The organism is Streptomyces blastmyceticus, from assembly GCF_039521185.1.
GTDB classification, from domain to species: Bacteria; Actinomycetota; Actinomycetes; order Streptomycetales; family Streptomycetaceae; genus Streptomyces; species Streptomyces blastmyceticus.
Map to the genome: position 1 here is coordinate 90,841 of NZ_BAAABW010000002.1, position 55,648 is coordinate 146,488.

The following is a 55,648-nucleotide window of genomic DNA, read 5'->3' on the forward strand; positions in this document are numbered from 1 at the left end:
CCCGCCCTCCGGGGGCGCGCCACCGCGCACCTGCTCGCCGGTGAACTGCGCTACGCCTGCTATCTGCTGGAGACCGCCGTCGACGAGCTGAACGCCTCGGGGATGCACGACCCGGACGCGCTGCTGCTCCTCTACACGGCCTCCATCGCGCCCTATATGGACATGGGGGCGCATGCACGGGCCGCGCACGCCGCGGAGCTCGCGCTGGCGCTCGCGCCCAAGGTGGACGACCCCGCGCTCGTCGCGGGGATGCACCGGGGAGTGGCCCGTACGCTCATCGCCGAGGGGCGCATCGCCGAGGCCGACGCGTCCCTGGCCAAGGCGCAGGAGCTCTATCTCCAGCTGCACATCCGCACCGAACTCGCCCACTGCCACTGGATGCGCGGCTACGTCCGCGCGCAGGACGGCGATCTGAAGGGCGCCGAGAGCGAGCTGCGCACGGCCCGGGACATGCTGGCGTCCAAGCGGGCCGCGCTGTTCACCGTGCAGGTCGAGGTGGAGCTGGCGGACGTGCTGCGGCGGCGCGGCAAGACCGGCGAGGCGGAGCGGCTGCTGCGGCCCCTCCTGTCGCCCTCGGCGCTGGGCGCCGAGCGCGGCGCCGTCCACGCGGGCGGCGCGCACCGGCTGCTGGGTCTGATCGCGGAGGAGCGCGGCGAGACCGAGACCGCGGAGGAGCACTACTGCTCCGCCCTGTCCCTCCTGGAGCGCACGGGAGCCGCGGGCGACCTCGCCGACCTGTGCCGGCTGCTGGGCGATCTGCTGCGGCGCACGGGCCGGACGGAGGCGGCCCTCGACGCGTACCGCACGGGCCTGGGGCACCGCGCGGCGCCGGGGACGACGACGCTGGGTCCCGCGCCCACGGAGCCGCCCTTCCGGGGCGGGGCGCTGTAGCGGGGCCTTGCGGACCGCATATTTTCACCCCGATGTTTTCCGGTCGGGGTTCTCACGTCGCAGGCCGCCGCTTGTGGGGGACGCGGCGGCCTGCGACCGCGAGCTGCCCGTGCCGTCACCGGTGGGGCGCGTGGGCGCGCCGCGGGCGGCCGGGCGTACCGACGCGGGTCCCGGCATGGTGCAGCATGGACGTCACTCTGCCGGGCGGTGTGCCCGGACGGTATCCGTCCCGGGTCCCAGCGGCACCCCCTCCGGTCGGCGGGGGTGCGTCACGGAGCGGACAAACCGACGACTGGAGCCTTACGCTCCGTTTCTAGCCTTCCGCGCCGGAGCGGTGCGGAAGGCCGGAGATCCGCCGGGTGGTCCGGACCGGCGGTCGGAGCGCACAGGAAGAGGTAGCGATCGGTGATCCGTGTTGCGGTGGTGGACGACGAGCAGCTCGTCCGGTCCGGGCTGCGGATGATCCTGGGCACGGCCCCGGACATCGAGGTCGTCGCGGACTGCGGCGGGGGCGAGGCCGTGGACACCGTGCGCGGATCCGCCCCGGACGTCGTCCTGCTCGACATCCGGATGCCGGACGTCGACGGCCTGACCGTGCTGCGCGGCCTGCGCGACCTTCCGCGGCCGCCCGCGGTCGCCATGCTCACCACCTTCGACGCCAACGAGTACCTCGCGGCGGCGCTGCGCGGCGGGGCCACCGGCTTCCTGCTCAAGGACACCGACCCGGAGCAGCTCGTCCAGGCCGTGCGCACCCTCGCCGCCGGTGGCAGCGTCCTCGACCCGGGCGTGACGCGCGCGGTCATCGGCGGCTACCTCGCCGCGGAGGCCGAGTCGACGGCCGCGCGGGCGGTGGCCACGCTGACCCCGCGCGAGCGCGAGGTCCTCACCCACCTCGGCGCGGGCCTGGCCAACCCCCAGATCGCCGAACGCATGGGGCTGGCCCCCAGCACGGTCAAGGACCACGTACGCGCCGTCCTGGGCAAGCTGGGCGGCCTCAACCGCGTGCAGGCCGCGATCATCGCCGACCGCGCGGGCCTGGTGGCGACACCCCGTCCGGCCCCGACCCGCCCGGGCGACCGCCCGGCGGCCCCGCCCGGGAGCCCGCGGTGACCGGGAGGGCGGGGCGACGGCTGCCCGCGAGGGTGCGGGCGGCCGTGCCCGTCCTCGTGCCCGCGCTGCTCGCGACCGTGGACGCGCTGCTCGTCAACGGCGCCGGGTTCGGCCTGGGCATGGGCATGTCGCTGCTCGCCGCGGTGGCGCTGCTGTGGCGGCGGCGGTTCCCCGTCCCCGTCTTCCTGGCCACGCTGCCGGGCATCTACATCGGCTACATCTGGTTCGCCCCGATGATCGCCCTCTACACCGTGGCCACCCACCGCACGGACCGCCGGCTGCTCGGTGCCGCCGGACTGCTGCTGGCCGTCGCGCACTTCGTGCCGTACCCGGTCTCCGACTTCTCCCTCTCCGACCGCCGTCAGACCGCACTCCTGCTCGTCGACGCGCTGGTCACCGCCGCCACCCCCGTCACGCTCGGCCTCCTCACCCGCACCCGCCGCGAACTCGCCACCCGGCTCGACGAACTGACCCGCAGCCGCGCCCGCGAGGACCGGCTCCTCGCCGACCAGGTGCTGGCCACCGAACGCGCCCGGCTCGCACGGGAGATGCACGACGTCGTCGCCCACCAGGTCAGCCTGATCAGCCTCCAGGCGGGCGCCGTGCAGATCAGCACGCGGGACGCGCAGGCGCGCGACGGGGCCACGAAGATCCGCGAACTGTCCGTGCGCACCCTGGAGGAGCTCCGCCACATGGTCGGCATCCTGCGCGCCGCGGGCGCGGACACCGAGGAGCTCACCCCGCAGCCGAGCCTCGCCGACCTGCCGCGGCTGATCGAACTGAGCGCGCTGGACGTCACGTACGACAACGAGTGCGACCCGGCCGCGGAGCGCTCGGAGCCCGTGGAGCGCGCGGCCTTCCGTACCGTCCAGGAAGCTCTGACCAACGCCCGCAAGCACGCGCCGGGCGCGCGCGTACGCGTGCGCGTGGCCGGGACGGGTACGGGGACGACGGCGCCCGGGCTGCTGGTCGAGGTCCGCAACGGCCCGCCGGACGCGGCCGCGCCCGCGCCGGACCTGCCGGGGGGCGGGCACGGTCTGGTGGGCCTGCGCGAGCGGGCACAGAGCCTCGGCGGAACGCTCCGGGCGCACCGGACGGAGGACGGGGGCTTCGTCGTACGGGCGGAACTCCCCCTGGGGAGTTAGGCGCCCGGCGGAGCCCCGGCCGGCGCCCGGGGAACCGCTAGGCGGAAAGCGGCTCTTCGTGCGTCGCCGCGGCCAGGTCGGGGTAGATGTCGAAGAGACGGCGCACCCCGAGCGCCGCGAGGACCCTGTTGATGTGTGATCCGTCCGCACCGCCCTGCGCCGGCAGGATGAGTCTCAGCCTGCCCTGACAGGAGCGCATCAGACGGCGGGCGGCGATCAGCACGCCTACGCCGCTGGAGTCGCAGAAGCGCACCTCGGCCAGGTCGAGCACCAGACTGCGGCGGCCCTCCGCGACCGCGTCGTGCACGCGTTGCCGGACCACCGGCGACGTCACCAGGTCCATCTCACCGGAGACCAGGAGGACTGCCCAGTCTCCCTGCTCGGCGTCCTTCACCTTCAGCGTCACGCGCTCGAAGCCCCTTCGCTCGGTTCTCGTTCCCCGGAACGGACCCTTCCTCGGTTGCGGCTGCCCGACCGCTCTTCCGTGAAACGCCACAGCGCCAACCGGCCCTCAACGAGCCTATGCCCAGCTCGAACCCCGAATTCTCCTGGATCCGGTCACACACGCATAACACATCGGCACATTCGCGCACGTACGATCTATAACGATCGGACAATGGTGCGGAAAGTGACCGGGGCAATACCATCCGCAGCCACCGGGGGGCCTGCTTTGCCGCAAACGCGTCTGCGTTGTCACACCCGGCGACTAGATTCGAGAAGCATGTGACGCCGAGCACAAGCGCGAGCGATCATCAGTACGAGCCACGGCACGGGCCACGCGACGACGACAGGGACGCACGGAGGGGGCGGCATGGCGACCGACGCACCACCCAAGTGGGACCGCAAGATGCAACAGCGGCTCGCGCACGGTGAGGCGGCGGCGCTCGGCGAGCTCTACGACCGCTTCGCCTCCCTCGTGCACACCCAGGCCCACCGGGTGCTCGGCGACGAGAGCGGCGCCGACCGCGTCACGCGCGAGGTCTTCGGCTATGTCTGGGAGCACCCCGGCGCCTACGACCCCAAGCAGGGCTCCCTGCGCTCCTGGATCGCCGCCCTCACCCACCAGCAGGCCGTCGAGCGGCTCCGGCAGGCGAAGAGCGACGGCAGGAGCAGCCCGGAGGAGATCGAGGAGAAGGTCCGCGCGGCCTCCGCCGCCGCCCGCGCCGACTACATCGTCACCTCGATGCCCGCCCCGCTGCGCGCCGCCCTGGACCTCGCCTATCTGCGCCGCCTCGACTACCGCCAGGCCGCCGCCCACCTCGGCGTCACCGAGGACGAGGCCCGCCGCAGGCTGCGGCTCGGGCTGCAACTGCTGTCCACCGCGCACCACGGGCCCCGCGTGACCGCGCCTCGCACCCACGGAGGCGCACGATGAGCGGCACCGCACCGGAGACCCGCCGCCCCCAGGCGACCCACAAGGTGCTCAAGTCGCTGCTCGGCGCCTGGGCGCTGGCCGCCTGCTCCAGCGAGGAGACGGCCGCCGTCGAGGAGCACCTGACCGACTGCGCCACCTGCGCGGACGAGGCCGTGCGGCTGCGGGACGCGGTCGCGCTGCTGCACCCGGAGGACAGCCTCGACCTCGACCCGAGGCTGCGCTCCCGGGTGCTCGCCTCCTGTCTGGGCCGCCGCCCCGCCCGCGTCCCCGTGCCGGACTGGGCCGCGCCCTACGACGCCGAGACGGCCCGGCTCGACGCCCTGCTGCGCGACATCGGCGAGGCGGAGTGGCGGGCGCCGGTGCGGCTGAGGTGGTTCGACGGCGAGCGGCCCATGGCCCGCGACCTCTCCGCGGCCGCCGTGATCGGCCATCTCATGGCCGTGGACGGCCTCGCCGCCACCGCGCTCGGCCTCCCCGACCCCGTGGGCCCCGGCGCCCCCGACTCGCCCACGGAGCGCACCGAGGCGCTCTGGGCACATCAGGCGGCCTCCGGCGCGCCCGACCGGCACGGCCCCGGCGCGGCGCACGCGGCCTGGCGCGAGCAGAGCACCGCGCTGATCCGCGGCGCGTCGTTCGCCGCCGACGAGGTGGCGGAGCTGCCCGTGTCCTACGGCGCGTTCAGCCTGCCCCTGCGCGACTCCTTCGTGGACCGCGCCTTCGAGTGCTGGGTGCACGCCTCGGACATCGCCGAAGCCGTCGACTATCCGTACGACCCGCCCGCGCCCGGCCACCTCCGGCACATGGTGGGCCTGGCGGCGCGGATGCTGCCCGCCGCTCTGGCCGGGCGCCGCCGGGCCGGGCTCGCCCCGCCGGCCCGCACCCTGGTCGCGGCGGGCACCCCGGGCCGCACGCTCCATCTGGAGGTCGAGGGCAGCGGCGGCGGCCATTGGTACGTCCCGCTGGACTCCCCGGGCGCCCTCGGTTCGCCCGAGGGGACGGTGGCGCACGTCGCGCTGGACGGCGTCGAGTTCTGCAGGCTGGCCGCGGGCCACATACCTCCACAGGACGCGGCCGTCGGCCGGACCGGCGACAGCGAGGCCATCGAGGACGTCCTCCTGGCCACCGCCTCCCTCTCCCGGCTGTGACCGGAGAGGGAGGAAAAGGGGCGTCCGCCTAGGCGAAGACGACCGTCCGCCGCCCGTTGAGGAGCACGCGGTGCTCGCTGTGCCACTTCACGGCGCGGGCCAGCGCCTGGCACTCCACGTCGCGGCCGATCGCCACCAGCTGGTCGGGGGTGACGCCGTGACCGACGCGCTCGACCTCCTGCTCGATGATCGGGCCCTCGTCGAGGTCGGCGGTCACGTAGTGCGCGGTGGCACCGATCAGCTTCACACCACGCGCGTGCGCCTGGTGGTACGGGCGTGCGCCCTTGAAGCTCGGCAGGAAGGAGTGGTGGATGTTGATGATCTTCCCGGAGAGCACCTTGCACAGGTCGTCCGAGAGCACCTGCATATAGCGCGCCAGCACGACCAGCTCGACGTTCTCCGCCTGGACGAGCTCCAGCAGCCGCGCCTCGGCCTCCGCCTTGTTGTCCTTCGTCACCGGGATGTGGTGGAAGGGGACGCCGTACGAGCCGACCAGCTCGGCGAAGTCGGTGTGGTTGGAGACGACCGCGGCGATCTCGACCGGCAGCGCGCCGATCCGCGAGCGGAACAGCAGGTCGTTGAGGCAGTGCCCGAACTTGGACACCATCAGCACGATGCGCATCTTCTCGTCGGCCCGGTGGATCTGCCAGTCCATCTGGAAGGAGTCACCGATCGCCGCGAAGCTGGCCCGCAGCTTCTCCAGCGTCACCGGCGCGTCCGCACCGAAGTGCACGCGCATGAAGAAGAGCCCGGTGTCCCGGTCGCCGAACTGCTGGCTGTCCTCGATGTTGCAACCGGTCATGAAGAGATAACTGGACACCGCGTGCACGATGCCCTTCTTGTCCGGGCAGGAGAGGGTGAGGACGTACTGTTCCGGGGCCCCTTCGGTGACAGGGGACTGCGAGGCGTTCATAGCCCAATAGCGTCGCACACCCGGCGACCCCTCCTGACCGCGCCGGCCGCGGCCCGCTCAGCGGGCGCCGGTGGCCAGGGCCAGGATCTCCAGCGAACGGGGCGGCGCGTCCGGGTCGTCACCGTCGTTCGCCGCCAGCCGGACGTGCGCCTCACGGGCGGCCCGTACGGCGTCCGGCCAGCCGTGGTGCTCCAGATACGCCGAGACCGGGGCGTCGGCCCCCACCTGGTGCATGATCCGCAGCACCCGCAGCACGGCGACGTCGACGACGGCGACCTCGGCGGAGTCCCGGAAGATCGTCCCGAGGTACTTCTCGGCCGACCAGTTGTCCAGCCAGGTGTCCTCGACCAGCCGGTACACGGCGTCGGTCACGTCCCCGAACCCCGCGTGCCCGGTCAGCCAGCACTCCTGCTGGAACACCGGGTCGGAGAGCATGTGCAGCGCGGAGCGTACGTTTGCGCGCCAGCGCCACCATGGCATGTCATTGAGCGGCATGCCGTCCATGGTGGTCGAGCGGCGGCCGCGGCGGGGAGACTTCTCCGAAGCTTGCACGCGTCCGATCGTACGTTCCCCTCCCGGGCCCCCGGCCGGGGGTCCGGGCACGGCGGCCCGCCACCCGCTCCTACAGCTGGGTCCATTTGTGCTGGGACAGGTGGTATTTCTTCGCGATCGGGTTCCACAGATCGGCCGCCTTCTTCTTGGCCGCCGTCGCGTCGTCGCTCGCCTTGTCGCCCGCCGTACTGTCACCCGTCGGCTTGGGACGGCCCTTGACGCAGCCGCCCTTGGCGCCCGCCTGCCCCGCCCACGCCGCGTAGTGGCTGTCCGCGGACGACGACGACTGCCAGGCCTTCGTCAGCTGCGCCGAGAGCTCCGCGTTGTCGGGAAGCTTGTCGATCGGGGTCTGCTGAAGGCGGGTCACCAGGCCGTCGCGCTGCTTCGCCGCGTCCCGGAGGTCGTTCCCCGACTTGTCGAGGTCCCTGCAGTTCCGGGTCGAGTCGACCGCCTTGATGACGGCGTCACGGCTGTTGTTGCTGTCCTTGAGGAGCGCGTCCAGCGCCTTCGCCTGCGCGAGCGCCGGGTCGTCGGCCTTGGGCGCCGGCTCCTGCTTGTCGCCGTCTGCCGACTGCCCGGAGTCGGGGGCGGTCGAGCTCACCGCCGTGTTCTGCTGGTCGCTCTTCTTGTCGTCACCACCACCGCTGAGCAGCGCACCGGCGCCGAGCCCGGCCGCGGCGCAGGCCGCGACGACGATGCCGACGATCGCGGCGGTCGGCAGCTTCTTGCGCGGCGCGGGGGGCTCCTGGGGCTGCGGTCGCGGCGGCGGGCCCGCGTGGGGGCCACGCGGCGGCGGCACCTGCTGCCGGGGCCCGGGCGTGCCGCCGCTCTCCCGGAACAGCCCGTCGAACTCGGCCGGCGGCGGCCGCTCCCCCGCCTGAGCGAAGGCCGCGCCACCGGCCGGGGGTATGTGCGGGCCGGAGGGCACCGGCGGCAGGTACTGCGTGGCCGCCTCGTTGGTCACCGGGGGCAGGTACTGCGTCGCGGCGCTCTCCTGCACCGGCGGCAGATACTGCGTGGCCGCGCCGTTGTCGACCGGCGGCAGGTACTCGGGCCCGCCCGGCTGCGGGGGAATGAGCTGCGTGGCCTCACCGTGCGGGCTCGCGGGCACGGGCGGCAGGTACTGCGTCGCCGCGGACGCCGCGTCGGGCAGCGGCCCGCCACCCACGGGCGGTATGTACCGAGTTGCCTCGTTCGCCGAGGCGGGCGGCAAGTACTGGGTCGCCTCCGACGCGGACTCCCGCACCGGCGGCAGATACTGCGTGGCCTCAGCAGCACCGGGCGCATGGGCGGGCGGACGCGGCGCACCCGGCGGCACCTCCGGCGGCAGCGGCGCCCGCTGCGCGTCCGGCGCGTGCTGCGCGTCCGGCCCCCAGGGCTGACCCCACGGGCGGCCCGGCGCCGGAGCCTGGTGCCCGTCGGCGCCCCACGACTCCTGCTGAGCGGGCAGCACGACACCCTCGCGCGGCGCCTGCGCGGGAGGCTGCGGCGCGTTTCCCTGTCCGCTCTGCGTCACCGGGACTCCTAGCTGTACGGGACTTTACGGAAGCGTCGGCTCACGCTACCGGTCGTTGTTCGCCTATGCCACGTCCGCTGGATGCGGTTGCTTTGGTGGGTGCGGCTTGTTCGCGCCTGCGGCGGGCGGCCTCAAACGCCGGCCAGGCTGGATCGGGTGAGCCTCGTCCCATGAGTGCAGCTTTGTACGCGCCTGCGGCGGAGCGCCCTTCGGGCGCGTCCTCAGACGCCGGACGGGCTGAATGCGTGGCCAGGGTACTTGCATCCACGAGGGCCGCTTGTCAAGCGCGTGTGCGTGGGGTTGTGGAGTGCCCTAGCGTGCTCCCAAGTAGCCAGGAAAACATGGGCAGAAGGAGGGAAGCGTGGACGAGGAGGAGGATCGGCGGCTGCGGGCGATCGCACCGGAGATCTCCCACACCACGATCGGCCTGATGCGGAAGGTCGTCGGACTCGAACCGGCCGAGCGGGTGCCCGAGGAGGCCATGCGGGTCGCCGACGAGGTGCTCGCCAAGCACGGCACCGACGGTCTGCGCGTACTCATCATGAGCCTGTCGGGGTGGATGGCGGTCGGGATCGAGAACGTCGCCCACCTCACCCACCAGACGAACGAGGCCGTCATCGACAGCATCGAACTGACCTGCCTGGAGGCCAACCCCGACGGCTGAACTCCGGCGGGAGGGGCGGGGCCGCAGGGGCGGGGGTCCTGGACGCTGACGTGTATTTGCGGCGCAGGCCCCGGGCGCTCAATGCGCCCTACGGCAACGCGCCGTAAATATACGGTCCAGGACCCCCGCCCCGGAGGCCACGCCCCGGCCACCCACAACCCAGCCCGGCCGGCGCTTGAGGCCACCCGCCGCAGGCGCGAACAAGCCGCACTCAAAGGAAAGCTCAGCCCACAACTACGCCGCCACAACCTCCAAGCGCGCCCCGAACTCCCGAACCACCGGCTCCTCCCGGTACGGCGCCAGCCTCTGCTGGAAGTCGTCGAGATACTCCGCCCCCCGGTTGGAGCGCAGCGTGCCGAGCAGTTCCAGGGCCCTCGTGCCCGTCGCGCACGCCTCGTCCACGTCGCGCTGCTGCACCTGTGCCGTCGCCAGCAGCAGCATCCCGATGGCGCGGCGGCGCACCCGCCCCTCGGGGTGGCCCGCGATGGCGTCCTCCGCCTGGCGCCGCGCCTGGTCGGCCTGGCCGAGGTCGCGGTGGCAGTGGGCGAGTTCATCGGCGAGGTAGGCGTGGTCGAAGTGCCGGATCCACGGCGGGTCGTCGCCGGTCTCCTTGCCGGCGGCGACGCCGGTGCCGGCCTGTTCGAGGTGGTTCAGGGCCCGCCCGGCGGCGGTCTGGAAGGCGCGCGCGTCGCCCATGAGCGCGTGCCCCCGTGCCTCGGCCGCGCAGAACATCGCCTCGGCGCGCGGGGTGACCTGCCCCCGTGCCCCTTCCTGTGCGGCCTTGGCGAGTTGGGCGATCTCCCGTGGGTTGCCGAGGGACGCGGCGAGGTGGCTCATGCCCGCGGCCAGTACGTATCCGCCGTAGCCGCGGTCCCCGGCGGCCTGGGCGAGCCGCAGGGCCTGGATGTAGTAGCGCTGGGCGAGCCCCGGCTGGCCGGTGTCGACGGCCATGTAACCGGCGAGCTCCGTCAACCGGGCGACGGCCGCGAAGAGTTCCCGTCCGACGGATTCCCGGTACGAGCCGGCGAGCAGCCCGGAGACGACGCTGTTGAGGTAGTGGACGACGACGGGCCGGACGTGTCCGCTGCCGTAGCGGTGGTCGAGCTCGACGAGGGCGTCGGTGGTGGCCCGTACGGCCTCGACGTCGGAGGCGCCCACGCGGGCCCCGGCGTTGCGCGCGACCTGGGGGTCGGCGCCGGTGATCAGCCAGTCGCGGCTGGGCTCGACGAGGGCGGAGGACGCCACGGACGTACCGCTGAGGAAGTCCCGCCGTCCGACGTCGCTGCGCCACAGTTCGCAGACCTGCTCGATGGCCCCCAGTACGGTCGGGGAGAACTGGAGGCCGACGCCGGACGCGAGGTTCTTGCCGTTGGCCATGCCGATCTCGTCGATCGTGACCGTACGGCCGAGCTTGCGGCCGAGCGCCTCGGCGATGATGCCGGGAGCGCGGCCGCGGGGCTGCTGGCCGCGGAGCCAGCGCGCTACGGATGTTTTGTCGTACCGCAGGTCGAGGCCGTGCTCGGCGCCGCACATATTGACGCGGCGCGCCAACCCGGCGTTGGAGCAGGCTGCTTCCTGGATGAGCGCCTGCAGCCGTTCGTTCGGCTGCCGCGCCACGAGTGGCCGTGCGGCCATGCTGTACCCCCTGAGACTGCTAAGCGTTCGCGGCTCGCGCCGCGAGGTGCGGAGAAGCTGAGACAGCTGCTGAGAGCGCCTTCCCCTGTGATCTTTGCCCCCTGAATGTCCGGAGAATGCGGACTTAACGGTAATGACAGCAAAGGCGGTAATGGCCAAACAATGACTGTCTCGCCCTTTCGCCTGGAGGTGGCTACCCACCTGGGCGGGGAACCCGCGCCTGCGCCCCCGTACATGCATCCGTGCGCCCCATGTGCATATCCGACCGCCACCGACAAGCCCGACCCTGAGCCGTAACCCCTCGTGACGAGGGGAGTTGTGAAGGACGTGGAAGAGACCATCGGAGTAGTAGGAGCACCGCTCGTCCCCCAACAGCGCGGCGAGCGGCTGCTCGACGCGGCTGTCCGGTATGCGGAAGAACGGCACTGGGACGTCTTCGCCGGCACCTGGCTGGAGGCCGAGGAGGGCCGGGAGCGCTGCTCGTGCGGCGAACTCGGCTGCCCCGCCCCGGGTGCGCACCCCGCCCGCCCCGACTGGGCGACCCAGGCCACCGGGAGCGCCGTCGCCGCCCGCCGGATGTGGGCCAGGCAGCCCGACTCCTCGGTCCTGCTGCCGACGGGGCGCACGTTCGACGCGCTGGACGTGCCGGATACGGCCGGGTGCCTGGCGCTCGCCCGCATGGAGCGGATGGGCACCCCGCTGGGGCCCGTGACCTGCACTCCGTACGGCCGGATGCTGTTCTTCGTGCTGCCCGGTGGGGCGTTGAAGGTCGGCGACCTCGCGCGGAAGCTGGGCTGGCACCCCTCATCGCTCGACCTGATCGCCCGCGGCGAGGGTGACTACGTGGTGGCCCCGCCGACCCGGATGGGCTCGCGCGGCTCGGTGCTGTGGGCGCGCGAACCCACCGCCGCCAACCGCTGGCTCCCCGACGCGGAGGAGCTGGTCAGCTCACTGGCGTACGCGTGCGGCCGGGACGCGGCGGACGCCCGGCGCAGGTGACCCCGCCCGGACGCCCCCGTTCCGCCGCACTTGCGCCGGGTGCGTGTCACGACACCTCGGCCACGTGCCCGTCCGGCCGCACGAGCAGCGTCTGCGCGAGCGCGTCGGCCCGGGTGACCGTGGTGACGTCCGGCTCGGGCTCCGTCTTCGCGCCGCGCGGCAGGACGCGTACGTACGTACCGGCGCGCAGTGCCTCGTACAGCCTGGACGGGCCGTCGGCGGTCTCGGCCAGCGGCAGGTCGGGGGCGCGGCGGCCGGTCATCGGGTGGGCGCCGGGAGGCGCGGGGTAGTCGATGCCGATGCCGGACACCAGGCCGGCGCCGCGGTCGACGGCGAAGGGCAGGGCGCCGACGGCACCGGCCGCGACATCGCGCAGGGCGCGCCCCGCGGGCGAGCCGATGAGGGCGGCGCGCAGGATGGCTCCGCTGACGCGGAGCACCAGCTTGCCGACCGGGTGGCGTTCGTCGTGGTAGCTGTCGAGCAGCGCGTCGGCGGCCCGCCCCTGGAGGACGGCGGCGAGCTTCCAGCCGAGGTTGGCGGCGTCCTGGAGCCCGGCGTTCATGCCCATGCCGCCCGCGGGCGAGTGGACGTGCGCGGCGTCGCCCGCGAGGAGGACCCGGCCGACGCGGTAGCGCGGCACCTGCCGCTCGTCGCTGTGGAAGCGCGAAGTCCAACGGGCGTCACGCATACCGAAGTCGGTGCCGAAGGCGTCGCGGGTGACGGCCCGCAGATTGTCCATGTCGACGGGGACGTCCGACGGCAGGCTGCTGCCGCGCTCCCAGGCGATCGCGCGGTACCAGCCGTCGCCGAACGGCACCAGGAACGCGAAGCCGCCGGATCCCGCCTCGAACGCGGGCAGTCCGGAGAGCTCGGTGTCGATCCGGACGTCCGCGAGCATCACGGACCGCAGGACGGACTTCCCAGGGAAGGGCATCCCCAGCGCCCGCCGCACGGCGCTGTGCACCCCGTCGGCCCCCACCACATAGGCGGCGCGCAGCCGTTGGGGCTCGCCGCCCTTCTCGCGTACGTCCACGTCGACGCCGTCGGCGTCCTGGCGCAGCCCGGTCACCTCGGCGCCCCGCCGGATCTCGGCCCCGAGGGCGACGGCGCGCTCCTCCAGCACGCGCTCCGTCTCGTACTGCGGGGTGAACAGGACGCCGGGGAAGCGGGTGGGCAGCCGGCTCAGGTCGATCCGGCCGTGCCCGAAGAGGCGCAGGGTGCCGGTGAACGGCCCCGTGGCCAGCAGCCGTTCGGCGATCCCCCGGGCGTCGAACAGCTCCAGGGTGCGCGCGTGCACCGCGAACGCCCTGGTCAGATTGGACTCCTCGGCCCGCCGCTCCAGCAGCGCGACCCGCACTCCGGCGGCGGCGAGGTCGCCCGCGAGCAGCAGCCCGGTGGGGCCGGCGCCGACGACGAGGACATCGGCGGACAGGGACGTGGAAGGCAGCTGGGAGGACATGGCGTCTCCTCGGGTGCGCACGGTCGGTGCTCGGTGAGCCGTACCTCCAGTGCACACCCGCCGCCGAATTATGTCAACGCTCGTTGAATTAATCCGGGCCGGGCCGGAGGGCGGGATGTCGCCTACGCCGGGAGCGCCGTCTCCAGGAAGCGCTCGACCACGCGCCGCCAGGCGTCCGGCTGGTCGTAGTGGACGAAGTGCCCCGCGTCATGGACCTCCGCATAGACCCCGCGCGGGAGCACCCGCACCATCTCGTGGGCCTCGGCCCGCCCCAGCTCGCCGTCGAGCCCCCGGACGACCAGCGTCGGACACTGCACCAGGGCCAGGTCCTCCCAGTGCGCGTCACGTGCGTACGTCTCGCGGGCGATCAGCATCTGGCGGCGCGAGAAGACCGGGCGCCAGCCGTCGGAGCGCTCGGCCATCACCTCGGCGTAGAAATCACCGCGGGCGGGCTTGGGGCGCTCCAGGGCCGGGTCGTCCTCCCCGAACCACTTGCGGACGTCCGCGAGCGTGGCGAAGGGCACGGGCCAGGACTTGAACCACTCGCCCCACTCCCGCCGCCCGGCCACCCCCAGCGCGGAGGCCCGCATCTCGCAGATCACCAGGGCCCGCACGAGGTCGGGGCGGCGGGCGGCGAGCTGCCAGGCGGTGAGGGCGCCCATCGCGTGACCGATGAGGGTGACGGGCGCGAGGCCCAGGCGCTCGACGGCGGCCTGGACGTCGGCGACATAGGCCTCGCGGGTGAAGGGGCCGTCGACAGGGCGCTCGCTGCGGCCGTGGCCCCGCATGTCGAGGGCGACCGCGCGATGGCGGGTGGAGAGCCAGCGGGCGGTCTCCGCCCAGTGGGCGGCGCGGCCCATCAGGCCGTGGAGCAGCAGCACCGCGCCGGGGCCGCCCGCGCCGTCGCCGCCCTTCGGCGGGTCGGCGAACTCCCAGGCGGCGAGCCGCACTCCGCCGCTTCCCCTCACGTCGATACGCCGCGCCATGAGCCTGGCACCCCCTCTTCTCCCCCGAGCAGCTCCACTGTATAGAACTGGTATTCGAACACTCGGTCGTGGCGCGCAACACCCCTCGTTCGAGTGACCTTGCAGAAGGGTTGACCGGCGGAGCCCAGGGGAGTAATCGACCTGGGCGTGGACCGCTCGGGGAAGAAGGTCCACGGGGCGGACCCTGGGAGCTCGGGGCTCCGGGTCGCCACGGGGGTACATGGGGAGGCAGGGCCCCGGCAGCTCGCAAGGGCGCCGGGGCCCTCGCCATGACCGTCCACCGACCTCATCGGAGCCCCTCCCCAGGACGACGGCGCGCCGCGCATATGCGTCAGCGCCAGCGTGGCACGCGAATGGGCGCTTCGCGCCCTATACGCGGAGTCCGGGCCCGAGTTGACGGCTCGGGGCGGAGCCTCGGGGAGGGGTGGCGGGCAGCGGTCGCACCGCCGCCGGAACTACCGCTTCGCCACGAACACGTGCGTGGCGATGTCCGCCTCCAGCTCCGCGGCCTCGCCGCCGCTGCCGACGAGGACGCCGCCCGCGGACTCCGTCACGCTGACGACCGCGCCCGGCTGCACGCCCGCCCGGCGCAGCGTGTACATCAGCTGGGGGTCCGTCTGGATGGGCTCGCCGATGCGGCGGACGACGACGGTCTTGCCCTCGGTGCCCGGCTCCAGGTCCATCAGGCTGACCATGCCGTCGTTGAGGAAGGGGTCCGGCTCGGGCTTCTCGCCCAGCTCCTCCAGGCCCGGGATGGGGTTGCCGTACGGCGACTCCGTCGGGTGGCGCAGCAGCTCCAGCACGCGCCGCTCCACCGCCTCGCTCATCACGTGCTCCCAGCGGCAGGCCTCGGCGTGCACCTGCTCCCACTCCAGGCCGATCACGTCGACGAGCAGGCACTCCGCGAGCCGGTGCTTGCGCATGACGCGCGTCGCCAGCCGGCGGCCCTCCTCGGTGAGCTCCAGGTGCCGGTCGCCGGCGACCGAGACCAGGCCGTCGCGCTCCATGCGCGCCACCGTCTGGCTCACCGTCGGGCCGCTCTGGTCGAGCCGCTCGGCGATGCGGGCACGCATGGGGATCACACCCTCCTCCTCGAGCTCGAGAATGGTGCGGAGATACATCTCCGTGGTGTCGATCAGTCCGGACATGCGTGCCCCTTGATAAGTCGTGCGCTGGCCCTGGACTCAATTCTGACGCATATCACTGACAACGGTGCCGCGGACGGCCACGCCCGCCGCCGCCGTATTGACAGGGCCCAGGTCCAGACCGCAACGTGATCCGCGCCACGAGCGTACGCCCAGACGGTACGCGCCACCGGATCCCTAGCTAAGGAGCCCCGCAGCGATGAGCGAGAACAAGCTGGCCGGGCAGTTCTTCGACGCCGCGATCGGGCTGCTCCAGCGGGTCCGCGACGAAGAGGCGGCGCACATCGCCGAGGCGGGATCCTTGCTGGCAGACGCCGTGGCGGCCGGGGGCAGGCTCTTCGTCTTCGGCGCCGGGCACTCCTCGCTGCCCGCGCAGGACGTCGTCTACCGCGCCGGCGGCCTCGCCCTGATCAACCTCCTCGCCGTGCCCGGCGTCATCGGCCTCGACGTCATGCCCGCCACCCTCGGCAGCGCCCTGGAGCGGGTCGACGGCCTCGCGGGGGCGGTGCTGGACACCAGTCCGGCCCGTCCAGGTGACGTACTGATCGTCATCTCCCTGTCCGGGCGCAATTCGCTGCCCGTCGAGATGGCCGTGAACGCCCGCGCGCTCGGGCTCACGGTCATCGGCGTGACGTCGCTCGCGTACGCCGAGCACACCAGGTCGCGGCACACGTCCGGGACGTTCCTCAAGGACCACTGCGACCTCGTCATCGACAGCAAGATCGACATCGGGGACGCGGAGCTGACCGCCGACGGCATCGCCGCGCCGTTCGGGCCCGCGTCCACGGTGGTCACGAGCGCGCTGATGCAGGCGGTCGTGGCCTCCGCCGCCGGCGAGCTCGCCGCGCGGGGGATCGACCCGCCGATGCTCCGGTCCGGGAACGTCGACGGGGGCCACGAGTGGAACGGCCGCGTCATGGACGAGTACGGCGACCGCATCTTCTTCCGCCACTGACCGCTTCCGCGAGCGCCTACTCCCCCGTCGCCACCGCCAGGTCGACCGACGCCGCCACCCGTGACGCGATGTCCTCCGCGTACGTCGCGTCCGCCCGGTCGAAGGGGCGGCGGGACGGGCCGCGCAGGAAGGTGACCACGCCGACCGTCCGGCCCCGGCTGCGCAGGGTCGTGGAGAGGGCGTGCAGGGTGCCGTCGGGCCATTTGCGGGCCGCCGCCCACCCCTCCGAGCAGTCCGAGACCGCCCGTACGCTGCCGCAGCGCTCGACCGCCTGGAGCGCCGGGTGGCCCTCCGCGTACGGGACCGGGATGCCGCCCCGGACGGTCGCAGGGGAGGCGGTCGGACCGGGCGTGCCGGCGGGCGTGGCCGCGGCCCGTACGAGCCTGACCGGCTCGCGCGGGGTCGCCTCCGGCTCCGGCAGCAGGTCGACCAGGGCGTGGTCGGCGAAGCCCGCGAGCGCGAAGTCCAGATAGAGGGTGGCGGCCTCCATCGGGTCCTCGCACTCGGCGACCGCCCGGCCCGCCCGGTGCAGTTGACTGCTGCGGAAGCGCAGCCGCGCGCTGTCCTGCTCCGTCAGCCGCGCCGCCGTCACGTCCAGGAACAGCCAGGCCACCCCCAGCGGCACCGGCTCCTCCGCCAGCGGCGAGGCCAGCCGCAGGAAGCCGCTGCGCCAGCAGCGCCGCTCCGGCGGCGCCCCGCCCTGGTCGCGCAGTGTCACCCACAGATCGGTGGGGGCGGGCGGCGCACCGGCCGCCAGTACGTGCTGGAGGGCGCCCTCGATCTCCTCCACGCCCTGGTCGAGCAGCTCGCCGAGGGGGCGCCCCAGCAGGGCCGTGCGCCCCGAGCGCAGGGCGCGCGCCGCGTGCGCATTGGCGAGCGCCGGGCGCAGGTCGGCGTCCACGAGGACCACGCCCCACGACGCGTCCCCGAACAGCGCCTCGCTCAGGGCGATCGACCGCTCCAGGTCGATCTGCGTGTGCACCTCGCTGAAGGCGCAGTACGCGCCCGCGGGCCTGCCGTCGGCGCCGGGCACCGCCGACAGCTGCGTACGGACCAGGACCCGCCCGCCGTCCTTGGTCAGCAGCGCGAACTCGTGCACCTGGCGGCCGTGCGCCCGCATCGCGGCCATCAGCCGCGCGGTGACCTCCTCGGCGTCCGCCGAGCGCACCGCCCAGCCGGCCAGCCCCTGCCGCCCCACGGCCTCGGCCGCGGTCCAGCCCAGTATCCGCTCGGCCTCGCGGTTCCAGTGGGTCACCGTGCCGTCGGCGTCGAACGCGCACAGGGCCGCGTCCATGCCGTCGAGGAGCGCGGCGAGAAGGTCCGAGTCGTCGCAGTCGGCGCCGGGGACGGAGCCGGACCCGGGCCCGGCGAGTGCTTCCGGGCGGGCAGGCCCGGACTGGTGTGGTGCGGTCACGAGGTACCCCCAGCTGGACGCGTCTGCATGTCCTGCACGACGGGTCATTCAACTCGACCGTGCTGGGCACCACACCGTCTTCGGAGAAATCGTTGCCCACAGGAAATTGGGTTGTGGGCCTACGGCGCGCTTCCTAGGGTGGTGCGCACACGAGAAGGGAGGTGGTTCGGCCAATGATTTCAATCCGGACGCGTGAGGTGACTGCGGGCTAGACGCCCGTCGTCGCGCATTGCGCAGCGCCGGCGTCGCCGGCCAATCCCGAGCAGTCACCCGATCCGTGGGCTGCCGAGTCGTCCGCTCGGCGTTCGTCATCACGACGAACAGTGGCCCACGGATCGCTGCGTTTCGCGGGCCCCGCGGGTTTCCGGTGCCCCTACGGGCAGAGGCGCTCCACCCGCCAGCCGTCGTCCGACCGCACGTACCGCAGGCGGTCGTGCAGCCGGTTCTCCCGCCCCTGCCAGAATTCCACGCATTGCGCGGTCACCCGGAAACCGCCCCACCCCGTGGGGACCGGCACCGGTTCGCCCTCCGGATAGCGCGCGGCGAGCCGCTCGTACGCCGCGTCGATCTCCGCGCGCGAGCCGACGACCGTCGACTGCGCGCTCGCCCACGCGCCGAGCTGCGAGCCGTGCGGGCGGGAGTGGAAGTACGCGGCGGTCTCCTCCTGGCTCACGCGCTCCGCGGTGCCCGTGACGATGATCTGCCGGGCGAGCGGGTGCCAGGGGAAGAGCAGGCAGACGTGCGGATTGCCGTCGATCTCACCGGCCTTGCGCGAGCCGTAGTTGGTGTAGAAGACGAAGCCGCGGTCGTCGTAGCCCTTGAGCAGCACGGTCCGTGCGCTGGGCCGCCCTTCGGCGTCCGCGGTCGAGAGGATCATGGCATTGGGTTCCTGGAGCCCGCTCGCGAAGGCCTCGGCGAACCAGACGGCGAACTGCTCGTACGGGCTCGCGGCCAGGTCCGCCTCCAGCAGGCCCGTGGAGCCGTACTGCTCGCGCATGGCGGCCGGGTCGAGGGCGCCCGCGTGGAACTCCGGTGCGTGGAACTCATCGGCGTGGGTCACGCGCTCATCTTCCAACATCCGCCCGCTTCCCCCACTCGGGCGTAGCCGCTCAGTGTGCCCGGTGCGGCCCCTCGCCAACCCCGTGATCGGCGAATCCCGCGGTGTGCCGGACATCACCCTTCCCCGCGTCTGTCCGGACACCCCAAAATCGCAGGGCGGGAGGCTGTGGGACCCGCACATCACCAGCTATCGTGTCCGGCCTGAATCCGGTACCCGGCGCCCGCGAAGGGCCGGGCGCGGAGGCCGGGTGAAAGCCAGCCGCACGGGGCATGACCGGGTAGACCGATCCGGACCGCGAGCCGCGCCGAGCGGCCGTGTAACCGGCCCGGCACCCGCTTGTCGCACACATCATGAGGAGCCGCCTGATGTCCGACTTCGTACCCGGACTCGAAGGAGTCGTCGCGTTCGAGACGGAGATCGCAGAACCCGACAAGGAAGGCGGCTCTCTCCGCTACCGAGGCGTGGACATCGAGGACCTGGTCGGTCAGGTGTCCTTCGGGAATGTCTGGGGTCTGCTGGTCGACGGTTCGTTCAACCCCGGCCTGCCGCCCGCCGAACCGTTCCCGATCCCCGTGCACTCGGGCGACATCCGCGTCGACGTGCAGTCGGCGCTGGCGATGCTCGCCCCCGTCTGGGGCCTCAAGCCCCTCCTCGACATCGACGAGGCGACCGCCCGCGACAACCTCGCCCGCGCCGCCGTCATGGCGCTCTCCTACGTCGCCCAGTCGGCGCGCGGGCAGGGCCTGCCGATGGTGCCGCAGCGGGAGATCGACAAGGCGGAGACCGTCGTCGAGCGCTTCATGAAGCGCTGGCGCGGCGAGCCGGACCCGCGGCACGTCAAGGCCGTCGACGCCTATTGGACGTCCGCCGCCGAACACGGCATGAACGCCTCGACGTTCACCGCGCGCGTCATCGCGTCGACCGGCGCGGACGTCGCCGCCGCCCTGTCCGGCGCGGTCGGCGCGATGTCCGGCCCGCTGCACGGCGGGGCGCCGTCCCGGGTCCTCGGCATGATCGAGGAGATCGAGCGCACGGGCGACGCGAAGGCGTACGTGAAACAGGCCCTGGACCGCGGCGAGCGCCTCATGGGCTTCGGCCACCGCGTCTACCGCGCCGAGGACCCCCGCGCGCGCGTCCTGCGGCGCACGGCGAAGGAGTTGGCCGCGCCCCGCTTCGAGGTCGCCGAGGCGCTGGAGAAGGCGGCCCTGGAGGAGCTCCACAACCGCCGCCCCGACCGGGTGCTCGCCACGAACGTCGAGTTCTGGGCGGCGATCGTGCTGGACTTCGCGGAGGTTCCGGCGCACATGTTCACGTCGATGTTCACGTGCGCCCGCACGGCGGGCTGGAGCGCGCACATCCTCGAACAGAAGCGGACGGGCCGACTGGTCCGGCCGTCGGCCCGCTATGTGGGGCCCGGGCCCCGCAACCCCCGCGAGGTCACCGGCTACGCCGACATCGCCGGCTAGCCGTCCGCCTGCGGCGGGGGCGCCCTGCGGGCGTGGCCTCAAGCGCCGGCCGGGCTGGTTGTTGTCGGCCTTCGTTGTCGGGTGCGGGGCCGTGCCGCTCCGGGGTGGTTCGGGACTGCTTCGCTTTACGTCCCGAACCACCCCTGCGCGTCCCGCCCCCTCCCGCCACCACCAGCCCGCCGGGGGGGCCGGGGGTCTCCCCCCACGCGGCGGAGCCGCAAATTGACACAGCCGGGAAGGGGCGGGGTAGGGGAACACGGCCCGCTGAGAGCCACTGAGCCAGCAGGGCGACCCCAAGTGGCCTGAGAGCCCAAGGGAGCGACACAGGGGCGCAGGGGCACTCCGCAGCTTGATCTTTAGTCCATCACGGGAATATCTCCAAGGCGGCATGGACGCCCCCTGTCCGGCCTGCATACGGTCGTGACCAGACGGCCCAACCCGGGTCAGACTCCAAGGGAGTTGGCACATGGCGCTTACGCGGCTCACGGGCAGCGGACAGGGCGAGTGCGGCAAGAAGGACTGCCCCAACGTCTACCGCGACGAGTCGGACGGCGGGTTCGTCGTCCAGGGCGAGCACTCCAACGCGTTCCAGCCTCCGACCGGTGAGGCACTCGTCAAGATCCCCGAGAGCGTACTGAGGGAGGCATTCCGTGCTCTTGGCTGGTGACGCCTGGGACGCCAAGTTCCGGAACTTCACAAAGGAAGCGTGGCGGCTCGAAACTCTGCCGCAGTACATCGTCCCGCAGGAAGCCGAGGAATACTCTCGATTCCTCTCCGGCCAACCGGTGGCTCCCGAAGAAGATGACGAATGGGCTGACCTGATCAAGACTCATCGGGAAACCGGCGGCACCATCGGGCGAGTGCACATCGTCACGCGGCCACTCTCGGACTATATCCGGTTCGAGTTCGCGCAGTACTACGCCCCGCAGTCCGACGTAGGCGAAGACATCCGAATCCTTGATGTAACGGACCGGCCTAACCCTCTGGAAGGCGTTCAAGACTTCTGGATGTTCGACCGGTCAACGGTCGTGCTCATGAACTATGAGCCGGACGGAAAGCAGATCGACCGGGAACTATTCGACGGCGACCCCGCCTCGTTCGTGGAATACCAGCGAATCGCCCTCGCCGAGGCTGTGCCATTCTCGGAGTACGTGAAACAGCTTTGACGCTTGAACCCGTAGAGCTAGGGCAGAGCAAGGCTGACCTGGCGGAGATACTGAGAGAGCTACGCAAGCGAGCCGGCCTCACAGGGGACCGGCTCGCTCAGCGTTGCACCATGAGCCAATCCAAAATCAGCAAGATTGAGACGGGAAGACGAACCCCGTCGCTCATGGACGTTGAACGGATCTTGAGGGCACTGGAGGCACCGCCCAGCCTCATCGCTGAGGTAATGGCCCTGGCCAGGATCGCTAACACCGAGTGGCAGGACTCCCGGTCACTCCTCCGCCGAGGTCTCGACAAGGGGCAGGTCGAGCTGGCCGAGGTAGAGAAGATCACCAAAGAGTTCCGGTTCTTCCTGCTGTCCATGATTACCGGCCTGCTGTCGACGCCCGAATACATCAAAGCCAGCCTTGACGACGTCGAAGGCGACCTCGGGAAAGTGATGAACAAGAAGCTTGAACGACAGGTCGTGTTCTACGACGAGTCGAAGTCGTTCACGTTCATTCTCACCGAGCAAGCCGTGCGCTTCCTGAAGATTCCCCCGCATGCCATGGCTATCCAGATTGACCACCTGGTGTCGCTTTCCCACCTGCCCACCGTGAGGCTCGGGGTCATTCCCGTAGACACTTACTTGCCGGGATGCCCGCTCACCACGTTCACGGTCTATGACGAACACATGGCAACGGTAGAAGCTTCCACTGGGGTAATGATGTTCCGTGACCCTCGCGACGTGACTGCATACCTTGAAGAATTCGCGAGCTACGAAGATCGGGCGCTATTCCAGGATGACGCACGGGAACGCCTGTCTGCATGGGCCGACATCTACCGTTCATGATCTTTAGTACATCACGGGAATGTGGTTCGTGTTCACTCGATTTATGCACCACAATCTCTCTCCATGACCACGGACATCGAAGCAGCCGCACAGCAAGCCGACGCCTTCTTGGCAGCCAAGAAGAAGGCCGACGACATGGCTTTCATGCTGGGTCGTGTGCTGGCGGAGATGGGCATCAGGGTCGGGGACACGGACTCGTGGCCACTGCTGAAGGGCCGCGCGTCCCTCTCCGGTGAGCCGTCCGTCTTCCTCGGGACGGTTCCGTTGCCGACGGCCAAGAAGCTGATCGACGCCCTGATCTGTGCGGAGTCGGAGAAGCGGTACCAGCGTGACAACGGCGCTGGCCGCGACCACGGCGCCTAGCGCGGTGTCCGTACCCACCTCAACCAGGAAGGCAGATCATGACCGACCTGTACAGCCTCACCATCGACAACGCCCAGTTCTCCAAGGCATGCGGAGGCAACACCCACCCCGACGGCGAAGCGTGCGTGACGCTCGCCCGCATCGGCGTGGACGCCTGGGCCATGGGCGACAGCAAGCGGCCGAACGCCGAGCCGCAGCGCTACCGGGAAGCCGTGGCAGAGTGGAAGACCACTGACGTTCCGCCGATCGAAACGGCGTACTGGCTGATGAAGCCGTCCCGCCTCATCAAGGGCACATGGGACGAGCCGAAGGAAGCTGCGGAATGGCTGGGGGAACGGCTGACTGAACATGCGCCCCGGTTCGCGTCGGACCACGATCAGGACACGACCCGGCTTGCCGTCCTCGTCGCCTCCGCCGCTGAGCGTCTGGCCCTCGGCGGGGATGCCTCGCTCGGGTTCTACCTCCGAGGGACCTTGTTCCTGTCGGTAGCGCTGGTGACGTGCTCCCCGAACCGCGCTGCGCCTGAGCTGTCCTGCCCGCTGGGGTGAGGGTAAGTTCAGTAACTTCGTTAAGTTCCGACGAGGTTGGGACTTTGGTCGTGGTGCCGGCTGGGACCACGGACCCGGCTTCCGAGAGAGCCCACGAGAGCACCGAGACCAGCCGACGCGGCCACAGCCGCCCCGGAGGGTGGCTGTGGCCGCTCACGCGGCCGTGCCCGTCGTGCTCGCCTCGCGGCAGTCGCGGCATCTGCCGGGTTCCGCGGAGCGGAAGGCGCGTTCGCAGCCGTCGCAGGTCCGGAAGGGAAGCGGGCGGCGAGGTGGCTCCGGGGCGGGCTCCAGCGGCTGGGTGGGGAGTGCGGGTGGCAGCCACTCCTTCAGGCGGTAGCCGAGGAGGCCGGCCGGGCGGGGGATGACGCCGATAGGGAGTTCGCCGCTGAGGGTGCGGGTGAGTTGCACGGAGCCCACGCCGCGGTCGAGCCAGGCCCGTACCGCCGGGGCGAGCAGCCGCACATCCCGCTCCGACAGGATCAGCCGCGGGTCGCGGCGGCGTAGTCCGGCGAGCAGTTCGGCTGCCTGCTGATCGACGGGTGGCAGGGGTACGTCAACAGTGCGCCGTCGCTTCACCAGGTCGACCGGTCGGCGGCGGGGCCGCGGCGCGCTCACCTCGCGGTGATCGGGGTGTTCGAACCAGGCGGTCCGCGTCACCATCCGTCCGCCCGCGCACCGTACCCGCCGCCGTTCCAGATATCCGGCCGCTTCCAGCTCGCGTAACGCGCGGGCCAGGACGATCTCGCCTTCCCGGAAACGCCGGGTGAGGTCCTTGATGCCGATGGAGGCGCCGTCGGGGAGCGACTGGATGTACACGCCGATGCCGATCGCCACGGCGGAGAGGGTGGCGTGCTGGGCGAGATGATTGCCGACGACGGTGAACTTGGCGTCGTGACGGTGCCGGATGTGGACCACTCCGGCCTTCGGGGACTCGGCGCACGTGGATACACGCGCGCTAAACTGCGCGTCAGTCATGGGGAAGGTCTGACTTCCTTGATGATCAGGCCCTCGTCCGGGATGCCCGTCCCGGCGGGGGCCGTCGTCTGTATGGGGGTTGTTGGCGCGAACGTACCGCGCCGGTGCCCATGCCTGCCACCTTGTCACCCGATGGGGTGACGAATGCGGTTTGGAAAGGATTCGGTTCTTTCCCCCGATTCTTCAACGGGACGTCGGGGAGAGCCGGTTCGCGGTGAACCGGGTCCTGGAAACCCCGATCCGGAAGCCCTGGCACGCCGGGTGCGCGCCTCGTTCACCCGGTCAGGATGTGGGGCGCTCCAACAGCTCCCGCAGCACCCCTTCCCAATGCGCCACCACCCGCTCCCGCCGAGCGCTGTCATCCGTCAGCAGGTTGGCCAGGCCCAAACCCCGGGCCATGTCCAAGAAGCCCTGCACGGTCTCCCGGACGCCCGGACGGCGCTCGTCCGCGCCCAGCAGTTCGACGGCCATGCGGTGCACCTCGCGGCCGACGCGTGTCTCCAGGTCGGTCACCCGGGCCCGGAGCTGTTCCTCGTTCGTGGCGGCGATCCACAGTTGGAGGGCTGCGCGGAAGAGCGGGCCGGTGAACAGGCCGACGAGTTCCTGGACGGCGCCGTACGTCCGCGCGGGGCCGGAGATCAGCTGCACGGGGACGAGGGCGTTGCGCAGGGCGGTCAGGCGCTGTTCGGCGACGTATTCGACGGCCGCCGTGAACAAGTCCTCCCGCGTACGGAAATGATGCTGCGCGGCACCCCGCGACACCCCCGCCCGCTCGGCGACCACGGAGACCGTCGAACCGGCCCACCCGTGTTCGGCGAGGCACTCGACGGCGGCCTCCAGCAGCCGCTGCCGGGTGGCTCTGCTGCGGTCCTGTTTGGGCGCGCTCACCGTGCCCATGCGGGGTCCCTCCGTTCCAGGAACGCCGTCATGCCCTCGTGCGCCTCCTCCGACGCGAACAGCCGCGCGGACCGCGCGGCCAGCTCCTCCGTGTCACGGTCGAGGACGCGCAGGAGCTCCGCCGTCACCAGCCGCTTGGACTCGGCGAGCCCCTGCGGCGAACCGCGCCGCAGTCCGTCCAGCACCGGCCCGAGCACGTCACCGGGCTCCCCGGCGAGCGTGATCAGCCCCATGCCGGCGGCTTCCCGCGCCCCGAAGCGCTCCCCGGTCAGGAAGTACCGCGAGGCCGCACGGGGGTCCAGCCTCGGCAGCAGCACCATGGAGATCACCGCGGGCGCCAGCCCCAGCCGCGCCTCGGTGAAGGCGAACGAGGACTTCTCCCCCGCCACGGCGATGTCGCAGGCCCCCAACAGCCCTAGCCCACCGGCCCGTACGTGCCCGTCGACGACGGCGACGACGGGCTTGGGCAGCTCCACCACCGCGCGCATCAGCCGTACGAGCCCCAGCGGGGCCGACGCGTCCGACCCCGCCTCGCTCAGGTCGGCACCGGCGCAGAACGTGTTGCCGGTGTGCGTCAGCAGCACCGCCCGGACGCCGGAGTCCGCCGCAGCCTCGGCGAAGGCGTCGTGCAGCTCACCGACGAGCCGTGCGGACAGGGCGTTGCGATTGTGCGGCGAATCGAGCGTGAGGGTGGTTATTCCCTGCTCGGAGGAACGACGGACCAGCATCCGGCAAACCACCTTCATTCATCGGGACTTTGTTCAGTAGGACTTGGGGAGTCCGAGCGTCCGGTGCGACACATAGTTCAGGATCATCTCGCGGCTGATCGGCGCGACCCGCGCCACCCGGGACGCCGTGATCAGCTGTGCGAGCCCGTATTCGGTGGACAGGCCGTTGCCGCCCAGCGTGTGCACGGCCTGGTCGACGGCGCGGACGGCGGCCTCGGCGGCGGCGTACTTCGCCATGTTCGCGGCCTCCCCCGCGGCGATGTCGTCACCGGCGTCGTAGAGATGAGCGGCCTTCTGCATCATGAGCCGGGCGAGCTCGACCTCGATGTGCGACTGGGCGAGGGGGTGCGCGATGGCCTGGTGCGCCCCGATGGGCTGCTGCCACACCTGACGCGTACGGGCGTAGTCGACCGCCCGCCCCAGCGCGTAACGGGCCATCCCGATGGCGAACGCGGCGGTCATGATGCGCTCGGGGTTGAGCCCGGCGAAGAGCTGGAGCAGCCCGGCGTCCTCGTCCCCCACCAGGGCGTCCCCGGGCAGCCGGACGTCGTCCAGGACCAGCTCGAACTGGAGCTCCGGGGAGGCGACTTCCATGGGGATCCGGCGGTACGAGAAGCCGGGCGCCTCGCGGTCGACGATGAACAGGCAGGGCTTGAGCTTCCCCGTCCGCGCGTCCTCCGTGCGCCCGACGATCAAGGTGGCGTCGGAGGCGTCGACACCCGAGATGAAGACCTTCCGCCCGCTGAGCAGCCACCCGTCGCCGTCCCGGCGGGCCGTGGTGGTGATGCGGTGGGTGTTGGACCCGGCCTCGGGCTCGGTGATGCCGAAGGCCATCCGGAGCGTTCCGGCGGCGAGGCCGGGCAGCCAGCGGCGCTTCTGCTCTTCCGTGCCGAAGCGGGATATCACGGTGCCGCAGATCGCGGGCGAGACGACCATCAGCAACAGGGGGCTTCCGGCGGCGCCCAATTCCTCCAGGACGATGGAGAGTTCGGCGATGCCGCCACCGCCGCCGCCGTACTCGACGGGCAGGTTGACCCCCAGATAGCCGAGCTCGCCGGCCTCCGCCCAGAGCTCGTCGGTGTGCTTGCCCTCCCGTACGGCCTGGGAGACGTACTCCCGCCCGTAGCGCCGCCCGAGAGCGGCGACGGCGGCGCGGAGATCGGCGTGTTCCGTGCTCTCGACAAGGGTCATGGCGTCGGCTCCTCGGTGACGACAGCGAGCAGGGCGCCGACCTCGACCTGACGGCCGGGGACGGCGTGCAGGGCGGTGAGCGTGCCGGCGGCGGGCGAGACCACCTGGTGCTCCATCTTCATGGCCTCCAGCCACACCAACGGCTGCCCGGCGCGCACGGCTTCGCCGACCGCGAGCCCGTCGGCGAGCCGCGCGACGACACCGGGCATGGGCGCGAGCAGCGAGCCGGGCACGGCGTGGGTGCGGGGCTCGGGAAAGCGCGGCAGGGCGGTGAACGCGTGCGTGCCGCCGGGGGTGTCCACGTGGATCAGCGACCCGTAGGCCGCCACGTCGAAGGCCCGGCGCACGCCGTCCGCCTCCAGTACGACCCGATCGGGATCGGCGCTCAGCAGCCGCACCCCGTCGTGGGATTCCGCGACGAGCCCGCTCCGCGCGAGCCGGTAGCGGACCTCGGTCTCCTCGCCGTCGGGCTCAGCGCGATAGCGCTTGACCTGCGGCTGGGAGGGGAGGTTGCGCCATCCGCCGATATGGCGGGGTACGGCGGGCGATCGCGCTGTCCGCCGCGCGGCGGCATCGGCGAGGGCGGCGGCGAGGGCGGCGAGTCGTACGGCTTTGCCGTCGCCTTTCGCCGTGAGTGCGGCCAAGTGCCGGTCGAAGAAACCGGTGTCCATCTTCCCGGCGAGGAATTCCGGATGGCGGAGGGAGCGCACGAGCAATTCCCTGTTGGTCACGAGCCCGTGGACGCGGGCACGCTCCAATGCATGGGCGAGCCGCCGGGCGGCCTCGTCGCGCGTGGGCGCCCAGGCAATGACCTTGGCGAGCATGGGGTCGTAATGCACGCTGACGGCGTCGCCGCTCTCGACACCGGCATCGACACGTACGCGAGTGCCGCCGTCCCCGACGGACAGGCACCGCACGACCCCGCTCTGGGGGGCGAATTCCCGCGCCGGATCCTCGGCATACAGCCGGGCGGATACCGCGTGCCCCGAGGGCGAAGGCGGCTCCCCCAGCGGAAATCCCTCTGCCACCCGGATCTGGAGCGCGACCAGGTCCACCCCGTACACGCATTCCGTCACCGGATGTTCCACCTGCAACCGCGTGTTCATCTCCAGAAACGCGGGCCGCCCGTCCCGTCCCACCAGGAACTCGACCGTTCCCGCCCCCACATAGCCCACGGCCCGGGCCGCGGCGACGGCGGCGGACAGCAGCCCGGATCGCAGCTCCTCGGGGAGCAGCGGCGCGGGCGCCTCCTCGATCACTTTCTGGTGGCGCCGCTGGAGCGAGCAGTCCCGGGTCCCGAGGGCCCATACGGAGCCGTGCGCGTCGGCGAGGACCTGCACCTCGACGTGGCGCCCGCCTTCGACGTACGGCTCGACGAACACCTCGCCGTCGCCGAACGCGGCGAGCGCCTCGGCCCGGGCGGAGGCCAGCGCGGCTTCCAGCTCGGGGAGCGTCCGTACGACCCGCATCCCGCGCCCGCCCCCGCCGGCCGCGGCCTTGACCAGTACGGGCAGGTCGGCGGCGCGGATCGCGGCGGGGTCGAGGGGCGCGAGCAGGGGGACCCCGGCGGCGGCCATCAGCTCCTTCGCCCGGGTCTTCGACGCCATGGCCTCGATCGCGGACGGCGGGGGCCCCACCCACACCAGCCCGGCGTCGAGGACGGCGCGGGCGAAGGCGGCGCTCTCGGACAGGAAGCCGTATCCGGGGTGCACGGCGTCGGCCCCGGCCGCGAGCGCGGCCTTCACCACCAGGTCGCCGCGCAGATATGTCTCGGAGGCGGCGGCTCCGGGCAGCGCGACGGCGGCGTCCGCCTCCCTTACGTGCCGGGCGGTGGAATCGGCGTCCGAATGCACGGCGACAGTGGCCATGCCGAGTTCACGGCAGGTACGGAAGACGCGGCAGGCTATTTCGCCCCGATTGGCGACCAGCACGGAATGAATCGTCACGAGAGCCTCACATCCGGAAGACGCCGAAGCCGCCACGCGCGCCCTCGACCGGCGCGGTGTGCACGGCGGAAAGGCAGAGCCCCAGCACGGTCCGCGTGTCGCGCGGGTCGATGACGCCGTCGTCGTACAGCCGCCCGGAGAGGAACGCGGCCAGCGACTCGGACTCGATCTGCCGCTCCACGACGGCACGCAGCGCGGCGTCGGCCTCGTCGTCGTAGGGCTGCCCCTTGGCCGCCGCGGAGGCGCGGGCGACGATGGAGAGCACCCCGGCCAGCTGCTGCGGGCCCATGACGGCGGACTTCGCGCTCGGCCAGGCGAAGAGGAACCGGGGGTCGTACGCCCGCCCGCACATTCCGTAGTGCCCGGCGCCGTACGAAGCGCCCATGAGCACGGAGAGGTGCGGGACCCGGGAATTGGACACGGCGTTGATCATCATCGCGCCGTGCTTGATGATGCCGCCCTGCTCGTACTCCTGGCCGACCATATAGCCGGTGGTGTTGTGCAGGAAGATCAGCGGGGTGTCGAGCCGGTTGGCCAACTGGATGAATTGCGCGGCTTTTTGGGACTCGGCGCTGAAGAGGACGCCCTGGGCATTGGCCAGCACGCCCACGGGATATCCGTACACCCGCGCCCACCCGGTCACCAGGCTGGTGCCGTAGAGCGGCTTGAACTCGTCGAAGTCGGAGCCGTCGACGACGCGGGCGATGACTTCCCGGGGGTCGAACGGCACCTTCAGATCGCCGGGCACGATCCCCAGCAGCTCGTCCTCGTCGAATACGGGCGGCTCGAAGAATTCCGAACCGGCTTCCGCTTTCCGCCAGTTGAACCGGGCGACGACCCGGCGTGCCTGCCGCAGCGCGTCGAGCTCGTCGACGGCCAGATGATCGGCGAGCCCGGACACCCGCGCGTGCATCTCGGCCCCGCCGAGCGCCTCGTCCTCCGCGTCCTCCCCGGTGGCCATCTTGACCAGCGGCGGCCCGCCGAGAAAGACCTTGGCCCGCTCCTTGACCATGATGACGTGGTCGGACATTCCGGGGACGTACGCGCCACCGGCGGTCGAATTCCCGAAGACGACCGCGACGGTCGGCACACCGTCGGCGGACAGCCGGGTGATGTCCTTGAACAGGGCACCGCCGGGGATGAAGATCTCCTTCTGGCTCGGCAGATCGGCGCCGCCGGACTCGACGAGCGAAATGCAGGGCAGGCGGTTCGCGTGGGCGATCTCGTTGGCGCGCAGGATCTTCTTCAGCGTCCAGGGATTGCTGGCGCCGCCGCGTACGGTCGGGTCGTTCGCCGTGACGAGGCATTCCACGCCCTCGACCACGCCGATGCCGGTGACGACGGACGCCCCCACCGCGTAATCGCTGCCCCAGCCGGCCAGCGGGGAAAGTTCCAGGAAAGGGGTGTCGGGGTCCAGGAGCAATTCGATGCGCTCCCGGGCGAGCAGCTTGCCGCGGGCGCGGTGCCGGGCGATGTATTTCTCGCCGCCTCCGGCGATGGCCTTAGCGTGCTCCGCGTCGAGTTCGGCGAGTTTGGCGAGCATCGCCTCGCGGCGGTCGCGGTATTCGGGACCGGCCGGATCGAGCCCGGACGCCAGGGTGGTCACAGCAGCACCTCGGGTATCTCCAGGTGGCGTGAGCGCAGCCACTCGCCGAGGGCCTTGGCCTGCGGGTCGAAGCGCGCCTGGGAGGCGACGCCGTCGCCGAGGAGCCCGTCGACGGTGAAGTTGAGCGCCCGGAGGTTGGGCAGCACATGCCGCTCGACGGTGAACCTGGCCGTCTCCGGGAGGAGTTCGCGCAGCCGGTCGACGGTCAGCTCGTGGGCGAGCCAGCGCCAGGCCTCGTCGGTACGGACCCAGACGCCGACGTTGGCGGACCCGCCCTTGTCGCCGCTGCGCGCCCCGGCGATCGTCCCGAGCGGAACGCGACGGGTGGGGCCGGGGGGAAGGGGCGGGGGCAGTGTGACAACGGGGTCCGAGGTCCCGTCCCCGAACACCGGGCAGGCCGGATCCTGCGGACCGTGGCCGTCGGGCACGCACGCCGGGATCCGCACCCGCGTCGCATCGGGCAGAACCGCCACGTGCCGCACCGCGTACGCGTCGATGTACGCCGCCTCGAAGACCCCGTACGGCATGCTCTTCCCCGGCGGGGCCGTGACGTGGAAGCCCGGATAGCTGGCCAGGGCGAGCTGGATCGCCGCGCTGCTGACGGCCCGGCCGACCACCTCGGGGTCGGGGTCGCGCACGACGAGCCGCAGCAGGGCGCTCGCCTCCTCCTGCACGTCCGCGTCGGCCCGGTCCGTACGGGCCAGGGTCCACCGGACCTCCGCCGGGCGCCGCCGGGCGAGCGCCGCTTCGAGCTGCTCGCGGACGAGACCCGCCTTGACCTCGATGTCGAGGCCGGTGAGGACGAACACGATCTCGTTGCGCCAGCCGCCCACCCGCGTCAGCCCGGTCTTGAGGAACGGCGGCGGCGCCTCGCCCCGCACCCCATCGATCCGCACCCGGTCCGGGCCGTCGTCCGTGAGCCGTACGGTGTCGAGCCGGGCCGTCACGTCCGGCCCGAGGTAGCGGGGGCCCGCCGTCTCGTACAGCAGCTGCGCGGTGACCGTGCCGACGGTCACCGCGCCGCCCGTGCCCGGGTGCTTGGTGATGACGGCGGACCCGTCCGCGTGGATCTCGGCGATGGGGAAGCCCGGGTGGTGGATGCCCTGCGGCCCGGAAATCTCCCGGAAGAAGGAGTAGTTGCCGCCGGTCGCCTGGGCGCCGCACTCCAGGACATGCCCGGCGACGACCGCCCCCGCGAGCCGGTCCAGGTCCTCCGCGAGCCAGCCGAAGTGCGCGGTGGCGGGGCCGGTGACGAGCGCGGCGTCGGTGACGCGCCCGGTCACCACGACGTCGGCGCCCGCCCGCAGACAGGCGGCGATCCCGGCGCCGCCGAGATAGGCGTTGGCGGTGAGCACGCCCGGCCCCCACTCCCGCTCGGCGAGCAGGTCGTCGCCCTCGACGTGCGCGACCCGCACGGGCACGCCGACGCGCTCGGCCAGGGCCCGGATCTCCTGGGCGAGCCCGGCCGGATTGAGCCCGCCCGCGTTGGCGACGATCCGCACCCCGCGGTCGACGGCGAGCCCGAGCCCCTCCTCCAGCTGGCCGAGGAAGGTCTTGGCGTAGCCGCGCTGGGGGTTCTTGAGCCGGTCCCGGCCGAGGATGAGCATGGTCATCTCGGCGAGGTAGTCACCGGTGAGCACGTCCAGGGGGCCGCCGGTGAGCATCTCGCGCAGGGCGTCGAACCGGTCTCCGTAGAAACCGGAGGCGTTGCCGATGCGGAGCGGGGAGCGGTCCCCCGCCATCCGTAGGTCCTCGGCTGCCTCGACGGGGTTGACCACCGCGTACTCCTCTGGGACAGGTGATGTGACGAACGGCTGCGCCTACCCCCGTGCCTGACGTTTCCGCCGGCACCGAGCGTCCCAGCACCCGGAGAAACAAGCAAGCGTGCTTGCCTTTATTTTTCGCCGTGCTGACGGGAGTTGCCGGCGATCCCGTCCACGATCCCCTCCGCGAGCACCTCCGCCAGGTGCCGCCCGCGCCGCCCCGCCAACTGCGCCAGCTGCGTACGGCAGGAGAACCCGTCGGCCAGCACCTCCGCCCCTTCTTCCGCCCCGCGCACCGACGGCAGCAGCTGCTCCTCGGCACAGGCCACGGACACGTCGTAGTGACCTCGCTCGAAACCGAAGTTCCCGGCGAGGCCGCAGCACCCGCCGCTCAACTCTCCGCGTAGCCCCGCTCTTTGCCTCAGCCGACGCTCCGCTTCATCCCCCAGCACGGCGTGCTGATGGCAGTGCGTCTGACCGACGACGGGACGGTCGAGGCGCGGCGGCTCCCAGTCCGGTGCGAGCTCTTCGAGCGTCTGGGCGAAGGTGCGCACGGAGGCGGCGAGCCGGTGCGCACGCGGGTCGTCGGGGAGGAGCTCGGGCAGATCGGTCCGCAGCACGGCGGCGCAGCTCGGTTCGAGAACGGTGACGGTGAGCCCGGCGTCGAGGGCGGGGGCCATGATGTCGAGGGTCTGCTTCAGCTTGCGCCGGGCGGTGTTGAGCTGGCCTGTGGAGATCCAGGTGAGGGCGCAGCATGGCGCCTTCGGCGGGAGCGTCGGGTTGAGACCGGCGTCCTGGAGTACGGCGACGGCTGCGCGGCCGACGTTCGGGGCGAGGTAGTTGGTGAAGGTGTCGGGCCACAGCACGATGTGGGCGCAATCCGGAAGATCCAGCCCGTCCGGCGTTTGAGGACAGCGCGCGGAGCGTGCTTCGGGGTCTGGGGCGGAGCCCCAGTTCGGGAAGGGGCGGGTAGGGGAAAAAGCCCACCACCGCCGGAACGTCATCGGCGGCAGCGCCGGCAACGCTCGCTCCCGCGCGATCCCCCCAACCCGCTTGGCCACCGCACCCAACGGCCCACGCGCCAACGCATTGAGCAACCCGCCCAACCGCAAAGCCGAAACCCCCCGCAACCACACCGGCAGCCACCCCATCGAGTAATGCCCCGCAGGCCGCACCCGCCCCGCATAGTGGTGGTGGAGGAACTCCGCCTTGTACGTGGCCATGTCCACGCCCACAGGGCAGTCGCTGCGGCACCCCTTGCACGAGAGGCACAGGTCGAGCGCCTCCCGTACCTCCTCCGAGCGCCAGCCGTCGCGTACGACCTCGCCCGCCAGCATCTCGTGCAGCAGGCGGGCGCGGCCGCGCGTGGAGTGGCGTTCCTCGCGCGTCGCGCGGTACGAGGGGCACATCACGGCCGTGCCGCTCGCGGACGTCTCCCGGCACTTGGCGACGCCCACGCACCGCCGGACCGCCGCCGTGAAGTCCCCGCCATCACCCGGATAGGCGAACTCCACGGGCACCGGGCCCTTGGGCAGGGGTGCGAAGCGGAGGTTCTCGTCCAGGCGGTGGGGGCGGACCAGCATGCCGGGGTTGAGGCCGTGCTCCGGGTCCCACAGATCCTTGAAGCGCTCGAAGGCTCGTACCAGCTCCGGCCCGTACATCTTGGGCAGCAGCTCCGCCCGCGCCTGCCCGTCGCCGTGCTCGCCCGACAGCGAGCCGCCGTGCGCGACGACCAGCTCCGCGACCTCGCCGGAGAACTCCCGGAAGCGCCGCACCCCGTCCGCGCTCACCAGGTCGAAGTCGACGCGTACGTGCACGCAGCCGTCGCCGAAGTGCCCGTACGGCGCGCCGCGCAGCCCGTGGCGGCCCAACAGCGCCCGGAATTCCCGCAGATAGGCGCCCAGCCGGGCCGGTGGCACCGCGCAGTCCTCCCAGCCGGGCCACGCCTCGGTGCCGTCCGGCATGCGGGTGGCCGTGCCGGCGGCGTCGTCCCGTACGCGCCACAGCGCGCGCTGCGCCGCCGGGTCGGTGAGCACGGTGTGCCCGGTCGTCTCCGGCGCCGCCGCCCGTACGATCTCCCGCGCGCGGGCCTCCGCCTCGTCCGCCGAGTCCCCGCCGGTCTCCACGAACAGCCAGGCCGCGCCCTTCGGCAGGGCGGACGCGTCGCCCACGAGGTCGGCGGCCATGCCCTCGATGGTCAGCGGCCCGTACGGCAGCAGCAGGTGCGCCGCGTCGGCCGCCGCGCTCTCGTGTCCGTACCCCAGCACCGCCAGGGCGCGGGCGCGGGGCGCCGCGACCAGGCCGACCGTCGCCTCCGTCAGCACCCCGAGCGTGCCCTCGCTCCCCGTGAAGGCGCGGGCCACGTCGACGCGCTTCTCCGGCAGCAGCTGGTCCAGCGCGTACCCCGAGATCCGCCGCGGCAGCTCCGGGAAGCCCGTGCGCAGCAGCGCCAACTGCCCGTCGGCGAACGCCCGCAGCCCGTCGGCCAGCCGCGGCGGCAGCCCGCCGAGCCCGCGTCCGAGCCGGGCCCGCTCCCCGCCGTAGGTGAGAACCCGCAGCTCACGTACGTTGTCGGCCGTCGTGCCCCAGGCGACGGAGTGCGCGCCGCACGCGTTGTTGCCGATCATGCCGCCGAGCGTGCACCGCGCGTGCGTCGAGGGGTCGGGCCCGAACGTCAGCCCGTACGCCCCCGCCGCCGTCCGCAGCGCGTCCAGCACGACCCCCGGCTGCACCACGGCCGTGCGGGCCTCCGGGGCGATGCCGACGATCGCGTCCATGTGCCGGGTGAAGTCCAGGACCACGCCCACGCCGGTCGCCTGCCCCGCGATCGACGTCCCCCCACCCCGCGCCACGACCGGCACCCCACGCTCCCGGCAGACCGCGAGGGCCGCCTCCACGTCCTCCTCGTCGCACGGCGCGACGACACCGAGGGGGACGCGCCGGTAGTTCGAGGCGTCCATCGTGACCAGGGCGCGGCTCCCGTCGTCGAAGGCGACATCTCCTTGGATGACGGCTCTCAGGGCACGCTGAAGATCGCGGGTTTCCTTCATGCGATCTTTGTTCCCCAGCCCCGCCCCTTCCCGAAACTGGGGGCTCCGCCCCCAGACCCCCGGGGGTGCGCAATCAGCCCGTCCGGCGTTTGAGGACGCGCCCGCAGGGCGCTCCCGCCGCAGGCGGCAACAGACCCGCAGCCGGGGGCCTGGGGCACGCGCCCCAGTTCGGGAAGGGGCGGGGTGGGGAACAAAGATCGCCGCAGGCGGAAACGGACCCGCACCCATCTCACCCGGTGGACCACCCCCGAGCCCCACTCACCGTGCCGCTAGGCTCAAGCGCGTGGCTGATATCCAGATCCCCGCTGACATCAAGCCCGCCGATGGTCGCTTCGGCGCGGGCCCGTCCAAGGTGCGTACGGAGGCGCTCGGCGCCCTGGCTGCCACCGGAACCTCTCTGCTCGGCACGTCCCACCGCCAGGCCCCGGTCAAGAACCTGGTCGGCAAGGTGCGCGACGGTGTCCGTGACCTCTTCTCGCTGCCCGAGGGCTATGAGGTGATCCTCGGCAACGGCGGGTCCACCGCCTTCTGGGACATCGCGACGCACGGGCTGATCGAGTCCAAGTCGCAGCACCTGTCCTTCGGCGAGTTCTCCTCGAAGTTCGCGAAGGCGGCAAAGCTCGCGCCGTGGCTGCAGGAGCCCACGGTCGTCGCCTCGGAGCCCGGTACGCACCCGGAGCCGTACGCCGAGGCGGGTGTCGACGTCTACGCCTTCACCCACAACGAGACCTCCACCGGTGTCGCCGCACCCGTCCGGCGCGTCGAGGGTGCGGACGCGGGCGCGCTCGTCCTGGTGGACGCCACGTCCGGCGCGGGCGGGCTGCCCGTGGACATCGCCGAGAGCGACGTCTACTACTTCGCCCCGCAGAAGTCGTTCGCGTCCGACGGCGGGCTGTGGCTGGCCGTGTTCTCCCCGGCGGCCCTGGAGCGCGCGGCGCGCGTCCACGCGTCCGGGCGGCACATCCCGGAGTTCTTCTCGCTGCCGACGGCGATCGACAACTCCCTGAAGAACCAGACGTACAACACCCCCGCCCTCTCCACCCTCTTCCTGCTCAACGAGCAGCTGGAGTGGCTCAACGGGCAGGGCGGCCTGGACTGGTCGGTCGCGCGGACCGCCGACTCCTCCTCCCGGCTCTACACCTGGGCGGAGAAGTCCGCGCACGCGTCCCCCTTCGTCTCCGACCCGGCCAAGCGCTCGCAGGTCATCGGCACGATCGACTTCTCCGACGACGTGGACGCGGCGGCGGTCGCGAAGACGCTGCGTGCCAACGGCATCGTGGACACCGAGCCGTACCGGAAGCTGGGCCGCAACCAGCTGCGCGTGGCGATGTTCCCGGCGATCGAGCCGTCGGACGTCGAGGCGCTGACGGTGTGCATCGACTATGTGATCGAGCGCCTCTGACCGTTGGGTGCTCTCGGGCGCTCCGTCCTTGTTCAGGGAAATCCCCATTCAGGGACGGAGCGCCTCATTCGGGTGAATCTCCACCATTCCTCTTGTATAGCCGCGGGCGCGTCGCAAGCATTCGCACACAAGAGGAGGCGCGTCGATGACCAACTCACCCGACTCTCCCGTCCCCACACCCAACACCGGCCAGGAGCCGTCCGCCCCGCACTCGGACGAGCGCGAGACCTTCCGCCCCGCCGTCGGCCACCGGCCCGACGAACGTGCCGAGCAGGCCTTCCTGGCGAGCAAGGTGCACATCGCCCGTACGCACCCCACGCTGCACCCCGCCGAACGGCAGGCCGCGCTCGCCGAGTTGGCCGAGCGGCTCGGCGAGCCGGCGCTCGGGCTGCGCGACCGCGAGGACGCCCCGACGCCCGGCGGCGTCGGCTACGGCGTTTTCTACAACGCCCCGTTCAAGACCGGTTTCGCCCAGGGCACTTCCCTCTATTGGGAAGTGATCTGCCCGACCGCGCCCGGCGGCAACGTCAATACGTGGCTCTATCTCACCGCCATGAACAGGGCGGGCAAGGGCCTTGAGGCATTCGTCTCCTATTACGCCCAGGACGCTCCGCGTTTCAAGGTCTTCGACTGGGCGCGCGACGACCACTGGCAGATCGACATTCCATGGTCGTCCCTGGGCGGCTATCTGATGACCAGGTCCGCCCACGGCCAGAACTACCAGACCATCGGCGTGTGGAACAGCACCTGGCAGCTCTCCCCCGGCCTCTGGCGCAATCAGGCGTTGCTGTGGAATCAGGCCGCCCAGCGGTACGACCTGATCTATCAGTACGACTACGCCGCCACGCTCGCGGATCAGACCGGAGGGTGGACCGGCTCCTGGGGTCCGATCGTCGAGACCTTCCAGCCGTCGTACAGCCACACCAACCGCTTCGGCGCCCTCCGCACGATGCTGATCACCCGGGACAGCGGCGGCAATTGGGGCTCCTGGCAGCTCCTGAGCAGCGACGACAGCTACATCCGCACCGACAACGCCGGGTTCCGCGCGGTCTTCCTCGACCCGAACTACGCCTTCGCCGTAGAGAGCTGAGCGGGCCGCGATGTCCCGGCCTCCCGGCCCGCCGAGCGACCACCGACCGGGCGACGACCGGGAAGCGGAGGAGCCGGCACCGATCGCGGACGTGCGTGAAGAATTCGCCCGCGAATCCGCACGTGCGTCAAGGGACCGGAAAGCGGAACGCGCCTTTCTCAAAAACAAGATCGAAATTGCGCGCTCGGACCGGAAGCTCTCGGAATCCGAAAAGGCGGAGGCCGTCGCGGCACTCCTGCGCGAACTGGACCGGCTGGAGGAAGAAGATCCCGACAGCCGACCATAGCCAACTCCTTTGACCGGGCCCGGATCCCCAGGATCCGGGCCTGATCCATTTCCCGGGGGAACATGTTGGCGAATTTCAACGCTTCGACCAGGGCCCGCCGCCTATAGGTTCACGTCCGACCAGTGCAGCGATCCTTGGGAGGGGAAGCAATGAAGCTCATGAAACGCCGCTTGACGTACGCCGCCGTATCCTCGCTCCTCGCCGCCGGCGGGCTGGTGGGAGGCGCGACCGCCGCCTCCGCCGCGCCCGCCCACGTCTCGTCCTGCGACAGCTTCCGCAACACGGGCACCGTCTGGACCGCCAACTGCCGCGTCGACTACGGCAGCACCCAGTCCTGGACCCAGTGCTCCGACGGCACCTGGCTGTACGGCGCGTGGGTCGGCACGGGCTACTGGATCTTCAGAGGCGACTGCGGCGGCCACGGCTACGTGGTGAACTACGGCTGGACCGACAGCTGATCGCTCCCTGAGATTCTCCCTTTTCGCTGTGTCCCGCCGACCGGTCGGCGGGACACAGCGGTGCTCGGGGATACATTCGCCCCATGCAGCTCGCTTCCGCAGAGGCCCGCCGCCGCTTCGAGGAGTCACCGGTCGCCCGGCTCGCCACGGCCGACGTGACGGGGCGGCCGCACGTGGTGCCCATCGCCTTCGCCCTGGGCGAGAACCTGCTGTACTTCGCCGTCGACCACAAGCCGAAGACGACGCAGAGCCTCAGCCGCCTGCGCAACATCCGGCAGAACCCCCAGGTCTCCGTCCTCGTCGACCACTACGCGGCCGACTGGACCACCCTGTGGTGGGCACGGGCCGACGGCCGCGCCGAGATCTGGACGGACCCCGCGCAACGCCACGTCCCGGTCACCCTGCTGCGCGAGAAGTACCCCCAGTACGCGGACCACCCACCGGAGGGCCCGGTCGTGGCCGTCGAGGTGACACGCTGGAGCGGATGGTCAGGGCGTACGCAGCCCTAGCGGTTGTCTCGACTTGTGATGAACAGGCGCTGCCGCTTGACAGATCAACTGCATCGACCGCAACGTCCGGCGGATCTGCCTGGCCCAGCTCCAGCTCCCCGACCTTCTGATTCCCGCTCATCTCCCCCGTCGGCTGGAATCCGAGCCCCAGGTAAAAACCTTCGGGACCGTCCTCGCCCGGATGCCAGGTGGTGGTCAGGCGGGTGCCGCCGCGGCGGCGGATTTCAGCGGCCACGGACTCGACCGCGAAGCGGCCATAGCCGCGGCCCTGTTCGCCGGCCGCGATGTTGAGCCGCCACAGGCCCGAGCGGATGTCGGCGCCGCTGCCGTCGCCCGCGAAGTCGATGTCGAGGAAGGCCATGAGGAAGCCGACGAGCCGGTCGCCGTCGAGAATGAGGCGGGGCCAAGCCATGTCGGGGCATACGTATGCCTCGGCGAGGGACTTCACGACCGGCGCGACCAGGTGCTCCTGGTCGGGGCGGACCTTCAGGCCGATCGCGGCGTCGAAGTTGGCGGCGGTGACCTTTGCCAGTCGGAGCGTAGTCGTCATGCGGGAACCGTAAGCCAGTGGATCAAGTGGTTTTCCCGGCGCCGCGTACCTCCTGCAGACAGCGACACCGCCGGCTTTCTCTCGGCTCCACGCCATGGTCCACGAAGTACGGCTACCGGCCGACCACTGCGACCCGGCACTGACGAAAGAGACAGGGGCACCCCCGGCCTGTCACGCCGCCTGTCCGGTCGCGGCCAGTACCAGTTCGCGGACGGTGATCCGCTGCGGCTGCTCGTAGACCCAGCGGACCGCCTCCGCGACCTCGTCGGCCGTCGGCAGTTCCACCGCGTCCTTGAATGCCTGGTAATCGGCCTTGGCTGCCTCGTCGGTGGTGTGCGACAGCAGGTCCGTGCGGACCGCACCCGGGGCGATGGTCACCACCCGCACTCCGTGCGCGGCGACCTCCTCGCGCAGGCTCTCGGAGATCGCGTGCACCGCGGCTTTGGTGCCGCTGTAGACGGTGTGGTTCGGGTAGCTCTTGAGACCTGCCACCGACCCGACATTGATCACCGTGCCGGTGCCACGGTCGACCATGCCGGGCAGTACCGCGGCGATGCCGTTGAGCAGGCCGCGCACGTTCACATCCACCATCTGGTCCCATTCGCCCGCCGGTTGGGCGGCGACCTCGCCGAGCAGCATCGTCCCGGCGTTGTCCACGATCGCGTCGACGGGACCGAAGACGGCCTCCGTGAACGCATGGCGGATCACCCTGCGTCCACAGAAGCGGACAGTGAACGAGCACTTCGTCCACTGCTCGAAGAAGAAGGGCGGCCTCCTCCGAGCCCGCTGATCACAAGTCAAGACACGCTCTAGGAGGCTCTAGGAGTCCAGCCCCGTGACGTGCTCCTGGGTGTGCGCCTCGATGTCCTCCACGGCGCTGTGGACGAGCTGGTGCGTCAGCCCCGACAGGGCCCGCGCCACCGCCAGCTCGTCCCCGATCTCCGGAACGTTCTCGTCCGCCGGATGGCAGCGGGCCGTCCCCTCACCGACCAGTTGCCCCGGCTTCTTGCCCGTGAGCCGGGCCTCGGCCGTGACCGTGTGGTCGTGCTCCTCGATGGTGATCTCCACCGTCCACAACTTCGCACCGCTCATGAGTGGGCTCCTTAACCACCGGCCGCACACCCTGCCACTCTCCACGTTGGCACCGTCTCCCCCCACCCGCATGCCGGGGCGCCGCCACCGTCTCCGCCCGGGGGCATGCGATACCGGTCTGCGACTACGCTCCGGGCGTGTGACCGAACGTGCCTGTGAGCGAGAGGGACGCATGAGGATCGGTATCACCGGGCACCGGGGCCTGCCCGACGACGTCGAACGGCTTGTGCGGCAGCAACTCGTCGAGGCGGTGAGCGCCCGTACACCCGAAGACCTCGTAGGCGTCAGCTGCATCGCGGACGGGCCGGACGCCTGGTTCGCACAGGCCGTGCTCGATCACGGCGGCCGGATCGAGGTCGTCGTCCCCGCGGAGGGGTACCGGAACGGCCTGCCCGACTGGCACCACGAGACCTACGACGAGCTGCTCCGCCGCGCTTCGGACGTCCACCGTACGGGCATAGAGGAGTCCGACTCACAGGCGCATATGGCAGGCAGCGAACTGCTCATTGCACTGGTCGACGAAGTGCTCGCGGTATGGGACGGCCGGCCCGCACGCGGCTACGGAGGCACCGCCGACGTAGTCGCCCACGCCATCCGCACCGGCGTGCCTGTGCGCGTTCTGTGGCCGGACAACGCATCACGGGACTGATGCCCCCGTCGACCGAACAGCAGGATGAAGGTCCGTGCTTACGCGTCCACTTCGCTCCGATGCGGCGTAGCGTCGAAGGCATGAGCAGCGAGCACTTGGGCGATCGTGTGTACCGGCTTCGCCGAACGGCCGGTCTCACCCAGGAGGGTCTGGCCGGGCGGTCCGGTATCTCGGTGGACGTAGTGCGCAAGCTGGAGCAGAAGCGCAAGAGCTCCGCCCGGCTGCCCACCCTCCACGCCCTCGCCAAGGGGCTGGGAGTCGAGGTCACCGCACTGTTGGGCGATCCACCCGCCGTGCCCTCCACCGGGGAGGCCGAGCCGCCCGCGCTGGTCGCCGTACGGCGCGCCATCATGCCGCCGCTGTTCGCACCGCCCGTCGAACCGAGCGGAGTGGAGACCCTGTCGCTTCCCCTGCTCCGGGCCGAGATCGCGGCGGCGTGGACGCTGTACCACGCGGCGGACTTCGCCCGGGTGATGGATATGCTCCCGGGTATCATCGCCGACGCTCGCCTCACCTCTGTCGTGGGCAATATCGAGCAACGTGCCACTGGGCAAGGCGCCTTGGCCAAGGCTCTTCAGCTGGGCGGCCATCTGACCGTCAGGCTGGGCAAGACGGACCTGGCCCTGTCGAGCCTCGAACGCGCCCTCACCGCTGCCGACGCCTCGGACGACCCGCTGCTCGCCCCGATGATCTGCGGCTCGGTGGCGTGGGCGTACCAACGCCAGAACCGGTTGGACGACGCGGGGAACCTCGCGGTCCACGCGGCCGACGGCGTGGAGCGCGGTCACCTCCACCGCGCGGAAGGCGTACGCGTCTGGGGCGGACTGCTCATGTCCGCCGCCACCAGCGCGGCCCGCTCCGGTGACTACGACACCGCGAACGACATGATGCGCACAGCCGAACGCGCCACCCATCGGCTGTCCGCCCTGCCTCCGCCGGCCGACGGCAGGCTGGTGAGCGTCTTCAGCAAGTCATCCGTACGGATCGAACGCGTACGCCTGGCCGTCCAGCACGCCCACCCCGAGGAGGCCCTGCGGCTCGCGAGCGGCATGCGGCTGAGCACGGACACTCCGCTCTCCTGGCGCACGTGGCTGCTCCTGGACGTGGCCCGTGCGTACGCGGACACCGGTAACGCACAGGGCGCCGCCGACTCCTTGACGAAGCTCCATCGCCTGGCCCCCGCCTGGATGCGCCACCACACCTTGGCCGTGGCGATCGTCCAGGATCTCCGAGCCGAGTCCCCTGGGACCCCGGGGCTGCGCAAGCTGGCCGACTTCCTGAGCATCGCCGATTAGCGAGGCAAAACTAGGACGTTCCGTCCCTGGGCCATCCTGGCCCACCGCGAAAACCTTGAGCCATGGGCGAGCAACGCCCGGTCCGCGGAAGGAGCGTCGACATGCTTGGTTTCATCTCCCGGTGGTTCGCACGGGTACGGGCACCCTTCGTACCCGGCACGCCCGGACGGGATCAACGCGCCGGTGACGCCACCCCCGTAGCGCCTTCAGTGTCCACCCCCGGCCCACCGAGCGCGTACCGCTCAAGCCCGCCACAAAGCGCCACGGACGAGACCTACCTATGGGTGACCGCACACGGCATCGACCTCAAGCCGCGCCATCAGCCGCCCGCACCCCAAGAAGCGCCGGTCGTCGGAACGTTCGTCGTCGACACCGTCTCCGGAGGCTCCGGAAGAGTAACGGCCGTGGACGGCAACGGAATGGTCAGCATCCAGCACCCCAACGGCCACGCCTGGAGAGCCTGCACCGTCCGGCCCGCCGACCGAGTGGAGCGGCTCAACCTCCTCGCCGCGGACGCCGTGGCCGCACAGCGCACCATTCAGTGGTCGGACGACTAGAGACACCCATCGCGCTCTTCCCGCAACACAGCCTGGAGGAAGCACGACCATGACCTACACCTCCGACTGGCCGCGCGGCATCCCGGTCGCGGTCAACGACTGCTACGGCGATCCGTTCATCATCGAGCAGGTCCCCGGCACGCTGGACAAGGTCCAGCAACTGATGGACCAGACAGCGCCCATCGCGCTGTTCACCAAAGCACCCCTGAACCCCGCAGTGTTGCCCTACCTGCGTGACATCGCCGCCAACCCGATGGTGATCCCGTTCTACTCTCTGACAGGCCTCGGTGAAGGTGGCTACGACTTCGACCACCGGCGCCGCATGATCGACACCATGGGCGCCATCTTCGGCGACGTCGTGATCCTCACCCGGCCGATCATCGCCGGCCGCAACGACCACCCCGACAACCTTGCCCGCCTCGTCCGTGTGGCCGCCGAAGGAAGCCGGATCATGGTCCTCGGCGGCATCCATGACGCGAAGAAGCGCAAACGCATGGACAACGACGTCGAGCAGATGCTGTTCGACATGTGTCGGGCCGCGGACGTACGGGCCTTCCACAAATCCAGCTGCCTCGGCGCCTACCTCTACGGCCTGGAGTGCTGGAACCACGACATGGGCACTCCGAGGAACCTGGATGCCCTGCCGGAACTCGGATACACCCACACCCTCGACGAAGAAGGCAGTGTCGTTCTCGGTGAGGCTTCGACCGGCGACCTGAACTTCCTGCGCATCCTGACCATGTCGGAGATCAGGGCCGGGTCGATCATCAGCAACTACAACCTGCTGACCGTCCCCAGCGGTGACCGCCCGTACGAGTGCACGTCCAGCTGGATGGAGTGGTCGGAAAACATCGACACCTGCCTCGGCTGCAGCTACTGCATCATCCTGCAGATCGAGTACCTGAAGAAAACCCCCCGGAAGGTCGGCACCCACCCCAGAGACATGATCAGCACCATCCAGAACGCCGATGGGGCAACGGACTTCTCCCGGTTCCGCAAGACGAAGCTGCCCGGCCCCGGGGACCGGCTTCACTCCTACGGTGATGTGCGAGTGGTGAAGACGTGCGTGCGGCACGCGTACGATGCAGCGCCATGGCGCGGAGCGACAAGGATGACGGTGTGATGCCCGGGACCTCATGGGCAGCCGCCCGCGGCGTCGAGTTCTGGCGGAAGCTCGACGCCTTCACCCAGGAGGCAGAACTGAGGATCGACCGGCCGAAGGCAACCTCGCACCCACGCTTCCCCCAGTACGTCTACCCCGTCGATTACGGGTACCTCGACGGCACCCAGGGCGGCGACGGCGAAGGCATCGACGTCTGGCGTGGCACCGGGGATCCCCATGTGGTCGGCGTGGTCGCGACCCTCGACCCGTTCAAGAGGAATGCCGAGATCAAGATTCTCTTCGGGTGTCTGCCGGAAGAGATCAAGTCGATCGAGGACTTCTACGAAGGCCAGCCGCAGTCCGCACTTCTCGTTCTCCGCCCCGGCATGACCCTTCCGCCCGGCACGGGCGGGAACGGGCAGGCGAGATAGCCCTGTTGTCCGGCGGACGCACCCGACACGCCGTCGCCGCGGCCCCGTTCCGTCAAGGAAGGCTGTGACACGGATGCGAATCGACTGGGCCACCCTTCCCGAAGCCCTACGCGCCGCGATCGAGCAGCGGAGCGGCGCCGTGCGGGCCGTCCAGGACATCCCCCACGGGATCACCTGCCGGTTCGCCGCCGCGCTGCGCACCCGTTCCGGGTCCGTCTTCGTCAAAGGCGTGCCCGTCGACGACAAGCGGGGGCAAGCGGCTCAAGCGCAGGAAGTGGCCGTGAGCGGTGCCGTCCCCGGCTCGGTCGGGCCGCGGTTTCTGTGGCAGGTGATAAAAGGCGGCTGGGACGTGGTCGGGTTCGCGTGGGTGGACGGGCAGCACGCCGACCTGGCGCCCGGGTCCGGTGATCTGCCGCTCGTCGCGGACGTCCTGCGCAAGGCGCAAGCACTGCGCGCGCCCGCGAACCTCCCGCCGCTGGCCGATCGTTGGCCCGATCTCGGCGATGAAGACCGGGCCCTGCTGGCCGGGGAGACCCTGCTGCACACCGACACCAACCCGCACAACCTCCTGGTCGGCCCGGAGCGGGCGTGGCTGATCGACTGGGCGATGCCCGCGTCCGGCCCCGCGTGGGTCGACGTCGCGTACACAGCGGTACGGCTGATGGAGAGCGGCCACGCTCCCGGCGACGCCCTCGCCTGGGCCGGAGCCTTCCCCTGCTGGCGGGCCGCGGACCCGCGCGCGGTCGCGGTGTTCGTGGAGGCGACGTGCCGGCAGTGGTCGGCGAGGGTAGGGGTACGCGGCGCCCGCCCGAGCAACGAGCGGTTCGCCGCGCTGCTGTGACCGCGTCCCCCATGACCCGGGCGTCCTCAGTTACAGGACCCCGTACCCGACGAGTCGAGGTGGCAGGTGAACGGGAACGTGCGCGCCACGACGTCCACGCCGCCGTTGACCTGCGTGTCGGTGATCGTGGCCAGGGCGTGGTCCCCGTTGTTGATGGTGCCGATGTTCAGGGCGACGGGGATGTCGATCGACTCGGTTCCGCCGTTGCCGGTTTCGTGGGCGACTCCGTCACCCTCGTCCACTCCCCCGACCGTGAGCGTTCCGAGCAGGGTCTCGCTGGCGCCGGAGATCGTGTGGCTGAGTGTGTCCGTGAAGGCGATGGGGCGGTGGTCGGCGACGGTGACCTTGTCCAGGCTGACGGTGAGGCTGTCCACGGCGGAGGCCGGTGACGCGGTGGCCAGGCTCGCGGCGGCGAGGGCCAGGACCGCGAGGGCGGCGAGGCGGGGGCGTACGGTGCGCATTGCCTGTTCCTTTCCTGCCTGCGGAGCCTGATGTGCGACGACTTGCGTGTGGCTCCCCAGTGCTCGGAGTGTCTCTCCGGCCGCAGGGTTTAGGACAGACTTGTCAATAGGGCGCACAGGGTTGCGAATTGGGCGCGCGTCATCGCCGCGCGCCCGCTCACCGTTACCGGCGCCCCCGACGCGCCACCGACAGCAGCCACGCCACCCCCAGCAGGGCCACCACGATCAGGCCTCCGTCGGACAACAGCGTGTAGAGATGCTTCTGTTCACCCGTGGGGCGCGGGATGTAGCCGCGGTCGAACAAGGCGTGCTGCTGTGGGCTCGCCGTCAGGACGTACACCAGCCAGACGGCGATGCCGCTGACCGAGTCCCAGAGCGCGTGCAGCACGGACACGCCCACGTACGTGCCGACGACGCGGCCGGTGAGGCGGAAGCGGCCGGCCTCGCGGTCGGCCAGCAGGGCGCCGCCGAGGATGGCCGTCCACAGCCCGTGGCCGAAAGGTGCCAGCAGACCGCGCAGGATCTCCGTCTCGACCAGGCCGCGCAGCGACATCCCGTGCAGGGTGAAGAGCGCGTTGAAGGCGTAGCCCGCGCTCTCGAAGGCGGCGAAGCCGAAGCCGACCGCCGCGCCGAGCACCAGGCCCGCGCGCAGGCCGTGGATCTCGCGGTGGCGGCGCAGTACGAACATCAGGGCGGCCGCCTTGACCGCCTCCTCGATCAGGCCCACGCCGAGGAAGAGCCAGAGGGAGGGGTGCAGCAGGTAGTACTCCAGGACGGACGCGCCGAGCACCCCGAGCACGCCGCCGACGACGAAGCAGCCGAGCAGCACGTCCAGCCCGAGGCCGCGCTCCTTCTCGTAGGCCCACAGCGCGAAGCAGAAGGGGACGAGGAAGCTGCCCAGCAGGATGAGGGTGGGCAGCAGGTTCGTGTTCTGCGTCGCGTAGGTGACGACGAGGGCGAGCACCCACAGCGCCAGTCCGCCGAGGAGGCAGCGCCACCACATGGCCCGCGGGGCGGGGGCGGACGGCGGGCCGCCGCGCCACTGGGCGGGCGGGCCGACCGAGGACATCAGGCGCCGCCCTGGAGCACGGACAGGACGTTGCCCGCGGGGTCGGTGAACCAGGCGATCTGCGGGCCACCGTTGCGGGCGATGCCCTTGTCGTCCTGGTGGAATCCGGGGTAGCGCTCGAAGGTCACGCCGCGGCGGCCGAGTTCGTCCACAGCCCGGTCGATGTCGTCCACAGGGAAGTTGAGGACGGTGAACGACGCCGGGGTGTGGTCGCCCTTGGGGTAGATCATGACCACCCCGCCGCCCGCGAGCCGGAGCGTCAGCAGCCGGTGGCCCTCCATGGACCGCTCGGACACCTCCAGGCCGAGCGTCCCGCCGTAGAACTCCTTGGCGCGCTCGGTGTCGTCCACCGCGAAGCTGCTGAATGCCTCGGTGTCCTTGAACATGGGTCGCGTTCCTTCCCTCGTACCGCGCGGATGATCAGTGGATGGTCAGCGGTACGAGTCTTCGGGCCGCGCGCGTGCGGGCCGCCGCCGAACCGCGGCGGCCCGGCGGAATGGCCGTGCCGATTCGCTCCGGAGAGGGACCGGAGAGGGAGTCGCCCGCGCGGCGGTGCGCGTCGTGCGGTCACATCGGCCCGGTGCGGTCCGTCATAGAGAGCGACGAGGGGAGCAGCAGGTGAAACTCACGGTCTTCGCGGCGAACGCGTCCGACCGGTCCCGGCCGTGCGGGATGATGGAGGCATGCGGATCATGTTCGTCGGCGACTCCATGACGATCGGTAGCGCCGGTGACTTCACCTGGCGCTACCGCATGTGGCAGCACCTCAACGCCTCCTACGGCGGCCCGTACAAGATCGTCGGGCCGCGCGAGGAGCTGTACGAACCGGCCGCCGACGCGCCGGTCTCCCTCGACTACGGCGACCCGGACTTCCCCGTCCGCGCCCGCGCGCACCTCGCCGGCTGGGGCGAGGGCTGGCAGCACATGGCGCCGCTGGTCGGGGACGCCGTACGGGCCGGGCGGGCCGACACGCTGCTGGTCTCGCTCGGCCTCATCGACCTCGGCTTCTACACCGACGCCGAGCAGACCGCCGCCAACGTCCGCCGCTTCCTGGCCGCGGCCCGCGAGGCGAACCCGCGCGTACGGGCCGTGCTGATGCCCGTCATCCCCAACGTCCGCGCGCTGGCCGACCCCGACTTCGCCTCCGAGGTCGAGCGGTTCAACGAGCTGCTCGGCAAGGCGGTCGCCGACCTCGACGCCCCCGGCTCGCCGCTGCTCCTCGCCTCCCACCCGCAGGGCTGGGACATCGACGGCGACACGTACGACGGCACGCACCCCAACGCGTCCGGCGAGCACCGGATCGCCGCCGCGTTCGCCGACGCGATGCACCAGGCGTGGGATGTGGGCGGGCCGTACGAGGGCCGCCCGTAGCGGCGTACGGCACCGCGACTCCGACGCCCCGTCAGGCGTGTGGCTCTTGATCGGAGCGCACTCGAAGGCGTTGGCTGGTGGCCATGGAGTACACGCAGCTCGGACGCACGGGGCTCAAGGTCAGCAGGATCGTTCTGGGGACGATGAATTTCGGGCCCCAGACGGACGAGGCCGACAGCCACGCCATCATGGACGCCGCGCTCGACGCGGGCATCAACTTCTTCGACACCGCCAACGTCTACGGCTGGGGCGAGAACAAGGGCCGCACCGAGGAGATCATCGGCACCTGGTTCGCCAAGGGCGGCGAGCGGCGCGACAAGGTCGTCCTCGCCACCAAGGTCTTCGGCCACATGGGCCCCGACGGTCCCGTCTGGCCCAACCGGGACCACCTGTCCGCCCTCAACATCCGCCGCGCCGTCGACGCCAGCCTCAAGCGGCTGCAGACGGACCACATCGACCTCTACCAGTTCCACCACGTCGACCGCGGCACGCCGTGGGACGAGATCTGGCAGGCCATGGACGTCCTGGTCCAGCAGGGCAAGATCCTCTACGTGGGCTCGTCCAACCACGCCGGCTGGCACATCGCCCAGGCGAACGAGGCGGCCCGGCGCCGCAACGGGCTCGGCCTCGTCAGCGAGCAGTGCCACTACAACCTCGCCGAGCGGCGCGCCGAGATGGAGGTCGTCCCGGCCGCGCAGGCGTACGGGCTCGGTGTCATCCCCTGGTCGCCGCTGGGCGGCGGCCTCCTGGGCGGCGCCCTCCGCAAGCAGCGCGAGGGCGGCGGCGCCCGCACGGCGTCCGGGCGGTCGGCGGACGCGCTCGCCAACACGCAGGTCCGCGAGCGGATCCAGGCCTACGAGGATCTGCTCGACAAGCACGGTCTTGCGCCGGGTGAAGTCGCTCTGGCCTGGCTCCTCACCCGGCCCGGGGTGACGGGCCCCATCGTCGGGCCGCGGACGGATGAGCAGCTCTCATCCGCGCTGCGGGCGGTGGAGCTTCAGCTTTCCGAGGAGCTGCTCGGCGAACTCGACGCGATCTTCCCGGGCCCGGGCCCGTCGCCGGAGGCGTTCGCCTGGTAGGCGGCGGGAGTTTTTCCCCTACCCGCCCCTTCCCGAAACTGGGGCGCGTGCCCCAGGCCCCCGGCTGCGGGTTCGTTGCCGCCTGCGGCGGGGGCGCCCTGCGGGCGCGTCCTCAAACGCCGGACGGGCTGGAAAATCCAGCCCGTCCGGCGTTTGAGGACAGCGCGCGGAGCGTGCTTCGGGGTCTGGGGCGGAGCCCCAGTTCGGGAAGGGGCGGGGTGGGGAACAAGCCCGCCGCAGGCGGCAACGGACCCGCACCCACAAGGGGCACAACTCACCGCACCGCAGCCACCACGGCAACAACAACAAGCATCACGGCAAGCACACCGGTCATGATCCGGTTCCTGGTCTTCGGGTCCACCCCTTGAGCGTAACCGCCACGCGTAACCGCTCAGTGCCCCAGCCCCCACCCCGCCACCGTCTCGTAGCGCGGTCGCTCGCCGCGGATGCCGGACGCGGGGAGGACGCTGCGGACGAGTTCGAGGCGGGCGACCGTCCAGGGCGTACCGGCGAAGTCCGCGAGGCCCTCCGCGTACGGCCGCAGGTGCACCGGGCCCGTGGCGCGGGCGAGGGTGAGGTGGGCGCGGAAGTCGTGCGTGCTGTCCACCGCGACCCCGGCGCGGCGGGCGCCCGCGGCGGTGGAGCGGGCGAGGTCGCGCAGGACGGTGCGTTCGCCGTCGGCGCCGACCCACAGGATCCGGTCGCCGAACCGCCCGCCGCCGGCGAACCTCAGCTCGTGCGGCGGGTGCCGGTGCGCGGCGCGCGCGAGCCGCTCGGTGAGTTCGGGGAGCAGCGCCTCGTCGACCTCGCCGAGGAAGGCGAGGGTGAAGTGCCAGGTGCGGGGCTCGGTCCACCGCAGGTGTTCCGCGCCGGGCAGCGAGTGCAGCGGGGCGACGGCGGCCGCGAGTTCCGCGACGATCTCCGACGGGGGGTTCACGGCGGCGAAAAGTCGCATGGGCCCAGTGTGCTCCCCCGGCGCCGGACGGGCTTCGCGAAGCCCGTCCGGCGCGTGAGGTCGGCCGTGACGGCGGCCTCAGGCGGCGGTCGTCAGCACGCGCGCCGCCTCCTTGGGGACGAACGCGACGTGCGGACGGCCGCGGCGCAGATCGATCTTCAGGCGGAGTCCGCCCAGGCGGGCCAGGACGACGCCGACGCCGACCGCGGCCAGCGCGGAGACCGCGCCGCCCGCGCAGAAGCCGACGCGGGCGCCGTACGCGTCGGTGACCCAGCCGACCAGGGGGGCGCCCAGCGGGGTGCCGCCCATGAAGACCATCATGAACAGGCTCATCACCCGGCCCCGCATCGCGGGGTCCGTGGCGAGCTGGATGCTCGAATTGGCGGTGACGTTGATGGTCAGTCCGAACATCCCGATCGGCACCAGCAGCAGCGCGAAGAGCCAGAACTCGGGTGCCAGCGCGGCCGTGATCTCCAGCAGGCCGAAGAGCAGGGCGGCGCCGACGAGCAGGCGCAGCCGTGAGGTGCCGCGGCGGGCGGCGAGCAGGGCGCCGACCAGGGAGCCGCCCGCCATCAGGGTGTTGAGCAGGCCGTAGGTACCGGCCCCGGCGTGGAAGACGTCGTTGACGTACGCCGTCAGCCAGATCGGGAAGTTGAAGCCGAAGGTGCCGATGAAGCCGACGAGCACGATCGGCCAGATCAGGTCGGGGCGCCCGGCGACATAGCGCAGGCCCTCGCGCAGTTGGCCCTTGCCGCGCGGCGCGCGGTCGACCTTGTGGAGCTCGGCCGTGCGCATGAGCAGCAGACCGGCGACGGGGGCGATGAAGGACAGGCCGTTGAGCAGGAACGCCCAGCCGCTGCCCACGGCGGTGATGAGCACACCGGCGACGGCGGGGCCGATGAGGCGGGCGGACTGGAAGTTGGCGGAGTTCAGGCTGACGGCGTTGCGGAGGTCGTCCGGTCCGACCATCTCGACGACGAACGCCTGCCGGGCGGGGTTGTCCAGGACGGTGACGAGGCCACCGGCGAGGGCGGTCAGATAGACGTGCCAGACCTGCACATGGCCGGAGAGGGTGAGGGCGGCGAGCGCGAGGCCGGTGACGCCCATCGCGCTCTGGGTGATGAGGAGCAGCCGCCGCTTGGGGCACCGGTCGGCGATGACGCCGCCGTAGAGCCCGAGGAGCAGCATGGGCAGGAACTGCAGGGCCGTGGTGATGCCGACGGCCGTGGAGGAGCCGGTGAGGCTGAGGACCAGCCAGTCCTGGGCGATGCGCTGCATCCAGGTGCCCGTGTTGGAGACCACCTGGCCGGTGGCGAAGAGCCGGTAGTTACGGATCCTCAGTGAGCTGAACGTGCCGCCCTTGGGTTTGGTCAGGGCGGTGGTGCGTATGTCGTCGGGGGTGTTCGGTGCGGGTGCGGAGTCTGCTCCGGGTCCCGTACTCAAAGTGGGTTCGCCTCCTCACTTGTGTGGGTGTTACAGGTGCGCGAGCTTCTCCAGCACGGGTGCGGCGGCGCGCAGCGTCGCCCACTCGTCCTCGTCGAGCTTCCCGACCAGTTCGCTGAGCCAGACGTTGCGCTTGCGCCGGCTCTCCTCGAGCATGGCCTCGGCCCGCTCGGTCTGGGTGACCACCTTCTGGCGGCGGTCCTCGGGGTGCGGCTCCAGCCGGACCAGGCCCTTGGCCTCGAGCAGGGCGACGATGCGGGTCATCGACGGGGGCTGCACGTGCTCCTTGCGGGCGAGTTCACCCGGGGTGGCGTGGCCACAGCGGGCGAGGGTGCCCAGCACCGACATCTCGGTGGGGCTGAGCGACTCGTCGACCCTCTGGTGCTTGAGCCGACGTGACAGACGCATGACACCGGAGCGCAGGGAGTCCACTGCGGCGGTGTTGTCTTTGGGGTCAGGGTCCGACATGTTCCTTAGGTTAACTCATTACCCGCGCTAAATAAAGCGGGGAGGCAGGGGCGCTCGGGGCGGGACGGGGGCGTCCGGCAGCAGGGAACCCTGGGGCGGAACGCGCGCGCCCTGCCGCGCTCCCGCCCGCGCGGTTCCGGCCGTCCCTGCGATGGCCCCACGACATGAGGGGCGGCCGGGTGCACTGTGCACCCGGCCGCCCCTCACGCGCGTACTGCCGCTGTCGCTACTTCACGCCCAGCATCTGCTCGATCGGGTTGAGCAGGAAGTAGACGAGGAAGCAGAGCCCGACCACGTTCAGCAGCCAGGGGATCTCCCGCGCCCGCTTGTCGGCGATCCGCAGCAGGATGAAGGCGAGGACGCCGATGCCGATGCCGTTGGTGATCGAGTACGTGAACGGCATCGAGATGATCGTCAGGAACGCGGGGATCGCGATCGTGAAGTCGCTCCAGTCGATCTCCTTGACGTTCGCCGCCATGATCAGGAAGCCGACGACCAGCAGCGCGGGCGTCGCCGCCTGCGAGGGGACGATCCTGGCGAGCGGGGTGAAGACGAGGGCCAGCAGGAAGAGCCCGCCGGTCATCAGGTTCGCCAGGCCCGTGCGGGCACCCTCGCCGACGCCCGCCGTGGACTCCACGAAGCAGGTGTTGGCGGAGGCCGAACCGAGGCCGCCCGCGGCGACGGCGACGCCGTCGACCATCAGGATCTTGCCCATGTTGGGCAGCTGGCCGTTCTCGTCGGTCAGCCCGGCCTCCTCGCCGACGCCGATGATCGTGCCCATCGCGTCGAAGAAGCCGGACAGCAGCACGGTGAAGACGAAGAGGCAGCCGGTCAGCCAGCCCACCTCGTGAAAGCCGCCGAAGAGGCTGACGTTGCCGATGAGGCCGAAGTCGGGGGTGCCGACGACGCTGTCCGGCACCTGCGGGATGCTCAGGCCCCAGTTCGCGTCCGGGATCGTGGCCAGCGAGTTGATGACGATCGCGACGAAGGTCATCACCACGATCCCGATGAGGATCGCGCCCCGCGTCTTGCGGACGACGAGGATGAACGTCAGCGCGAGGCCGACCGCGAAGACCAGCACCGGCCAGCCGTGCAGCTGCCCGCCCTCGCCGAGACCCATCGGCACCGTGGTGTGCGCGCCGTCCGGGTTGCGGGTGACGAAGCCGGAGTCGACCAGGCCGATCAGCGAGATGAACAGTCCGATGCCGATGGCGATCGCACGCCGCAGCCCGCCCGGGATCGCGTCCATCACGCGCTGCCGCAGACCGGAGGCGACCAGCACCATCAGCACCAGGCCGGCCAGCACCACCATGCCCATCGCGTCGGGCCAGCTCATCTTGGGCGCGAGCTGGAGCGAGACGACGGCGTTGATGCCGAGGCCCGCGGCGCAGGCGATCGGCACATTGCCGATCACGCCCATCAGGACGGTGGAGAGACCGGCCATCAGCGCGGTCGCCGTGACCAGCTGACCGTTGTCGAGCTGGTGCCCGAACTTGTCGTGACCGGCCCCGAGGATGATCGGGTTCAGCACGATGATGTACGCCATCGCAAAGAAGGTGGCCAGTCCGCCGCGCAGCTCACCCGTGATGGACGAGCCCCGCTCGGTGATCCGGAAGTACCGGTCGAGCGGATTGCCGGGCGGCGTGGGGGGCGACTGCTGGGCGTCGACCGGGGAGGTGGCCGAGGAGGGCATACGAGACCTCAGTCGTACGGGCCTGGGGAAAGGCGTGGGGACAGCTGGGGGGAACGGAAAGGATCTTGATTGGACGATCGAACGAAAGAATCCCATCAGATCCGGTTCGATTCAGTATGAATAAACAAACGCGGAATTGCTATCTCCGCGCGTAGACCCCTATAGGGCAAGGCCTCTCCCCGTGGCCGCCACGGGCGCGTCGCACCGCACGGACTAGGCTTTGCGCCATGACGAAGTGGACACCCACGCACGAGGCACCGGAGCCGCTGGAGGGGCCGGTGGTGGCCACGATCACCGGTGGCACGATCTTGTGGTTCGTCCTCTTCCTGGCGCAGCTGCCGTTCTATGGCTGGTTCGAGGACCACGGGCATCTGTGGTGGGTGTGGACGTGCGCGGCCGGGGGCGGGCTGGGGTTGATCGGCGTCTGGTACGTCCGGAAACGGGACGCGGCGATCAAGAGGCACGCGGCGGCGCGGAGCGATGGCGTAGCGGGCTGAGGTCCGTTGCGCCTGCGGCGGGCTTGTTCCCCAGCCCCGCCCCTTCCCGAAACTGGGGCTCCGCCCCAGACCCCGGAGCACGCTTCGCGCGCTGTCCTCAAACGCCGGACGGGCTGATTTCCGCGGACCGTAGCCAGCGAAATCAGCCCGTCCGGCGTTTGAGGACGCGCCCGCAGGGCGCTCCCGCCGCAGGCGGCAACGGAGCTCGGCCCAGCCCGAAAGGTCGGTTCGGCGGGTAGATCTGCCGAACCGCCCGTACCGTCGGACTCATGAGCGATCCCGCCCACCCCCCGGCACCGCACACCGGTCTCACCAAGGCCGAGGTCGCCGAGCGCGTGGCGAGAGGTGAGGTCAACGACGTTCCCGTGCGCTCCTCGCGCTCGACGGCGGAGATCGTCCGGGCGAACGTCTTCACCCGCTTCAACGCCATCATCGGCGTCCTCTTCCTGATCATCCTGGTCGTCGGGCCGATCCAGGACGGCCTCTTCGGCTTTGTGATCGTCGCCAACACCGCGATCGGCATCATCCAGGAACTGCGCGCGAAGAAGACCCTCGACTCCCTCGCGGTGATCGGCGAGGCGAAGCCGACCGTCCGCCGCGACGGCGTGCCGACCGCGATCGCCACCGGGGAGATCGTCCTCGGCGACCTCATCGAGCTGGGCCCCGGCGACAAGTGCGTGGTCGACGGCGAGGTCGTGGAGGCCGACGGGCTGGAGATCGACGAGTCGCTGCTCACCGGCGAGGCGGACCCAGTATTGAAGAAGCCCGGCGACAAGGTGATGTCCGGGTCCTTCGTCGTCGCCGGCGGCGGCGCCCACACCGCCACCAAGGTCGGCCGCGAGGCGTACGCCGCCCAGC

At 71.2% G+C, this 55,648-nt stretch carries 56 protein-coding genes and 1 pseudogene (2 of these 57 running past the window's edge); 29 read left to right on the forward strand and 28 right to left on the reverse strand.

The features are described from left to right. The 3 genes from ABD269_RS02485 to ABD269_RS02495 form a co-directional block, all read left to right on the forward strand. Positions 1–891, forward strand: the 3' portion of a protein-coding gene (locus ABD269_RS02485; RefSeq protein ID WP_344115563.1) for a helix-turn-helix domain-containing protein. Its footprint begins 495 nt before the window's first position; 891 of the gene's 1,386 nt are visible here — the last part of the coding sequence; its start codon lies off the left edge, out of view; it ends in the stop codon at positions 889–891. Between the two features lie 405 nt (positions 892–1,296). Continuing rightward, complete coding sequence (locus tag ABD269_RS02490) at positions 1,297–2,001, forward strand: response regulator (protein ID WP_344115565.1); 705 nt, start codon at positions 1,297–1,299, stop codon at positions 1,999–2,001. After that, on the forward strand, positions 1,998–3,146 hold the full coding sequence (locus ABD269_RS02495) for a sensor histidine kinase (protein ID WP_344115567.1): 1,149 nt from the start codon (positions 1,998–2,000) through the stop codon (positions 3,144–3,146). The genes ABD269_RS02490 and ABD269_RS02495 overlap by 4 nt, the downstream gene beginning before the upstream one ends. A 37-nt stretch (positions 3,147–3,183) precedes the next feature. On the opposite strand, the gene ABD269_RS02500 is transcribed toward ABD269_RS02495, so the two are convergent. Continuing rightward, a complete protein-coding gene (locus tag ABD269_RS02500; RefSeq protein WP_301893026.1) occupies positions 3,184–3,552 on the reverse strand; it encodes an STAS domain-containing protein in 369 nt (122 codons plus the stop codon). A 405-nt stretch (positions 3,553–3,957) separates the two neighbouring features. On the opposite strand from ABD269_RS02500, the gene ABD269_RS02505 reads away from it, so the two are divergent. Both ABD269_RS02505 and ABD269_RS02510 read left to right on the forward strand, forming a co-directional pair. Beyond that, positions 3,958–4,521, forward strand: coding sequence for a sigma-70 family RNA polymerase sigma factor (locus ABD269_RS02505; protein ID WP_344115570.1), 564 nt, complete (start codon positions 3,958–3,960; stop codon positions 4,519–4,521). Next, positions 4,518–5,666, forward strand: coding sequence for a maleylpyruvate isomerase N-terminal domain-containing protein (locus ABD269_RS02510; protein ID WP_344115572.1), 1,149 nt, complete (start codon positions 4,518–4,520; stop codon positions 5,664–5,666). The genes ABD269_RS02505 and ABD269_RS02510 overlap by 4 nt, the downstream gene beginning before the upstream one ends. A gap of 28 nt (positions 5,667–5,694) precedes the next feature. On the opposite strand, the gene purU is transcribed toward ABD269_RS02510, so the two are convergent. From purU to ABD269_RS02525, 3 genes are all read right to left on the reverse strand, one after another. Next, the gene (purU, locus tag ABD269_RS02515) at positions 5,695–6,579 is read right to left on the reverse strand and encodes a formyltetrahydrofolate deformylase (protein WP_301893029.1); all 885 of its coding nucleotides are present in this window, start codon (positions 6,577–6,579) and stop codon (positions 5,695–5,697) included. Between the two features lie 57 nt (positions 6,580–6,636). Continuing rightward, a complete protein-coding gene (locus ABD269_RS02520) occupies positions 6,637–7,074 on the reverse strand; it encodes an SCO4402 family protein (RefSeq protein WP_344116021.1) in 438 nt (145 codons plus the stop codon). Positions 7,075–7,201: 127 nt separating this feature from the next. Continuing rightward, positions 7,202–8,647 (reverse strand): hypothetical protein, encoded by a 1,446-nt coding sequence (locus ABD269_RS02525; RefSeq protein ID WP_344115575.1) that lies wholly within the window; start codon positions 8,645–8,647, stop codon positions 7,202–7,204. 361 nt (positions 8,648–9,008) lie between these two features. Here ABD269_RS02525 and ABD269_RS02530 point away from each other — a divergent pair, with 361 nt between their 5' ends. Continuing rightward, on the forward strand, positions 9,009–9,311 hold the full coding sequence (locus tag ABD269_RS02530; RefSeq protein WP_116213435.1) for a hypothetical protein: 303 nt from the start codon (positions 9,009–9,011) through the stop codon (positions 9,309–9,311). Positions 9,312–9,545: 234 nt separating this feature from the next. On the opposite strand, the gene ABD269_RS02535 is transcribed toward ABD269_RS02530, so the two are convergent. Continuing rightward, complete coding sequence (locus ABD269_RS02535) at positions 9,546–10,946, reverse strand: NsdA family TPR-like regulatory protein (RefSeq protein ID WP_301893032.1); 1,401 nt, start codon at positions 10,944–10,946, stop codon at positions 9,546–9,548. A 327-nt stretch (positions 10,947–11,273) separates the two neighbouring features. Here ABD269_RS02535 and ABD269_RS02540 point away from each other — a divergent pair, with 327 nt between their 5' ends. After that, positions 11,274–11,945 carry a bifunctional DNA primase/polymerase gene (locus ABD269_RS02540; protein ID WP_425572811.1) on the forward strand — a complete coding sequence of 224 codons (672 nt, stop codon included), beginning with the start codon at positions 11,274–11,276 and terminating at the stop codon, positions 11,943–11,945. A gap of 46 nt (positions 11,946–11,991) precedes the next feature. Here ABD269_RS02540 and ABD269_RS02545 read toward each other — a convergent pair whose 3' ends face one another. From ABD269_RS02545 to ABD269_RS02555, 3 genes are all read right to left on the reverse strand, one after another. Continuing rightward, a complete protein-coding gene (locus ABD269_RS02545) occupies positions 11,992–13,404 on the reverse strand; it encodes an FAD-dependent monooxygenase (RefSeq protein WP_344115578.1) in 1,413 nt (470 codons plus the stop codon). A gap of 122 nt (positions 13,405–13,526) precedes the next feature. After that, on the reverse strand, positions 13,527–14,390 hold the full coding sequence (locus ABD269_RS02550) for an alpha/beta fold hydrolase (protein ID WP_301893036.1): 864 nt from the start codon (positions 14,388–14,390) through the stop codon (positions 13,527–13,529). 455 nt (positions 14,391–14,845) lie between these two features. Further along, positions 14,846–15,538 (reverse strand): iron-dependent transcriptional repressor DtxR, encoded by a 693-nt coding sequence (locus ABD269_RS02555; protein ID WP_301893037.1) that lies wholly within the window; start codon positions 15,536–15,538, stop codon positions 14,846–14,848. Between the two features lie 196 nt (positions 15,539–15,734). Between ABD269_RS02555 and ABD269_RS02560 the strand changes: the two genes are divergently transcribed. After that, positions 15,735–16,490: an SIS domain-containing protein gene (locus ABD269_RS02560; protein ID WP_301893039.1), complete on the forward strand. Its 756-nt coding sequence runs from the start codon at positions 15,735–15,737 to the stop codon at positions 16,488–16,490. Positions 16,491–16,506: 16 nt separating this feature from the next. On the opposite strand, the gene ABD269_RS02565 is transcribed toward ABD269_RS02560, so the two are convergent. Continuing rightward, on the reverse strand, positions 16,507–17,952 hold the full coding sequence (locus ABD269_RS02565; RefSeq protein ID WP_425572812.1) for a PAS domain-containing protein: 1,446 nt from the start codon (positions 17,950–17,952) through the stop codon (positions 16,507–16,509). Between the two features lie 325 nt (positions 17,953–18,277). After that, positions 18,278–18,982, reverse strand: coding sequence for a pyridoxamine 5'-phosphate oxidase (pdxH, locus tag ABD269_RS02570; protein ID WP_425572814.1), 705 nt, complete (start codon positions 18,980–18,982; stop codon positions 18,278–18,280). 347 nt (positions 18,983–19,329) lie between these two features. Here pdxH and ABD269_RS02575 point away from each other — a divergent pair, with 347 nt between their 5' ends. The 6 genes from ABD269_RS02575 to ABD269_RS02600 all read left to right on the forward strand — a co-directional run bounded on the left by ABD269_RS02575 (position 19,330) and on the right by ABD269_RS02600 (position 23,337). Further along, positions 19,330–20,430 carry a citrate synthase 2 gene (locus ABD269_RS02575; RefSeq protein WP_344115583.1) on the forward strand — a complete coding sequence of 367 codons (1,101 nt, stop codon included), beginning with the start codon at positions 19,330–19,332 and terminating at the stop codon, positions 20,428–20,430. Positions 20,431–20,896: 466 nt separating this feature from the next. Next, positions 20,897–21,097, forward strand: a complete 201-nt coding sequence (locus ABD269_RS02580; protein WP_301893042.1) for a hypothetical protein — start codon at positions 20,897–20,899, stop codon at positions 21,095–21,097. Further along, positions 21,081–21,596: a DUF6879 family protein gene (locus tag ABD269_RS02585; RefSeq protein WP_344115586.1), complete on the forward strand. Its 516-nt coding sequence runs from the start codon at positions 21,081–21,083 to the stop codon at positions 21,594–21,596. The genes ABD269_RS02580 and ABD269_RS02585 overlap by 17 nt, the downstream gene beginning before the upstream one ends. Further along, on the forward strand, positions 21,593–22,426 hold the full coding sequence (locus ABD269_RS02590) for a Scr1 family TA system antitoxin-like transcriptional regulator (RefSeq protein WP_344115588.1): 834 nt from the start codon (positions 21,593–21,595) through the stop codon (positions 22,424–22,426). The genes ABD269_RS02585 and ABD269_RS02590 overlap by 4 nt, the downstream gene beginning before the upstream one ends. Before the next feature lie 63 nt (positions 22,427–22,489). Further along, positions 22,490–22,789, forward strand: coding sequence for a hypothetical protein (locus tag ABD269_RS02595; protein WP_344115590.1), 300 nt, complete (start codon positions 22,490–22,492; stop codon positions 22,787–22,789). Between the two features lie 38 nt (positions 22,790–22,827). After that, positions 22,828–23,337, forward strand: a complete 510-nt coding sequence (locus ABD269_RS02600; protein ID WP_344115592.1) for a hypothetical protein — start codon at positions 22,828–22,830, stop codon at positions 23,335–23,337. Positions 23,338–23,490: 153 nt separating this feature from the next. Here ABD269_RS02600 and ABD269_RS02605 read toward each other — a convergent pair whose 3' ends face one another. From ABD269_RS02605 to ABD269_RS02640, 8 genes are all read right to left on the reverse strand, one after another. Beyond that, on the reverse strand, positions 23,491–24,312 hold the full coding sequence (locus ABD269_RS02605) for a helix-turn-helix domain-containing protein (RefSeq protein WP_344115594.1): 822 nt from the start codon (positions 24,310–24,312) through the stop codon (positions 23,491–23,493). A gap of 282 nt (positions 24,313–24,594) precedes the next feature. Next, positions 24,595–25,209, reverse strand: coding sequence for a TetR/AcrR family transcriptional regulator (locus ABD269_RS02610; protein ID WP_344115596.1), 615 nt, complete (start codon positions 25,207–25,209; stop codon positions 24,595–24,597). Continuing rightward, positions 25,197–25,937, reverse strand: coding sequence for an enoyl-CoA hydratase family protein (locus tag ABD269_RS02615; RefSeq protein ID WP_301893052.1), 741 nt, complete (start codon positions 25,935–25,937; stop codon positions 25,197–25,199). The genes ABD269_RS02610 and ABD269_RS02615 overlap by 13 nt, the downstream gene beginning before the upstream one ends. Before the next feature lie 33 nt (positions 25,938–25,970). Continuing rightward, the gene (locus tag ABD269_RS02620; protein WP_344115599.1) at positions 25,971–27,128 is read right to left on the reverse strand and encodes an acyl-CoA dehydrogenase family protein; all 1,158 of its coding nucleotides are present in this window, start codon (positions 27,126–27,128) and stop codon (positions 25,971–25,973) included. Beyond that, on the reverse strand, positions 27,125–29,074 hold the full coding sequence (locus tag ABD269_RS02625) for an acetyl/propionyl/methylcrotonyl-CoA carboxylase subunit alpha (protein ID WP_344115601.1): 1,950 nt from the start codon (positions 29,072–29,074) through the stop codon (positions 27,125–27,127). Before ABD269_RS02625 ends, ABD269_RS02620 begins: the two co-directional genes overlap by 4 nt. 7 nt (positions 29,075–29,081) lie before the next feature. Beyond that, positions 29,082–30,680 (reverse strand): acyl-CoA carboxylase subunit beta, encoded by a 1,599-nt coding sequence (locus ABD269_RS02630; RefSeq protein ID WP_344115604.1) that lies wholly within the window; start codon positions 30,678–30,680, stop codon positions 29,082–29,084. Next, the gene (locus ABD269_RS02635) at positions 30,677–32,422 is read right to left on the reverse strand and encodes an acyclic terpene utilization AtuA family protein (RefSeq protein WP_344116025.1); all 1,746 of its coding nucleotides are present in this window, start codon (positions 32,420–32,422) and stop codon (positions 30,677–30,679) included. Before ABD269_RS02635 ends, ABD269_RS02630 begins: the two co-directional genes overlap by 4 nt. A gap of 152 nt (positions 32,423–32,574) precedes the next feature. Continuing rightward, positions 32,575–35,493 (reverse strand): FAD-linked oxidase C-terminal domain-containing protein, encoded by a 2,919-nt coding sequence (locus ABD269_RS02640; RefSeq protein WP_344115606.1) that lies wholly within the window; start codon positions 35,491–35,493, stop codon positions 32,575–32,577. 283 nt (positions 35,494–35,776) lie between these two features. Between ABD269_RS02640 and serC the strand changes: the two genes are divergently transcribed. From serC to ABD269_RS02665, 5 genes are all read left to right on the forward strand, one after another. Continuing rightward, a complete protein-coding gene (gene serC, locus ABD269_RS02645; RefSeq protein WP_344115608.1) occupies positions 35,777–36,895 on the forward strand; it encodes a phosphoserine transaminase in 1,119 nt (372 codons plus the stop codon). Between the two features lie 145 nt (positions 36,896–37,040). Next, on the forward strand, positions 37,041–37,985 hold the full coding sequence (locus ABD269_RS02650) for a hypothetical protein (RefSeq protein WP_344115610.1): 945 nt from the start codon (positions 37,041–37,043) through the stop codon (positions 37,983–37,985). A gap of 91 nt (positions 37,986–38,076) precedes the next feature. Beyond that, positions 38,077–38,271, forward strand: a complete 195-nt coding sequence (locus ABD269_RS02655; RefSeq protein WP_344115611.1) for a hypothetical protein — start codon at positions 38,077–38,079, stop codon at positions 38,269–38,271. A 149-nt stretch (positions 38,272–38,420) separates the two neighbouring features. After that, on the forward strand, positions 38,421–38,729 hold the full coding sequence (locus ABD269_RS02660) for a hypothetical protein (protein WP_301893059.1): 309 nt from the start codon (positions 38,421–38,423) through the stop codon (positions 38,727–38,729). Between the two features lie 83 nt (positions 38,730–38,812). Next, a complete protein-coding gene (locus tag ABD269_RS02665) occupies positions 38,813–39,238 on the forward strand; it encodes a TIGR03668 family PPOX class F420-dependent oxidoreductase (RefSeq protein ID WP_344115614.1) in 426 nt (141 codons plus the stop codon). Positions 39,239–39,323: 85 nt separating this feature from the next. Here ABD269_RS02665 and ABD269_RS02670 read toward each other — a convergent pair. The 3 genes and pseudogenes from ABD269_RS02670 to ABD269_RS02680 form a co-directional block, all read right to left on the reverse strand. Further along, positions 39,324–39,788: pseudogene (locus tag ABD269_RS02670) on the reverse strand (GNAT family N-acetyltransferase); the annotation flags it as partial. Positions 39,789–39,959: 171 nt separating this feature from the next. Next, positions 39,960–40,496 (reverse strand): SDR family oxidoreductase, encoded by a 537-nt coding sequence (locus tag ABD269_RS02675; RefSeq protein ID WP_344115616.1) that lies wholly within the window; start codon positions 40,494–40,496, stop codon positions 39,960–39,962. A gap of 111 nt (positions 40,497–40,607) precedes the next feature. Further along, positions 40,608–40,880 (reverse strand): DUF1876 domain-containing protein, encoded by a 273-nt coding sequence (locus ABD269_RS02680; RefSeq protein WP_116213416.1) that lies wholly within the window; start codon positions 40,878–40,880, stop codon positions 40,608–40,610. A gap of 172 nt (positions 40,881–41,052) precedes the next feature. Between ABD269_RS02680 and ABD269_RS02685 the strand changes: the two genes are divergently transcribed. The 6 genes from ABD269_RS02685 (at position 41,053) to ABD269_RS02710 (ending at position 45,755) form a co-directional block, all read left to right on the forward strand. Further along, on the forward strand, positions 41,053–41,529 hold the full coding sequence (locus ABD269_RS02685) for a hypothetical protein (RefSeq protein WP_344115619.1): 477 nt from the start codon (positions 41,053–41,055) through the stop codon (positions 41,527–41,529). An 80-nt stretch (positions 41,530–41,609) separates the two neighbouring features. Further along, complete coding sequence (locus ABD269_RS02690) at positions 41,610–42,824, forward strand: helix-turn-helix domain-containing protein (protein ID WP_344115621.1); 1,215 nt, start codon at positions 41,610–41,612, stop codon at positions 42,822–42,824. A gap of 404 nt (positions 42,825–43,228) precedes the next feature. Continuing rightward, positions 43,229–43,381 carry a hypothetical protein gene (locus ABD269_RS02695; RefSeq protein ID WP_344115624.1) on the forward strand — a complete coding sequence of 51 codons (153 nt, stop codon included), beginning with the start codon at positions 43,229–43,231 and terminating at the stop codon, positions 43,379–43,381. Between the two features lie 49 nt (positions 43,382–43,430). After that, positions 43,431–44,504, forward strand: a complete 1,074-nt coding sequence (locus tag ABD269_RS02700; RefSeq protein ID WP_344115626.1) for a hypothetical protein — start codon at positions 43,431–43,433, stop codon at positions 44,502–44,504. Continuing rightward, the gene (locus tag ABD269_RS02705; RefSeq protein ID WP_344115629.1) at positions 44,504–44,914 is read left to right on the forward strand and encodes an inorganic pyrophosphatase; all 411 of its coding nucleotides are present in this window, start codon (positions 44,504–44,506) and stop codon (positions 44,912–44,914) included. Before ABD269_RS02700 ends, ABD269_RS02705 begins: the two co-directional genes overlap by 1 nt. 73 nt (positions 44,915–44,987) lie before the next feature. Further along, positions 44,988–45,755, forward strand: coding sequence for a phosphotransferase (locus tag ABD269_RS02710; RefSeq protein ID WP_344116027.1), 768 nt, complete (start codon positions 44,988–44,990; stop codon positions 45,753–45,755). A gap of 26 nt (positions 45,756–45,781) precedes the next feature. Here the strand turns inward: ABD269_RS02710 and ABD269_RS02715 are convergent, their stop codons facing one another. The 3 genes from ABD269_RS02715 to ABD269_RS02725 all read right to left on the reverse strand — a co-directional run bounded on the left by ABD269_RS02715 (position 45,782) and on the right by ABD269_RS02725 (position 47,671). After that, positions 45,782–46,216: a hypothetical protein gene (locus ABD269_RS02715; protein ID WP_344115632.1), complete on the reverse strand. Its 435-nt coding sequence runs from the start codon at positions 46,214–46,216 to the stop codon at positions 45,782–45,784. A 163-nt stretch (positions 46,217–46,379) separates the two neighbouring features. Next, on the reverse strand, positions 46,380–47,285 hold the full coding sequence (locus ABD269_RS02720) for a PrsW family intramembrane metalloprotease (RefSeq protein WP_344115634.1): 906 nt from the start codon (positions 47,283–47,285) through the stop codon (positions 46,380–46,382). Next, on the reverse strand, positions 47,285–47,671 hold the full coding sequence (locus tag ABD269_RS02725) for a VOC family protein (protein ID WP_344115636.1): 387 nt from the start codon (positions 47,669–47,671) through the stop codon (positions 47,285–47,287). Before ABD269_RS02725 ends, ABD269_RS02720 begins: the two co-directional genes overlap by 1 nt. A gap of 297 nt (positions 47,672–47,968) precedes the next feature. Here ABD269_RS02725 and ABD269_RS02730 point away from each other — a divergent pair, with 297 nt between their 5' ends. Then, entirely contained in the window at positions 47,969–48,655 is a 687-nt protein-coding gene (locus ABD269_RS02730) for a GDSL-type esterase/lipase family protein (protein WP_344115638.1), read from the forward strand. An 83-nt stretch (positions 48,656–48,738) separates the two neighbouring features. Continuing rightward, the gene (locus tag ABD269_RS02735) at positions 48,739–49,734 is read left to right on the forward strand and encodes an aldo/keto reductase (RefSeq protein WP_344115641.1); all 996 of its coding nucleotides are present in this window, start codon (positions 48,739–48,741) and stop codon (positions 49,732–49,734) included. A 391-nt stretch (positions 49,735–50,125) separates the two neighbouring features. Here the strand turns inward: ABD269_RS02735 and thpR are convergent, their stop codons facing one another. From thpR to ABD269_RS02755, 4 genes are all read right to left on the reverse strand, one after another. Next, the gene (thpR, locus tag ABD269_RS02740) at positions 50,126–50,689 is read right to left on the reverse strand and encodes an RNA 2',3'-cyclic phosphodiesterase (RefSeq protein ID WP_301893087.1); all 564 of its coding nucleotides are present in this window, start codon (positions 50,687–50,689) and stop codon (positions 50,126–50,128) included. 78 nt (positions 50,690–50,767) lie between these two features. Then, the gene (locus tag ABD269_RS02745; RefSeq protein WP_344115645.1) at positions 50,768–52,132 is read right to left on the reverse strand and encodes an MFS transporter; all 1,365 of its coding nucleotides are present in this window, start codon (positions 52,130–52,132) and stop codon (positions 50,768–50,770) included. Positions 52,133–52,162: 30 nt separating this feature from the next. Further along, complete coding sequence (locus ABD269_RS02750; protein ID WP_116213406.1) at positions 52,163–52,600, reverse strand: MarR family winged helix-turn-helix transcriptional regulator; 438 nt, start codon at positions 52,598–52,600, stop codon at positions 52,163–52,165. A gap of 226 nt (positions 52,601–52,826) precedes the next feature. Beyond that, on the reverse strand, positions 52,827–54,293 hold the full coding sequence (locus ABD269_RS02755) for an NCS2 family permease (RefSeq protein ID WP_344115648.1): 1,467 nt from the start codon (positions 54,291–54,293) through the stop codon (positions 52,827–52,829). A gap of 227 nt (positions 54,294–54,520) precedes the next feature. On the opposite strand from ABD269_RS02755, the gene ABD269_RS02760 reads away from it, so the two are divergent. Then, positions 54,521–54,790, forward strand: a complete 270-nt coding sequence (locus tag ABD269_RS02760) for a DUF2530 domain-containing protein (protein WP_344115650.1) — start codon at positions 54,521–54,523, stop codon at positions 54,788–54,790. A gap of 269 nt (positions 54,791–55,059) precedes the next feature. Next, positions 55,060–55,648, forward strand: partial view of a cation-translocating P-type ATPase gene (locus ABD269_RS02765; RefSeq protein ID WP_344115652.1) — the start only. 1,781 nt of this gene lie beyond the right edge of the window; 589 of the gene's 2,370 nt are visible here — the first part of the coding sequence; its start codon is at positions 55,060–55,062; its stop codon lies off the right edge, out of view.

Excerpts from the sequence above, each read along its gene's own strand:
- ABD269_RS02505 (WP_344115570.1), top strand. The coding sequence starts at position 3,958 with ATGGCGACCGACGCACCACCCAAGTGGGACCGCAAGATGCAACAGCGG.
- ABD269_RS02510 (WP_344115572.1), top strand. The coding sequence starts at position 4,518 with ATGAGCGGCACCGCACCGGAGACCCGCCGCCCCCAGGCGACCCACAAG.
- purU (WP_301893029.1), bottom strand. The coding sequence starts at position 6,579 with ATGAACGCCTCGCAGTCCCCTGTCACCGAAGGGGCCCCGGAACAGTAC.
- ABD269_RS02520 (WP_344116021.1), bottom strand. The coding sequence starts at position 7,074 with ATGCCGCTCAATGACATGCCATGGTGGCGCTGGCGCGCAAACGTACGC.
- ABD269_RS02535 (WP_301893032.1), bottom strand. The coding sequence starts at position 10,946 with ATGGCCGCACGGCCACTCGTGGCGCGGCAGCCGAACGAACGGCTGCAG.
- ABD269_RS02545 (WP_344115578.1), bottom strand. The coding sequence starts at position 13,404 with ATGTCCTCCCAGCTGCCTTCCACGTCCCTGTCCGCCGATGTCCTCGTC.
- ABD269_RS02550 (WP_301893036.1), bottom strand. The coding sequence starts at position 14,390 with ATGGCGCGGCGTATCGACGTGAGGGGAAGCGGCGGAGTGCGGCTCGCC.
- ABD269_RS02555 (WP_301893037.1), bottom strand. The coding sequence starts at position 15,538 with ATGTCCGGACTGATCGACACCACGGAGATGTATCTCCGCACCATTCTC.
- ABD269_RS02560 (WP_301893039.1), top strand. The coding sequence starts at position 15,735 with ATGAGCGAGAACAAGCTGGCCGGGCAGTTCTTCGACGCCGCGATCGGG.
- ABD269_RS02565 (WP_425572812.1), bottom strand. The coding sequence starts at position 17,952 with ATGACCCGTCGTGCAGGACATGCAGACGCGTCCAGCTGGGGGTACCTC.
- pdxH (WP_425572814.1), bottom strand. The coding sequence starts at position 18,982 with ATGTTGGAAGATGAGCGCGTGACCCACGCCGATGAGTTCCACGCACCG.
- ABD269_RS02575 (WP_344115583.1), top strand. The coding sequence starts at position 19,330 with ATGTCCGACTTCGTACCCGGACTCGAAGGAGTCGTCGCGTTCGAGACG.
- ABD269_RS02580 (WP_301893042.1), top strand. The coding sequence starts at position 20,897 with ATGGCGCTTACGCGGCTCACGGGCAGCGGACAGGGCGAGTGCGGCAAG.
- ABD269_RS02595 (WP_344115590.1), top strand. The coding sequence starts at position 22,490 with ATGACCACGGACATCGAAGCAGCCGCACAGCAAGCCGACGCCTTCTTG.
- ABD269_RS02600 (WP_344115592.1), top strand. The coding sequence starts at position 22,828 with ATGACCGACCTGTACAGCCTCACCATCGACAACGCCCAGTTCTCCAAG.
- ABD269_RS02605 (WP_344115594.1), bottom strand. The coding sequence starts at position 24,312 with ATGACTGACGCGCAGTTTAGCGCGCGTGTATCCACGTGCGCCGAGTCC.
- ABD269_RS02610 (WP_344115596.1), bottom strand. The coding sequence starts at position 25,209 with ATGGGCACGGTGAGCGCGCCCAAACAGGACCGCAGCAGAGCCACCCGG.
- ABD269_RS02615 (WP_301893052.1), bottom strand. The coding sequence starts at position 25,937 with ATGCTGGTCCGTCGTTCCTCCGAGCAGGGAATAACCACCCTCACGCTC.
- ABD269_RS02620 (WP_344115599.1), bottom strand. The coding sequence starts at position 27,128 with ATGACCCTTGTCGAGAGCACGGAACACGCCGATCTCCGCGCCGCCGTC.
- ABD269_RS02635 (WP_344116025.1), bottom strand. The coding sequence starts at position 32,422 with ATGGCGGGGGACCGCTCCCCGCTCCGCATCGGCAACGCCTCCGGTTTC.
- ABD269_RS02640 (WP_344115606.1), bottom strand. The coding sequence starts at position 35,493 with ATGAAGGAAACCCGCGATCTTCAGCGTGCCCTGAGAGCCGTCATCCAA.
- ABD269_RS02650 (WP_344115610.1), top strand. The coding sequence starts at position 37,041 with ATGACCAACTCACCCGACTCTCCCGTCCCCACACCCAACACCGGCCAG.
- ABD269_RS02660 (WP_301893059.1), top strand. The coding sequence starts at position 38,421 with ATGAAGCTCATGAAACGCCGCTTGACGTACGCCGCCGTATCCTCGCTC.
- ABD269_RS02665 (WP_344115614.1), top strand. The coding sequence starts at position 38,813 with ATGCAGCTCGCTTCCGCAGAGGCCCGCCGCCGCTTCGAGGAGTCACCG.
- ABD269_RS02680 (WP_116213416.1), bottom strand. The coding sequence starts at position 40,880 with ATGAGCGGTGCGAAGTTGTGGACGGTGGAGATCACCATCGAGGAGCAC.
- ABD269_RS02685 (WP_344115619.1), top strand. The coding sequence starts at position 41,053 with ATGAGGATCGGTATCACCGGGCACCGGGGCCTGCCCGACGACGTCGAA.
- ABD269_RS02690 (WP_344115621.1), top strand. The coding sequence starts at position 41,610 with ATGAGCAGCGAGCACTTGGGCGATCGTGTGTACCGGCTTCGCCGAACG.
- ABD269_RS02700 (WP_344115626.1), top strand. The coding sequence starts at position 43,431 with ATGACCTACACCTCCGACTGGCCGCGCGGCATCCCGGTCGCGGTCAAC.
- ABD269_RS02705 (WP_344115629.1), top strand. The coding sequence starts at position 44,504 with ATGCCCGGGACCTCATGGGCAGCCGCCCGCGGCGTCGAGTTCTGGCGG.
- ABD269_RS02710 (WP_344116027.1), top strand. The coding sequence starts at position 44,988 with ATGCGAATCGACTGGGCCACCCTTCCCGAAGCCCTACGCGCCGCGATC.
- ABD269_RS02715 (WP_344115632.1), bottom strand. The coding sequence starts at position 46,216 with ATGCGCACCGTACGCCCCCGCCTCGCCGCCCTCGCGGTCCTGGCCCTC.
- ABD269_RS02720 (WP_344115634.1), bottom strand. The coding sequence starts at position 47,285 with ATGTCCTCGGTCGGCCCGCCCGCCCAGTGGCGCGGCGGCCCGCCGTCC.
- ABD269_RS02725 (WP_344115636.1), bottom strand. The coding sequence starts at position 47,671 with ATGTTCAAGGACACCGAGGCATTCAGCAGCTTCGCGGTGGACGACACC.
- ABD269_RS02730 (WP_344115638.1), top strand. The coding sequence starts at position 47,969 with ATGCGGATCATGTTCGTCGGCGACTCCATGACGATCGGTAGCGCCGGT.
- ABD269_RS02735 (WP_344115641.1), top strand. The coding sequence starts at position 48,739 with ATGGAGTACACGCAGCTCGGACGCACGGGGCTCAAGGTCAGCAGGATC.
- thpR (WP_301893087.1), bottom strand. The coding sequence starts at position 50,689 with ATGCGACTTTTCGCCGCCGTGAACCCCCCGTCGGAGATCGTCGCGGAA.
- ABD269_RS02750 (WP_116213406.1), bottom strand. The coding sequence starts at position 52,600 with ATGTCGGACCCTGACCCCAAAGACAACACCGCCGCAGTGGACTCCCTG.
- ABD269_RS02755 (WP_344115648.1), bottom strand. The coding sequence starts at position 54,293 with ATGCCCTCCTCGGCCACCTCCCCGGTCGACGCCCAGCAGTCGCCCCCC.
- ABD269_RS02760 (WP_344115650.1), top strand. The coding sequence starts at position 54,521 with ATGACGAAGTGGACACCCACGCACGAGGCACCGGAGCCGCTGGAGGGG.